The organism is Leptospiraceae bacterium (genome assembly GCA_016708435.1).
Lineage (GTDB): Bacteria > Spirochaetota > Leptospiria > Leptospirales > Leptospiraceae > UBA2033.
In genome coordinates this window covers 57,672-115,342 of record JADJFV010000009.1, presented here as the reverse complement: position 1 = coordinate 115,342, position 57,671 = coordinate 57,672, and the positions used below count along the sequence as shown (strand labels likewise).

Below are 57,671 nucleotides of genomic sequence, written 5' to 3'. Positions count from 1 at the left end.
TAATCTATTATCGTCGCGACACCGAAGTTCTTTATCTTCTTTATTGAATCTTCGTCAAGTATATATATTCGAAGGCTATCTGTTTTTTGATCAATGATAGAAACAATTTTATTTTCAAATGTTAAATATAAAGCCTTATCCATTTTACATTCGAAAACGGAATGTTGCACTCGCTGACCATAACTTTCACAATGCTTTGCAACTTTGCGAAGTCTTCGTTTACCTTCTTTTGTCAAAGTCTCAACATCATAACAAACGAGAATAAACATGATTTACCTCCATATATAAGGTGCGTATAACGGCATTTCACCGCGAATGTTTCTCGCCAAAATTCTTGCTTGCAATAAAAACAATTCTCCGATTCTGCATTTTTGTTCTAAAAGATAGTGAGTAACCTCTTCTTGCTTTCGATTATGATAAGCGGTTAATAATGCTTTTCTCCCATCATCGGTGAGAGTATACACAGAACCAGTCTTCTCTATAATATCACTTGCTTGAATTTGTTTTCGATTAATCAAAGTCAAAACAAACCTATCTGCAAAAGGACGAAACTCTTCCATCAAATCCAGCGCCAGCGAAGGACGACCAGGACGTTCTTCATGTAAGAAACAAATAAAAGGATCTAATCCGACTGCCTGACACGCGGAAATGCAATCATTGCTAAGCAGTGAATAAGTAAAGGATAACAACGCATTAATCCTACTTTTAGGAGGACGCTTCATGCGTTTGGTAAATTCAAAATCTTTTTTTTGCTGAACAATACAATGATCGAAAACAGAAAAATAGGATTTAGCAGAATTTCCTTCGTAGCCTCTCGCACTCTCTACAGAGCTAGCTTGTTCGAGAGAAGTTAAATTTCTTTCTAAATCTAAAACTACATTTCTGATTTCCTTTTCTTTTGTTTCGTCTTTCAAATCTCTTGCAGAGCGCAGTAAATTCAATCTGGAGTTCTGAATCTTTCCCGCAATGATAGACTTAGCAATCTTCAATTTCTCAGCGTCCATTTCCGATTTTTTGAATTGTGCTTTTCTAAGTAGCACATTACCAGAATTAGCTCCTTCTAGTCTTCCCATGAACTTGCCCCTCGCCGTTAGGTAAGAAACAAAGATTCCACGTTCAAGGCATTTCCGCAATAAGGATGGGCTAATGCTGCATATACCGAAGATTATAATTCCCTGTAAATGATGAATTGGCAATTCCATAATTGTCTCATACTTTCGCTCTACTTTGATTTTCTCTAATTCATGGTGTAAATAGAGACCTTCTTGAGTGATATACAAAATATTTAATTTAACTTCAGCCATTGAAATCCACCGGTTTAAAAATTGAATCTTGTGTTTTTGGTTCTTTGATCTTAGGAAGACAAAATTGATAAAGGCTACAATTATCACATAACCGCTTGGAATACAGTGCTCTTGGTAAAATATTATTCACCAGATTATGACGAATTTCCTCTACAGCGCGTAATGTTTTTTCTCTAAGCGGATTATCGATAGTAAACTCATGGCGTTTCTTAGATTGAATATGATAAATGGCACCAATCTTAATTTCAACATCCAACATCTCTTCTAAACAGATTGCAATGGCACAGACTTGTGACTCTTGGTTTTCCCAAGAAGAAATTTTACCATTCTTATAATCAATCGGTAATGGCGGTGCATTCAGGGGAAACTCTATAATATCCGCTATTCCACTGAGTCCATACTTCTCGCTAAAGACTCGGTAAGAAGTTTCTTTCTTGATACCGTGATCGGTGTAACTTTTTTCGTCGTCTACAAATTGATGTCCAATATTTCCAGAAGTCGTGAGCACATTATCACTAAACACACCTTCTGTGTGGATAAGAGCATTCTGCCTCGGACAATACAAATGATGACTAATTGCCGAGATGGGAATTATTTCTGATTCAGACCAATTATAATCGTTATTCACCTTTTAACTTTTCCCAAATATATAGAACAAAACTTGCGATTCCTGTCACTATGATAATTATATCAGCATAAACTTTGGTTTCATTATTCAAACTTATATAAGCGACAACCAATCCCAAAAGAATAGCAATCAGTAATCTCAGTAAAATTTCACTTCTATCGGTTTTCATGCGAATGTTTATCTAGTTCATTCTTTACGATTTTTGTTATCCATCGCTTTAAAAGAGTTAAGAAAATAAAAAATAAAAATGAGCTAATTCCCCAAGTCAATAAGAATCTTTCTATATCCATAGTTTGTCGTCTCCTCGTTTAATTTTATAATATTATATTTTATCTGTCAATTGCTAAATGCTTATTTTGGTGTGATTAATAAATTGAATTCACTAAGACGTTTGTAGATTTATATTTAAATTCTCTTGCACTTTTCCACTGTGAAGCCCAGCTTTTTTTCCAGCTTGTTTTAATACTAAGCAAAGCTCTCTTAGTTGCGAAAGCTTTTCTATTCGCATTGTGACTGCGCTTGGAATCATACCTATTTTATCCATTTGACTGTAGCCTCTCAATGTCTTCTTGATCTACTTTGCTATTTGCCATTCCACCACACACCGCACAATCAATCCTTTCCTCTTCCAATACTTTTATAATTATTTTAAATTCCTGTAATAAATTTAGCATACCTAACTCCTTTACTTTTGCAAGGTTCAAACATTTTTGTTATCAATCAAACCTAATTCTAGTGCTTTTTCTTTCGATAACTTTGTCATTATATACTTTAGAACTATTGGAAAATCCTTTTTATAATAATCCGTTATATCTACACCGAAGACTCTTTTACATTTTCGAATGATCCATTTACGCTGGTGAATTGCTTTTTGCTCCTGAATCTCTTCTTTAAACTCTGTTTTTCTTCCATCAGGGTAGCACATTCGCCAACGCCTCTTAAATAAATAATGCCCTGCCTTTTTTCCTTTGCCAATAGAATCATCTATATCGTTTTCAGTAAAATCATAAATTCTGGATTCATCTGTAACTAACGCTTCTGGATGTCCTAATATCCTATCTAAAAAAATAGTAAGAAGTTTTTCAACAAACAATAACTGTTCTTGTGGGGCTAATTCGATGTTAGGTTTCATACTATGTTAATTAATGTTTGATAATTCATAAAAGTAATTCCAACCAAAATTCCTTCTTCATTGTATCGCCAAAGACTTCCATCCTCTTGCGGCAATGTTTTTACTGCATTCTGTGGTTTTTCAAAGCTTACATACATTACATCCGCTTCTTTGTCATAATCAAACGATTCTATAGGAATAAATCTCTTTGCTGCATGAAGATAGTCTTCTTCGGAGTCGTCAATGATTCGGAGCATTCCTGTTTTTTCGGTTTTGGAAGAAGGAATTACTTCATAGATTTTATATTTTGTAAGTGAAACAGGATAATCAGAATTATCCATACAAATTACATATTTATTATTTAATTCCATAACTCTTTTTTAGTTTATCAATATTTTCTTTCGGCATTTTACTTCCCATTCTATAAATAGCTTCTATCATTGAATTGCTCTTAGCTTGTTCAGTTTTTTTCTTGCGAGTTCTTAATTTAGTTAAACCTCTATCCTTTGCGGCTAAAGACAATTCTTCTAACTTTGAATTAAACCATTCCCGAATACACTCAATAGAACAAAAGTTATATTCAAATTGTCCGAGGATATGATTTTTCTTATCCGTTACTTCTAAAAATACAGATGATTCTATCGCACCGTGTTCATTTTTCTGCGGTAAATATTCATGCCAAATTAAATTTAGAAATGGTAATAAACTGTTATCACTGGAATATTTACTATCACCAATTTTTACCATAGAGCCACCATTTAGAACAATAAAATTTCCATTCGAAAGTTTACATTTACACTGAGGACAATAGCTAAAAGCTTTTTGTTTATTTGAAAGTTTTTGTTTACTCATGGCTTTTCCTTCCTTACATATCTTTTAAATAAATTTTAATAGTCAATTTGAGCCAGCTATTCACTTGCTCTTTGTGAATAAGTCTACCGAAAATGAATTTGCCTGCATCCATAAGCCTTGCAATGACTTCATTCTTGTCTCGAGGAACATAGCCTAGTTTATTTCCTTTTGAATCAAAGATTAGAATGGCGAGAGAATCATGTTGATTATCCGCTTGCCGCATTAGTTTTAGAAATTCATCTTTCTCTAAGGATTTTTCAATTTCATCTAAGTTAAGATAACTAGTTCCGGCGATATGAGATTCAATTAGAAAAATTTCTTTGATACTAGGAAGAGGCAAACCGTCCTTAAATGACTTCGCTAGTATATGTAGTGTTTGCGGATCAAAGTTAGATAGTTCATTCATAGGTTTTCGGGATGCTCCTGCATTAAGCCATAGAGTTGAAAAAGAATGTCTTTGTATATTTTCTCATACTGCGGCAGCAGAGATTCAATTTCTTTTGTTTTATTTTGATAAAGTCCACTTTCTCTTTTTATCCATTCCGGATCGTCTAATTCTCTTTCGAGGTCGAGTGGAAAACTTTTCTTAACCTCATCCACTGACTTTGTGAGAATTTGAAATTGATTCCATAGTTTATCTTTCTTTTTTGTTAAAACTTCTAAACTAGAAATTTCTGATATGAGTTCTTCACTACCAGCTAGAATTTCTAAATTCAATAACCCTTCTAAATCCAAATTTTTATACGCATCTTGCACTCGATTCCAGAGGATTTTTTGATTTTCCGTTATGTTTTTATTTAGATCGGGATGCAATATACGAACTAACTTGCGGTATATCTCCTGTAGCCTAATAGAATCGTCGGGCTTAAGGAAATCAAACGTTGTCTGTCTCGCAACACGAATATCTTTTTCGAGTTTTGAAATCTGACTAATCCACTCCTGAAATTCCGCATATAAACTAGATTCGATTTCATTCATATTCACTTGTCGATTCTGATTAATATGCATCTGTAAAAGTTCAATCTTTCTTTTCAATTTCAAAAAATACAAATGCATATTCATATAAGCCAAAATTGTGTGCCCTAATTCTAAATTGAATTTAATCAAGAGTAGCGGTTTCAATTGATTCTCCAATCGATCCTTCTCTTCCCAAAGAATTGAATACTCTTTTCGAATCGCCTCTATCTCTAACACTAATTTAGTATACAACGGTGAAATTTCTATCTCGTTATTCATGATTTCCTTATAAATAAACTATAAAAGCTTACATAGCTTCGCCCCATCACTCCCAAATTACACACTGGATTCTCATGTTTTACAATGATTATCCGCAAATAAACCTCATCGAAATACTGCATTATCGTATACGGGCAGAAATTATTCTGCCCCTACGTGTTCTAAAAATTACATTTATAAACGTAGGGGTTGAATAATTTCAACCCGCTAATACGACGAAACCCACTATTTCGCATTTATTTTTCCATCTATATGATTATCTATTTTTTTCATTACATAAATGAACCATATAACGAAAAAATAAATGAAAGCCATATAAGTAAAGGACTCTTAAATTCCTCGCCCCAAACAAAAAGAAGGCTACATACAATTAGCCCCGGTGTCATTAATGCAAAAAAATAAAGTATATTAAGAAGATATACTAAAAATAATACAACCAGAAGTGGACAAGCAATCAGCAGTAATATGTATATCATTTTAATATTCTCTTTTCCTTCTGCTCCTTTTTTCGATATTCTCACTCATTCGATTATCTATCTTTTTCATCACATATAAAATCCATAGCACAAGACTTATGAATGCAATCCATTTCAGTAGATTACTTTTTAGCTCCTCGCCCAAAACAAAAAGTAAGGTACTTACAATTACTCCTGGAATCGCTAATATAATCATTCCGCCTGCATAAATAATAATTGTAAAAACGAAGCCAACCAAAAGTGGACCAAACAAAACAATTAGTAGAAATATCATTTTTATTTATCTAGCATTTGAAAACTGATGAGTATTATCATAATTAGCCTTTAAAGCCCAATCCGGCATTCACCGGAATGGGGGAAATTGTTTTTAGTATTCAATCAATTCTATTTTGGCGAATTGGTTACCTGCGCCTAATTTTGATTTGTCGATGAGGACTTCATAGTCCTTCTATTTGTTCGCATTCCAATCCATCTAGACTACCAACCTTTATATCATAAGTTTGCGGATCAACGCTTAATAATCTATGAACTTTTGCAGTTGAATACTGACCATTATTGTTATTGTGTTTCCACCAAAGTAATTTTACAACTTCCATACTTCCAGCAGGACGAGCAGATGATTCATCATTCAAAAAAAGAGTTCTTAGTGCTTCTTTGATCGCATTCGCATCAGTATCCGAAAAGCCAGTAAGAGATGCGAGTTGAGGATTCATACTTCCATAAAAAGCATACACACCGAAGTCAACTCTATGTTTTGTTCCCATTGTATCGGAGCCTCTTTTACTCCCGTCACCTTCACCACTAACGCTTTTAGTAATTTGTTCGCTTGTTATACTAACAGGATTTATACTAAATGCAGGATGTATGGACACCGGACCGCGAATACCAACCGATACACCTTTTGAGTCTTTACCTTCTGCTTTTGTATCATTACCAGACTCTTGTCCTTTCGGTTTCTTTTCTTTCTTTTCTCCTTCAAATGCAAAAACTTGACCAAACGCTCTTACATCAATCCACTGTTTACAGGCATCTTCTCTTAATTTCTTTTCATCTTTTAAGGTTTCTTTCTTTAAGACACCTTCTGCTCGTTGCCTTAAACTTCGATAATCATCTTTTCTCTTATCATCTGATTGAACAAAGATATCAAAGCCGTTATCTATTAGCCGATTGCGAATCTTCCTTTTAACGCAAACATCTGATAATTCTCCAAGACCATCGTAGTTTGTTCTTGGTCTATTTCCATTTAATGGATCACCATTTGGATTTGCATTTTTTACTTTAACGACAACCGCAAAATCAATTTTATTTTTTAAACTTTCCATGTTTAACTCTCCTATTTTTTTTATGAATTACTATTCTCACTGACTTGTGCATCATCAGTATTTGAATCATCTACCTTATAAGTATTTAACTCTTTCCGTTGGCAATGATACCCTAATAAAAACTCACCAGATAATCTGTTATTATTTAGATAATCATTTGAATTGAACAACCCCATGATTTCATCGATTTGATTCTGAAAAAAGTTAGCTCCGCCTAATCTAGCTTTATATGGGGACAATGATAATTCGATATTTTTCCAAGTTTCAAATGGTTGTTCTGAAAAACGCTGCATTAATCTTGCTGCACTTGTTTCTCTTTTTTCTCCAGCTTTGTATAAAGCCAATCCTTCTATTCGATCAGCTATCGCTAGTAAACGACCATATAAATAATCCCGCGTGTTTCGATCTTTTTCAAGACTCATTTTGTATCCTCTCTCTCTATAAAAATTTTTAAAAATAGAACATGTAATTCCAAGTGCTTTATCCCATTGCCAAATCTCTTCAAACGAAATGCGATTGCTAACTCTTCGCACGCAGGATTGAACAATATCGAATGGAATTTTGTTTCCATCAATGATACAGGGTATAATTCTTTCAATAGTCGCTTTAATTACTTTCGATTTGCCTTCACCCTCTTTAAGCATCCCATAAACTATTAAAGCAATATCTTTGGGAGATGGTGCCCCTATAAATCTAATCTGCTTTTTTGTTTTAAAATCTTGTCCATAATTTTGTATCCAGGCAGATGAAGAGTGCCATGTTTGAATTCTTTCCAGAAATTCTGAACCGGTTAATTCTCGATAAAATATTATTGCTAATCGTCCTGGTGATGCAGAATCCAAACCAATAACATTTATACTTTCTGTTACTCCTAGTTTAACAGTATACCCTGCCATTAACTTATTAAAATTTGTGGCAAATACTTGAGCTGTGTTTGCCGCAGAAATACTTTCAGTATTCATCTCTTCATCAGGAAACAAACCGAGAGTATCTGAATACGGATCTGGAATTTGTTTGCCTGAAACTGCCCACGCAACAAAGACTTGATTTCCATCTCCATTAATGTAACCTTGCTTATTAATTAGCCATTGTAGCGCATTATGTGCTTTTTGCGTAACTTCAAAACTTAGGTTGAAAGCTTGGCTTGAATTTGAAAATCTACCAAGAAAAGTAAATCCACTGTCATCATTGGATGAAATTAACCGAGCAGAATCTCCATCATTTCGAATTTTTGATGGATGTCTATCTGCACTAAAATCAATTTTTCCGGAAACATAACATAATGACTGATTTGATTTTGTTGATTTATAATAGTTAATCCAACTTTCCCATATTTTTTTATTTAACCATACTTTTGTTTCTGGATTGCCTTTCAATAATCGAACTTCCCATCTTACAAAGGCTTCCGCTTGCCATGCTTCATTTTGAAATAGGGTAAATAATTCAGGTTTTTCTTTTTGTTCACCAGACCATTTTTTTATGAGCTTATCTTTATTATCCGTGTACAATATTTTTGCATTAACTAAATCCCCAATAACGGTTCCTTTAGATATATACTGATAAACCGCTTGAATATATTCATTCGCATACTTAGAGTTAACCCACTTCGAAAGTAATTCTTTGTAACTAGAATGGTAATGTTTTTTATCACCTCCATATTCTAAGTAATCTTTTGCGACATATTGTAATTTATCGCAGAGTGGATACGGGGCTTCTCCGTTTGCTCTTCCCATGGAGAGTTCAGTGCAAGGAATGATAGTACGAGATTCTTTTTTAGGAACTACTAACGCATTTACGAATTTTCCTTCTGAATCTAAAATAATTTGTAATTGGGCTTTTTGTGTTGTATGACAAATAGGTAGCAAAGGCTTGCTATCATTTGGATCGCCTACACTAGTTTGGCATTGTTCATACGTATCGTATAATTTTTGAATCCAACTCATTCTATTAAACCCTCCTCATCTAAGCCAATCGATTTCGGAGGATTAGCCGCCATACTCTTAACTTTTTTTCTAATCTCACATTTTTCAGGTCTAGGGAATTCAACATAACCGTTGTTCATTTTTGACCACCAAAATCTTGCATGAAGTTCATTGACTCCAAGTTCATCTGGATAATCAAACCCATGAAACATGAGTCCATAAGCAATTTCTTCGCTTTCATCAAAATGACTCTTTCCATCTCCAAATTTACAAGGTTCAACATAAGCCTGACATTCTCTTGTTCCTAAAAAAATATCTCTTCTTCCACCTCTTTCAATCATTCGTTTCGCGACTTCAAAATGTTTTCCATCAATTCTATCATTTTTCATATCTTCTCGTTTTAGATTCCATTCAAAATGAGCCTCGACCTGATATTCAACATCCGCTAAATAGCTATAAATGGATAGATCGTGAAATGATTTTTCTTTCATAGTATCAGGGCTTTTTTTGCTAGGATAAATTCCTGCAAAATTAACAGGCTTAATAGATTTCGATTGAGTTTTGATTCTATTCATAACTCTCACTTTATCAATATACCAAATGAAAGTTGGTTTCCAATAAACAGAACTTAGCACGCCTTTTAATGCTTCGTATGTTGGGAGATGATAACTACATTTTTCACCTCCAACTCTAGTAAGCGGGTCAGTGAAAAGCGCAAACTTACCATATACCTTAAAATTAATTTTATTTTCCATCATTGTCTAATTTTTCCTTTTTATGCTATATTTACTGTAGGTAGCGTTACCCGCTCTGTGCTTAATCCGAATTTATCGCTATAATATTCTTCTAATAAATAATAAATCCCTGTTCCTTCTTGAACTTCATAAATTGCCTTTTTGTCTTTTAGTTTTTTAAAATCAGTTGAAAAAACATTCACTGAATATCTTTGTGCTTCTCGAAGTAATTTATATTGTTTTTCAATTTCTTCTGCAGAACAGAATTCAAGTATAAGTTTTTTTCCGATTTCTCCATAAGGAACTATAATTCCTTGTGTCGGAGAATCTATCGCCTTAAATGCCTTAGCCGCTGTCATGAACGATTGTCTAAAATATATTTCAGGAGATTCCTTATTGATACGTTTATATTCGTCAGCAGAAAAGAAATTTTCAGATAATAACTCTAATAGGCTATCATCTCGACCAACTATACTTTTTGAATTGACAGGATATTTCATTTCGGATGCCCTATCAAAAAAATAATATTGAAAATATCTTTCAATCGTTTTGGGACTTAATATATCATTATCAAAGATTATTGGATCATTTTTATATTCATCTAAAACGCGATCTGCAATTTCTTTTCCAACTTTAATATCTTTTAATTTATCAATATTTTCTTCACTTGGATTTACGATGTAAACTAATCCGATTTCTCTAAGACCATTTCTGTTGCATCTTCCTGCGGCTTGTGCAATGGAATCAAGTCCGGCAGTAAATCGAATCACGGAACCAAAATCAACATCGACACCAGCTTCTATTAATTGAGTACTAATACAAATAATTGGTTTTGGATTATTTACATCTAAACTCTTTCGAATTTCATTCAAGACTTTCAATCTATGCGTAGGACACATACTTGTGCTAAGGTGATATATCTCACATTGTTTTGAGATTGAAATTAAATCGTAAAGAATCCGTGCACTTTTTTTTGTATTTACGATTAAAAGAACACTTCCTAAATTTTTATTTTCAGAAAGCTGTCTATTTAATTCTTTTTTTGCTAGATCAGAAATTTCTTCATAAGACCAACCACCTGTTTTACGTTGGTCAATGACTTCGACTCTTTTTAATTCTTTAAATAGATTTTGTTTATCAGGCATCATCTCGTTATCCGCAAATACTTTCAATGCACCAAGTTGCTTTGATACTTTATGTAAAATAGGCTGAGTTGCAGAACTTAACACAACGGTTGCTCCACAATTCTTTACTAAAAAATTAATAGCGTTATTGAACATATGAATACATCTAATAGGTAATGCCTGTACTTCATCGAAAATTATTATAGAATTTGCAAATTGGTGCATTCTTCGCGCTCCACGCGTTCCTGAGTCAAAGAGAGTTTCTAGAAATTGCACATTCGTCGTAAATATTATTGGAGAATCCCAATTTTCTGAAAGAATCTTTTGTTTCCATGTCGCTTCATCTTCGCTTAAATTCGAATGATGTTCTAGAATTATATCTGTTGTATAAGAATCGTCGCTCTTTTTGTTTTCCATGAATTTTCTTAGTTCTTCTGCATTTTGATCGATGATTGACGTAAATGGAATTATATAAAAAATTCTATCCATTTGATGCTTTTCCGCATGATGAAGCGCGAAACGTAAACTTGCCAATGTTTTTCCGCCACCAGTAGGAACGGTTAATGTAAATATACCTCTCTCTTTTTCAGAAAATGATTTACAATGATTTGATATTTCATTTCTAACCTTATCTACTTGATTTCTAACTTTGAATTCTAGAAGTCTGCCTTCTAATTTTCTAATCAATTCATTCCAAGGTTTATAATTACTGTTATTTCGTAACTTTGCGGAAATTGGATTTTCAAAGTCTGCTGTGTCCAGACGGTCTGCATCAATTAGACAACTAAATAGCATTCTAATTAATAATCCTTGTTTAAAAAAAGTTGTAGTTCTAGAATTCTCTTCTTTGTCATGCACATTTATTAAAATGGTTTTTAAATCGTATAAAATTGTCGGAGAGGATAATATTGTATTTACTTCATTAAAAATACCATTATCTTTTTTTCCTAATACTTCATTCAAATGAGTTTTTGAATCTGCTTTACTCATTCTTCGTAAAAATAAATTCTCCCCCTCCGGTGAAAGACAATCAATTAATCCAGAATGATGCGACGCAATACACAAAGCCAAAATTTGTCCAATTAACTTTCCCTCTGGTCCTTTATCAGCGAAAGCTTGGAAAACAAATTGTGCCCCTGCTGTAGAATGATCTATTTTTCCCTTCATTCCTTTTGAATTAACATAATCATCCTCATCCTGATTAATTATACCTACTGCGGATTTTAAATAATTTTGGAATTCATCCGAAAACTTGCCAATGTCATGTAATACTCCAATTAACTTACCATAATCACCTAGACCAATTTTATTGGCAAAGCCGTATGTTTTATCTCCAACTCCATGGAGATGTTCATATAGGTATTGTTTGCTATTATTTTTCCGCACATGCGCTATAGCAAAATAATCATCTAGATTATATTTCTTATTCATTCTTTCTCCTCACATGCGCTAAAAACTCACTCATCCTCTAACTCCCCCAACACAAAACCCTGCCGTAAAACGGGTTGAAAGTATTCAACCCCTACATTCAAAATTAAAAAGTCAAAATTAAACATTAAAACCCATTCCTCGTTAACCATTCACAATTCACCATTATCCTCTCCGTTCTTCCTCTATTTCTCGAAGAAATTCTTTAATCTCGCGATCTTCTTCATCAGAGGGAATAAAATAGATTACTCCAAACTTGCGAGGTTTAGGTTTCCAGTTAGGGTCAATGGATAAAAACATCTCATTTAGTTCTTCTTCTGTTTTATGCGGGGCGGTGAAAGAAGTAGAGGGCGATGGTAATTGTTTTCCGCTTTGAAGTAGAGAATCTAATTTTAATTGCACTTTCTCTCGAATAAGTGTTATAACATCTTTCTCGGTTTTGGCAATGGCGATACAGCCTTCAATATCTGGCGTATATGCACCAAAGGAGTCGATTCCTTCCTTCATTAAAATTAAATATAGGTTCATATTTATTTCTCTCACTTCCTTTCAGAAGCAGGTTGAAAGTTTTCAACCCCTACATTCATAATTAAAAATTCAAAATTCATAATTAAAACCCATTCCTAATTCCGCATTAACCATTAACCATTAACCATTAACCATTAACCATTAACCATTAACCATTAACCATTAACCATTAACCATTAACCATTAACCATTAACCATTAACCAAGGAAACAATAGCCTAAATTCCGAGTCAAATTAAAAACACAACCAGAGACAAAACAATTAAAAACTCTATAGCCGATAGCAATAGTGCTGCTTAATGCAATCATCCTGTTAATCTTGTGAATCCTGTCTAAAAACTCCCTAATTTCTGCTTATATTTACCATAATAAGAGGAGGAACGGACAAAATAGATAGGAAATGGAAAAAAAGCTAAATCGAACCCAAAAAAAGAAGAACATAGAGAAAGGCATACAAAGAAACAGTCAAGCCTTCGTGCCCTTTGTGAAAACCCTTGTGTCCTTTGTGTTAAAAAACTTCCCTCGCTATGTTGTGAATGGAAAGTAGAATTACCAAGCTTATCGTAATGCATACAAAGCCTGTCGTTGATCTAATTGAACTCATCGTAATGCATACAAAGCCCATCGTTGAATCTAACTGAACTCATCGTAATACTTACAAAGCCCATCGTTGAATCTAACTGAACTCATCGTAATACTTACAAAGCCCATCGTTGAATCTAACTGAACTCATCGTAATACTTACAAAGCCCATCGTTATTCTAATCAAGCTTATCGTAATGCTTACAATGACCATCGTTGTATCTAACTGAACTCATCGTAATACTTACAATGCCCGTCGTTATTCTAATCAAGCTTATCGTAATGCTTACAATGACCATCTTTATATCTAACTGAACTCATCGTAATGTGTTCTAAGACCATCGTTGAATCCAATTGAACTCATCGTAATGCTTACAATGACCATCTTTATATCTAACTGAACTCATCGTAATGTGTTCTAAGACCATCGTTGTATCTAACTGAACTCATTGTAATACTTTCTAAAACCATCGTTATGTTATTCATTAGCCTCATTATTTAAGCGCATAACTTCGTCTTACCTTATTTTTCTAAATATTTACGTGTAATTAATCTGTTAATATCCCTATTTATATAGTAAAATATTGCATAGATGTAAAAAAATTTCATTTTTTTAAATAATATGTCACTTCTACTACTCGCATACCGTCTAAAGTTATAAGTAGCTAATGAAATCCGCGGATAGAGTTAGTTATATTTTATTACGGAGAATTGTCAGTATGGCAAATCACAGAAAAATCCTTTCCAAAGAATTGGAGGATAAAGCAGCAAACTTAGGAACAATCCTGAAAGAGCGAAAGATTGCGCTCGACGGGGTTACGGGCGAGTCTATTTTAGCGGACATCGAAAACATCCGAATTCAGGCTGAGGAGATACGAAAAAAGGAACAAGAGATTCTTGATTCCAAAGAGCAACTCAAAACCAGACGGGAGAATCTATCCGTCACATTTCGAAACGTGAAAGGCTACCTTTTCGCTCGTTCCAAAGACGAGCCTGAACTCAAAGGCTTGATCTCTTCGATCAAAATCACCAAAAAGCGCAAGAAGAAAGACGAACCGCAACCTGCCACAGCTTAGCGATTCAATAGATTTTTACCACGAAGCGATTGAAGGGCACGAAGCCATTGTTAAAAGCGGCAAAGCAATTCAAACTTCGTGACCTTCGCGCTCTTCGTGGTAATATCTATTTCTTCTCTTTTGATTTGGCGCTTATTTTTAAGAATGGATTTAAAAAATGAATACTTAGAATCTGATTCTCATAAAGATCAAGGTTTTCAACCAAATCATCAATTAGCGTGAAATTTCCAGATTGAAATTTTTGATGAATGAATTGCTCAAACGATTTCTGTTTTCCATACTCTTGTATAAAGCTTTGAATATCTGGAGATTTTTTATTTAAAACTGTTTCTGCTATTTCACTAACAGTAAAAACAAAACTAGATTCTATTTTTATATGAAGAGAACTTTCAATTTCCTGTTTGATGGAATTTGTGAAAACCGTTCTGTCTTTATCATCGTAAATTGCAAAGGAGTAAATTCCAATTGTATCAGGGTTTAGCAAATCCAATTTATTTCTTATGATATTTTCGTTTATGAGGACGGGATCTTCCCATGAATGAATTAGTGTTTTTTCCAGATCTAAAAATACTGTAGTCATCGTATATCCTGATAAATTAAATCTTCGACGGTATGGTAGTTACTAAATGGCAGAAATACCTGCTCAACAGGAACTACTGGCAATCCTAAGAAATATGGCATTTTTTTTTTTGTTTTCCCCCCCCCTTTTGGGCAATTTCTTTTCGTGCCACATATTTAATCGGTTCCAGAATGCCATTAGACCGAATCGATGTCAACAACTCTTGATAATGTTCAGTTTCCTTTATGCCATGTGTGATTTCAAGATTTTCAGGGTTCAAGAATTGCACTTATTATCCATCCACTTCCTTTATTCATTTAGACTCGTTTATCGGTTTCCGTTAGGTAATTTGCAGCGAACCCCTCTTCATTCAAAATTAACCATTAATAATTAACCATTAACCATTAATAATTAACCATTTTCCTTTTCCCCTGTCTAATAAAAAGACTGCAATTGTAACTATAAATGTTTCACATTAAATAATTTCCCTGTTTATGAAATTATTTCTTGCTAATTTTCTCATGAAACATATGTTAAATTGTACAAGTCTGAAGAGCAATCTTACTAAAAGGATCAAATATGGTAGAATTTACAAAGAGGGCAAAAAGAGTAATCAATGAGATGGCCGGCGAAGAAGCCAAGCGAATGGGTCATGATTTCGTAGGTCCTGAGCATATATTTCTCGGACTTCTGCGAGAAGAAGACTCTGTAGCAGTCAAGATTCTCATTAACCTAAATATCAATCTAAACGAACTCAAGCGCGAAGTCGAAAAAAAATCTAGAGAAGACAACCTACTTTTAGATTTACCTACTAGCCAGGATCGTTACCAACGAATCGTAGAATCTTCCAAAGAAGAAGCCAAACGCATGAAGCACAACTATGTTGGAACCGAGCATATTCTACTCGCTCTCCTTCGAGACAACAACAACATCGCCTCTGCCGTTCTCTCTACTTTCGGTGTCAATTATAACGTAATCAAAAGCGAAATCCTTAGACTTCTCGGAGTTCCTCCTGTCGGAACAGTCGGAGTAAGCTCAGGTCAACAACAACCAGGTCAACAATCCGGACAGCAACAACAACGAGGAGGAGAAAAAAGCAAAACTCCAATCCTCGATGAATTTGCCAGAGACTTAACCCAATTAGCCCGCGACAAAAAGCTAGACCCAGTCATCGGTCGTGCAAAAGAAATCGAGCGCGTAATCCAAATTCTCTCCCGCAAAACAAAAAACAACCCCGTTCTCATCGGAGAATCAGGAGTTGGTAAAACTGCCATCGTAGAAGGATTAGCCATTGCCATCATCGACAAAACAGTTCCCGAATTATTATACGACAAGCGTGTTCTTTCTCTAGACCTCGCAGGATTAATCGCAGGCACTAAGTATCGCGGTGAATTCGAAGAGCGTTTAAAGAAAATCATGAAAGAAATCACCTCCTCTACTAGCATCATTATTTTCATCGATGAATTACATACTCTCATCGGTGCAGGGGCTGCAGAAGGTGCAGTGGATGCGGCTAATATTCTTAAGCCTGCACTCGCCCGTGGAGAATTACAATGCATTGGCGCAACTACAAACACTGAGTATCGCAAATACATTGAAAAAGACTCTGCTTTAGAAAGACGTTTCCAAACTGTCAAAGTAGCAGAGCCTTCTGTAGACGATGCCATCAAGATTCTTGACGGTCTCAAAAAAGCTTACGAATCTCACCACAAAGTTCGCTACACTGCAAAAGCTCTCGAGCAAGCAGTTAAGCTTTCTCACCGTTATATCAATGACCGATATCTCCCAGACAAAGCAATTGACATCATTGACGAAGCTGGCTCAAAGGCTCGCCTCGCGAATTGTGGAAGACCTGATAGTATCAAAGAAGCAGAAGAAGAAATACGCGTATTATCCGCTAAAAAAGAAGAGCTAGTTCGCTCACAAGAATACGAAAAAGCAGCCGGAATCCGTGACGAAGTTAATCGCAAAAAGCAAATCGTAGAAGACATGATTCGCGCTTGGCAAGAAAGACTTGAGACTCAAGCTGTCACCATTGATGAAGATCAGATACTCTCTGTTGTTTCCATCTGGACTGGAATTCCACTTGAAAAAATGGAAGAGTCCGAGAACGAAAAATTAGTCAACATGGACAAGACTCTACGCGAAAGAGTGGTTGGTCAAGACGGTGCAATCGAAACTATCTCCAGAGCCGTTAGACGCTCTAGGACAGGATTTAAAAACGAGAAGCGTCCTACTGGCTCTTTCATTTTCCTGGGACCTACTGGTGTAGGTAAAACAGAATTAGCCAAAGCACTTGCAATCTTCTTATTTGGAAAAGAAGACCATATCCTCCGAATCGATATGTCGGAATACATGGAGCCACATGCAGTATCTAGACTCATCGGAGCACCTCCCGGATACGTAGGATATGATGATGGTGGGCAGCTAACAGAGTTTGTCCGTCGCAAACCCTACTCTGTTATTCTTCTAGATGAAATCGAAAAAGCGCATCATGATTTGTTTAATATTTTACTTCAAATTATGGAAGAAGGAAATCTAACTGATACCAAAGGAAGAAAAGTAAACTTCCGAGATACCATCTTGATTATGACTTCTAATATTGGAGCGAAAGAAATTCAAAAAGGGGGACGCGTTGGTTTTGAGGACTACGATGGAGACAAAGACAAAGCCAAATCGGAATTAGCCCGTGACGAGCTAAAAAAATACTTCAACCCTGAATTCCTAAACCGCGTAGACGAGGTCATTTACTTCCAACCTCTCAAGCAAGAAGAAATCGTTAAGATAGTTAGCATCATGCTAAAGGATTTTAACGAAAGACTCTTTGAGAAAAAAATCATGATCTCCATGACACAAGAGGCAAAAGAATACATGGCAGAGATTGGCTATGACTCAGCGTTTGGAGCTAGACCACTTAGAAGAATTTTCCAAAAAGAATTGGAAGACTATATGGCAACACAGCTTTTATCCGGTGCTTACAAAATGCCAACGATTATCAAGGTAGACGCAAAGGAAAAGAAATTTACCTTTGATGAACAATCCTGGGAAGACTATGGCTTAGAAGTGAAAGCCCTCGAAGCAAGTAAGGCAGCGGAAGCTAAAGAAGTGGTCAAGACGAATTGATCAATTTCTTAATTCCAGTCTTAGTAGTCATGACCTACTTTCTGGTTCGAAAGCTATGGTTCGAGTGGAGAAAAACTCGAATCGTAGCTTCCATAGAAAAGATTAGCCTTGGAGTCATTGAACCTAACATCGTATTGCCCGAAGTTTCCATTCGATACAAGTATTATTATGGCGAAGGTGTTTACTATGGAACTGGTTTTTTACTCCTCCAAGATTTTCTATTTCCGTATGACTATAGAGCCGGGTTTACCGAAGAAGGAATGCCCTATATCACTGTAGGCGAAAAAAGCTTTTTATCAGAAGAGCATATTGAAACATTTCTAATGAATCAGCATGAGCTTGTATCAATCTTCATTGATCCAGTGGAACCATTTCAATCTGAATTAGAAACAATCTTCACCGAATCCATCGGTGTCGAAGAATTGAAATAAAAAATTCATTCCCTATTTAACCAAATCTCAAAACATGTCACAAAAGGCATACAATCCATGAAATCTTTTCTACTACTATTATTTTTAACTCTATCTGCTTTACAATCACAGGAAATGAATTACGAAAGAGCGCTGGCTGAATACAAGGCAGCGGCTTATCAAGATTCTCTCCAAACTATTCGAGAAATATTCAAAGTCGAAAAACCCCGTTACGAATTACACTACTTAGCCGCATTCAATTACTGGAATCTCAAAGAATGGAAATCTGCTGTGAATCATTTTCAAGCGGCTATTAAATTTAAACCGGAAGATACTAACGCCTATATTGACATCATCAAACTCTACTCCTCCGCGCAACTCAACAAGCAAGGACTTGAACTATGCGAAGACGCAATTAAAAAGTTCCCCCATGAGCCTAAGTTCAAATTCCAACAAGTTGCCCTCTTATTAAAATTCGGAAGAATTGATGTATCCTTAGAAATCATTGAAAAATTAAAACAAACTCTTCCCGACGACTACAGACCATTAGCCCTTGAATCCAATATCTACTACATGAAGCGCGATTTTGAAAAAGCGGAAATTAGTTTGAAATGGGCATCTGCCCTTGCTCCGAACAATGCAAATCTAAAAAACAACCTCGCTCTTATCTACGAACAAATGGCTTTCCAAAGTCTAAAAGTAAATGATAAAGCAAAGGCAAAGATTAACTTAGAGCTTGCAAAATCCCAAATTGATTCTGCTGTCTCTACTTCCCCAAGCAATGTATTCTTAGAAAATCAAAAACGAATCACCAATTCCTTTTCGGCTCTTTAATGGAAAATACAGTTAGCTTTCACACCTTAGGTTGTAGACTAAATATTTTTGAAACAGATGGTCTTGCCAATTCCTTTTCTAAACTCGGAATTAAGATTGTCAAAGAAACTGAAAAACCTGAAATCGTAGTCATTAACACCTGCACTGTTACCAACAGAGCCGACTCAAAGAATAGAAACGTCATACGAAATGCTATCAAAAATAATCCTGGCTCTCAAATCTGGGTTACTGGCTGTTATGCCGAAACAGACAAAGAAGTCATCGAAAAAATTCCAGGCGTCACTGGAGTTGTGGGTAATACCGAGAAATCAAAGCTTCCCTATTTAATCTTAGAGCATAAAGGATCAATCCTTGAATCCAATGTTCATACTGATCGATTCTCTTATTCGGATGTATTACCACAAAACCATACTCGCGCTTATTTAAAAATTCAAGATGGATGCAACCGTGCCTGCTCTTATTGTAAAATTCCACAGGCAAGAGGAAAAGGCGTTAGTCGTAAAATAGAAGATGTATTAGACCAGGTAAAATTTCTACAGGACAACGGCGTAGGCGAAATCATATTAACCGGCGTAAATCTCGGATGGTTTAGAGATGAATCCAATACTAAAAATTTCAATGCACTGCTTCGACGAATACTAGATACTCTTGAGTATTCGCGGCTGAGACTTTCTTCGATAGAGCCATCCGACGTAGGACATGAACTCGCAGAAATTACTCTTCATCCTAGATTTTGTAATTACCTCCATGTTCCTATGCAAAGTGGAAGCAGTAGGATTTTGAAACTAATGAAGCGTAGCTACACAGCCGAAACCTTTCACAAAAGAATTGCAACCGTAAAAGAAAAAAATCCAAATCTATTTATTGGAACGGATATTATAACTGGATTTCCGGGCGAGACCGAAGCGGATTTTAAAGATTCAATGAAACTCGCAAGTGATTTAGAAATCGCCAAGATTCACGCTTTTCCTTATTCCTCAAGAAAAGGAACGTTAGCCGAAACTCTAAAAGACGATGTTCCCAAAGAAGAAAAAAAAGAAAGAGTCAAACAACTAAACGAACTCTCTCGCGAACGATATAAGAATTTTGGAATGGCTAGATTCGGTAAAATCAGAGAAGGCATCCTCGAAAATGATGGAACCTGTTTGACAGACGACTATTTAAAAGTTCGCTTCGATACTGATATAAAACATTTTGCTACAGGACAATTCTTAAACATAAGACTGGACTCTTACCACGAACCAACAACCGAACTAAAAGAAGGTCACTTCTTAGGCTCGGTTGCTTAGATTTGCCACTGAGGCACAAAGACACGGAGAGAGGAATTTTTTACTGTCATTTCGAACTCTATACTCGATAGTTTGCGTAGCATACAATCAGAATTTTCGTGAGAAATCTATTTTACTTAAAACCTTTCGTATTAAGCTTGATAGACCTCTCACGATGAGGCAGTTCGAGGTGACAGTGGAACACTTATTTCACTAAGTTCAAATCTTTTCGGGTGAAATTCATTACGTCATTTGGATTGCCTGTCATTTGACGTTTGGTCAAAATGATAGTATCCGCTCTGAAGCTGACGGTTGAATTAGGGTCAATTGGCTCAGAGCTTCTGAGTTCAAATTCCAAATGAGGAGTCAATTGAGTCAGATAGGTCTTGCCTTGAAAATCTTCAAAGACATATAGTTTGCCTTCATAGAGAGTAAGAGAACTATCTGAGTTTATTTTAATACCTTCCGAAGTTCTAACTAAATGAAGTGGACCTGAGCCAAATAGGTATACACGTAGTTCCGATCTCGGGTTAAAAGGAAGCTCATAACCAATCGTAAGAATTCCAACATCTTTAATTTGGTAAGACTCTTTACCGGCAATGGTTGCTTCTGCGACATGAAAGGATTGCCAGAAATTCAAATCTTTTGGCGGAGTATTCGCAATCACCACTGGTTGTTCTATTACAACTGGTTTAGGTTTTTCTACTTCAATCGGTTTTGTTTTTTCTGCCTGTGCATCTTTAGGTGGAGCAGGAGGAATTTCTTTTTTCTTTTGGCTGGCTAGATACGCTAAGTATTCTTTCTCGGAGGTAATACCGAGTTTGCGCATTTCTTCTCTGCGAGCTATTTGCTCTAACTTGTTTTCTAATTCTTTTTTTTCTATAGCAACGGCTTCTAGTTCCTTATCTACTTTTTTTAGCTCAGCTTGTATCTTTGCTATTTCTGCTTTGTTTTTTTCAGGGTCTTTCATGAGCTCGGCTAACTTATCTTCGAGAGCTTTCTTACGACCGAGAAGAGCTTTTTCCTTTTTCAGAACCTCTTCGTATTTTTGCTGCACCTCTTCTTTCTCGGATTTAATTTTCTTAGTTTGTAATTTCGCAAATTTCTTTTGGTTGGTAACATCAATGTCAGGATTGACTTGATCTTCTAATTCAAAAGTTGCAATGTCAAAGCCACCGCCTTTTACCAAATTCTTTTCAATCGGAATTAAGATTTGCGTCTGCCCACTCCAGCCTTCAAACTTTTCTGGAATACCAAGTCTATCTTTCATGATCACATCATTCTCATAAAAGTTAGTATCTACATAACTAGAATCTCCTCTGTGCTTGCGATTGTAGTAAACCACGTAGAGAGCCAACAACTCGGAATCTTCCTGATTGTATTGATACATTCCGTTGATATAACCAGAGACAACGCGAACGATTGCATTGATATGACCAAAGGTTGCTTTCTTGGTAAATTCCATTACATCTCCACCAAAGCGCCCCTCTTCTTTGCTCTCGAAGCGAGTTATAGTAATTCCTTTGTGCATTGCTTTTGTTGGATCCGTGCTGTAAGAGACAGCCAATTTTTTTCCAACTTCAATATCAGCCTTTCTAGAGGCTTCCGATGCTTTTTCATTGGTTCGATTAATAAACGATTTTATATTCAGTTTAATTAATTTGTCTTTGCGTCTCGCCTTTTCTGCACTGTCAATCTCAAGCTTTTTTTGAGAGACTATTTCGGTTTGCATGAAGATGAGGCAAACAGTAACAGCCGCTAGAGCAAAATTTATCTTTCTTTTTGGTTTCATAATTCTTATTAACTCCTTATCAATAAATCCTTTGGTCTTATAGAGCAGGATAAAACTGTTTTTCTAAAAAAGCAATAGAAAATACTACTGTGGTAAGCCTTCTAACGTTTTCTTGGCTTTATTTTTAATATCTGTTGGATACTTTGAATCCAATACTTTAAGCAGAGTTAAATAGGACTGCTTTTTCTTGAATTTGCCTAAAACTTCAATAATGGCATTCGCAATTTCAATATCGTCGTCACTGACAAATTTCTTTTTTAAGGAAGAATCAAGCATTCGAATCAATGCCTTCTGGGTATCCTCTTTTTTGTTTTCATAGAGACTCAGTACTTCAATGCAAGTAGCGGCTACTTCTCCATTATCCTCAGTAGAAATAGTAGACTGTAGCCTTTCATAGGATTCTATTTCCTTCTCTGTGCCTTTGAAATAACTTAAGAATAAGCAAGCCTTCTTTCTCAGTAAAAAATTATACGAAGAGCCGTCGTCTTTATTATTTTTTTTAACATTGGAAAACAAATCTAATAACTCATCGCTATGCTTTGTGACTTCTTCCGGGTGATCGAGTAATAGTATATTCAGCTTTTCTAATATCATTACTTTAAACCTGGGCTTTGTTTTTTTGTCATTCATCCAAAGCGAAATCTTTTTAAGATCAGAAATTTGAATCCTTTGAATTTCTTCCAGACTGGGCTCTGCTACCAAACCAGCGGTTAATAGAATTATACCGATAAATACTTTTTTCATACATCTTTATCCGTTTTTCTAAGAAAGGCTTTGTTGATTAACTCTGCTAAATCTTGAAAGAAATCTCCCTTTCTTAGCTTAATCGGATGAACAGGAGCATGCTTCGCATAGGCTTCCAATGTATTCTTGATTCTCTTCACAGGTCCTGCCATCTTATGAGAAAAGAAAACACTAAAAAGGCTAATAACGATTAGGTTTAAAATACTAGTAGCAAGTATAGGAATTAGATAGAGATCAAATGCGTTGTATAATTTTGGTGGCTTATTCTCATTTACCTTCAAAGGAAAAAATAAAATGCCCATGTCTTCATCTATGACCGGTGTTCCTTCTTGAAAAGAAATTGGAACACCCTTCTCTGTATCCACTTGCACAAGCACGGATGCATTCTCGGGCAATAGATTGTAAGATTTCTCTTTGATTAACCATAAGAGTCCCGATGTCAAAACTGCATTTAAGATAATGATGAGTGAAAACTTAAAAACAAACTCGTTTTGAAATTCTTTATCAATATAATACCGCCATCGTTTTTTCATCTTTACAATGTTCAAGGAAGTAGATTGTTTCACAACATCTTTTCAGCTGTGTTTTGCCACCGAGGCGCAGAGACACAGATGGAGATGGGAATGGTAAGAGTCTGAAACAGTAAATCTGCGATTCTTAACAGGGAAATTCTATAAGCAGCCTTTCCTATTTTTATACATCAGTGATCTTTAATAAAAGTAAAGACTACTCAGTCGCGAGTGGCTAGTAAATTTTTAGATTGTCTGTTAGTTATTAATGCCTAGTTTATATAAGCAACCTTAACCTAATTATTTGGCTTTTTCTTTCTAGCGTCTGTCGGCTAATTTTGCATCTCACATAAATGTCTCCTATTATATTCCACAAAGTGAAAACTCAAATACCACTTTGAATCATGGCTAAGGTCCCGAAACACAACGAATTAGATTGTTGCCAGTTTTAAGGCTTGTGGTCGAGATTGCATTATTAAACGAGACAAGATAACCGTCTGTGGCAGTGCCTTGAACTGTGGTCGAAGTCCAATAATTAGCTCCGGCTGGAGTATTCGGAAAAAAGGTGAGATTAATAGGTGGCTGAACAGTTACGCTCGTATCCAAGACGCTGAACAGTTCACTCATATTAGGGAGTCTCCAAGTTCTCCCTGCAAGTGCAAGACCGGTGCAATCTGTTAAACCCTGAGAATTATTCCTTGCTGTGCCTGCTCCGGTACAAGTTGCATCATTAGTCTGCCCAATAGAGCATTTTTGCCAAGTAAGTCCGGTGAGCTTATCCAAAATGGTTCCATTTCCGTTGTCTACAAAATTTGCAATACTGTTTCGGTTCGATCCACTGACACAGCGGGTACGTAAAGTATTATCATTCTTAGGTGTGCTAGTAGATACCATATTCGTGAAATTCATTGAGTAGGCATTCGCTGCATTCGTGGTAACAGGAGTTATTGTCCAGTTAGTAAACGCCCCATTGGGAAAAGCACTATTCATTGACGGATTGTTAGCACCGTAATTACCTAGAGTTTGCAATTCTAAATAAGTAGGCAGTCTCCATGATTTGCCTGCAGTGGATAGTCCAGAACAAGTTGTCTGAGCTATTGCCCAATCCATAGTCGTACCACTGCCGATACAGCTTGCAGTAGTTTGCCCAATTAAACATTTTTGCCAGACGAGACTTGTCGCGTTATCGGAAATCGTGCCGTCATTATTATCTGTATAGCTTCTAGCAACTCCCTGCTGAAAAATTCCATCATCATTTGCCGCATAACTAGCAGTTTGCCCAGTCTTTAATGTAGAATAAGAATATTCGGCTGTTGCAATCGGACTATTAGGCAAACCCGATTTAACGGCAATTGCTTTAATCGTAACCCCCACTTGTTGCCAAATAAACGCAGTATCTGAATAGAGCATTGAAGCGGTTGTAGGATCTGAACCGTTCGTTGTAAGATAAATCGAAGCACCCAGTGTTGTCGTGCTGAGAGACAAGTTTTGCGGCGTGGAATAATGGCCAGGAACTGGGCTAAAAATAGGTGCTGCGATTGTTGACTCTGTGCAATTAATCGCAATATTGGTTACGCTAGCCGAAATGGTTCCGCTACCGCTCGCAACAGTGCAGTTGAGTCCTGCTGGTTGTGTGGAGACAGTAACCGCATAAGCCGAGCCTGAGGCTACAACGTTTGTAAACTGGAAACTGGTTGCACCCAATGCGGGTGAAACTGTCTGGGGTGGAGTTGTTCCAGAAGATAGAACTAGCCCAGTTGCGGTGAGTCCGGTGATGGTGCCTCCTACCGTGAATGTTCCAGTTGGAACACAACTGACCGCTACAGAATTGACCGCTGCCGTGATCGTGCCACTACCGCTGGCAACAGTGCAGGTCAGTCCTGCTGGTTGTGTAGTTACGACAACGGCGTAGTTTGATCCTGACGCTACAAGGTTTGTAAACTGGAAACTGGTTGCACCCGATGCAGGCGAAACTGTCTGGGGCGGAGTCGTTCCAGAAGATAGAATTAGCCCAGTTGCAGTAAGACCAATGATGGTTCCGCCTAACGTGAAACTGCCATTGGGTGGGCATGAGCTGGGATTAATTCTACAACGTAGTCCATTGTAAAGAGTAAGTGGTTCTAAAATGGATCGTTCTAGATTGGGACGACAGGAGGAAAAGAATAAAAGCAAGAAAACCAAACAAATGCTTTTAGAAATACGTTTTCCTTTTCTTATTCTGTATCCGACTTCTTCCATGATTCTCTCCTGTTCTAATCCATCCTATTGAGAGCTTAGAGCAAATATAGATTGAGTCTCCGATATACAACAACTCAACTTGACAACTAAATTTTACTTACCCATGTTTTCTATGCGAAACTGAGTAAAATGTAAAGCTTTTTTTGTTAGCACCTTTTCTTACTAGTAATCTGCATTCAACTTCTCCCATAATTCCTTCTCCTTCTAGCCCACAAATTAAAAGCTTAAAACAAAATCGGTTTGCGTTTCTTTCATCAGGAGATTTTTTGAAGGAAACGGGGGAAATTTTTCAGACAAGTCCAAAGGGTGGTCTGCGGTCTCTTTCGCGTAGCAATTTAATTAATTCTACAAATCGTAATCGTCGTAATTGTCTGGCACGGTAGTTCCTTTGTTTAAATCATTTCTAATAGATTCATACAAAAGCAAGCAAATAATGTCATTGATATTGCATCAATAAAAAAGTATCTTTTAATTGGAGAAATTAAATGGATATTTATGATATGTATATTTATGTTATTGGCTACATTGGATTAGCCTGTTGGATTTTATTAGCAATTAAATTCGCAGTAAAAATTATCGCAATAAATATGAAAAAAGAATTAAAAGAAAACGAAATAATAAATAAAGCCAGCGGTGTTCATCGTTTTCGCTTCTATCGGTGGTAATTCTTCTAAAGTCTAATTAAATCGTAAAAAGTTCACAAGTGTGTTCATAAGAAAGTTATCAATCTTAGCTTGGAACAAAGTGTAGATATAAAAAGAAAACCAATAGACTAGATTTGTAATGACTTGAAGGCGAATGGTGATTTCGCTCAAGTAGCCCGCGGCGCTATAGTAAATGCGGATTAGACTGAGAGGCCAGGTGAGTAGCAGCAAATAGTAAGTAGCCTTACCAATACCGTAAATCCAGTTTACAATTTCTTTTGCATAATTGTATTTGAAGCGATAGTATCCAGCGAACAATTCTTCGTGGAATTGGATGACATAGAACATAAAGATGAGTAGAAAAAAAGCCTTCCATAAAAAATCTAAGTCTCTTCTAAAAAAAGAGAGGATAAGACCTATTATCCAAAGTATAAATATAGGGAGTGTAATTTGATCAATGAATGCCATGTCGAGTCAATACCTTAATGCACTGAATTAAACTTCCAGGATTTGCTATTTTTTTTCCTGCAATATCGAATGCAGTTCCATGATCGGGAGATACTCTTAGAAAATCAAGTCCAAGTGTAACATTGATGCCATTTTTGCCTTCCATTGACTTAAACGGAATGAGTCCCTGATCGTGGTAGCAAGCCAATATCAAATCAAAGTTCTTGGATATTTCAGGGATAAATAAAGAATCTGCTGGAATAGGTCCGACAACGTTAAGCCCCAACCGTTTCATTTCCGCTATATAAGGTTTGATGGTTTCTATTTCTTCTTGCCCAATTTTTCCATCCTCGCCTGCGTGAGGGTTTAGACCACAGAATGCAATCTTAGGAGAGTGCATCAATTTAGAATTTTGGATTGCCGAAACGATAGCTGGCAAGTTGATTTTTTTTAGCTCGGAACTAACTTTGTAGAGTGGAATATGCGTTGTCAGAGGAATGACTTTTAGATGATTTCCATACATTAGCATCACTGTTTTTTTCTTATATTCAGTGGCAAATACTTCTGTATGTCCTTTGAAATCTTTGATACCTGATTTAATTACCCACTCTTTACTGAGAGGCAAAGTGATAATATCCCCTCCAAATTTTTTTTGCAATTCTATTGCTGTCTGAAGAGAGGCAAAGGATACTTTACCGCTTAAAACAGAGGGCTTACCAAGTTTTAACTCTTTCGCTTCTTTCTTATTTAGAATCGTGTTTTTGAATGATATGATTTTTGCATTTGCTTTATCTGTGAGAGCCAATTCTATACTAACCCGTGAATTGATAGAGAAAAATTCTTTTTCTGCCTTGGAGCTAATTTCATTTTGACTCGAAATAAGTATAAAACGAAATTGTTTGGACTTCCTTTTTAATATGTCAAGAGTTTCGTCAAAGATTTCATAAGAAATCCCAGTGGGATCTCCCTCTGTAATAAATATATTTTTCAAATTTATTTCTTAAATGTAGGAATATTTACGCTATCCATGGCAGCCCGTGTAAATTCCATAAACTGGCGTAAGCAATATCCAACATCTTTTCCTTCCAATAAAGTAGCCCGTTCAAATCTAGAATTGAAATGAATTTTCTCTCCAAGATTCATCACGACTACGCCACCCGTTTCCATATCTGCTTCTACTTTTTCCAAAAAATCGCGAAAGGCTTTAAACAATTCTCCCGCCTCGGAAATAAAAATTCTAGACTGTTTATTTTTCATTCTTCCTAATTGCTCTTTAAAGTCTTGCTTTTCTGAGAGCGCATACTCTTCAATAGTCTCTGTCAGAACTTTCATCGTGCGACGAATGTTTTCTAGGTGCTTTATTACTGTGTCTCGCTCTGTGGCATGAGAAAAGTCGAACTTAGTATGAGAGTCTCCTAAGACGGGAACATATTCGGTTTCCATTACATTGATTAGTGTAGCAATGAGATTTATTTCCGCATCATGAGAGTGTGGAGATATTTTCATGATAGCAATGTTTGACAATATGTTTGAATTTGGGTTTACAATATCTGCTGTCGAACTAGTAGAGGATGAAGATTGCCTTGGTGCTGTCACCGCATTATGGATATTATCCGGAATACCGTCAGGCGAAATAGCGAGAATCTTCGCTTTGTATTTTTGAATATCTTTTGCGACTCTTTTCTTCTGCTCATCATTTTTAGCTGCAGTGAGTGTCCTATCCAGAAGACTCAAGAGCCTCTGGAGTTTTTGCAATTCTACAATTTGATCAGCAGATAGAGCCATTTGTTTACCTTTTCTCGGAATCTATAATTTTTGTAACAGCACTTGTAATTGACTCAATGTTTGTTAAATCCATTGGCAATATAATTTCTGTATTTGGTTTTGCGAGATGACTAAACTCCTTGATAAAGCTTTGCACGATTTGGAGTTTCACAGCGTCTTTGCCTTTTGAGGCACTGATGGCTTCGGCTACCGATTCGATCCCTTTTGAGGTTGCAATTGCAATCGATTCAATTTCTTTCGCACGACCTTCTGCTTCATTGATTCGTTTTTGTTTTTCTCCTTCTGACTTGTTCACAGCTTCTTGCTTTAAACCTTCCGAACGATTGATCTTTGCATCTCTATCGCCTTCCGAAAGAGAAATCTCAGCTTTCTTATTTAGCTCAGCAGTCTTTTGTTTTTCCATTGCTTCGAGAACTGTCTTAGGAGGACTTAAGTTTTGAATCTCGTAGCGGTTAACTTGGATTCCCCACGACTCGGCTGCATTATCCACTACTTCTACGATTCTATGATTGATTGAATCACGAGCTTCAAATGTTTTGTCAAGTTCGAGAGTTCCAATCACAGCACGCATAGTAGTCTGAGCCAATTGAATAGCGGCAAATCGATAGTCTTCGATACCATAGCTTGCTTTTTGTGCATCTAGAATTTGTAGATACAACACTCCGTCCACTTTTACTTGCACGTTGTCTTTTGTGATACAAATCTGTGGTTGCACTTCAATGGCTTGCTCTTTGAGAGTGTGCGCATAAGTAACCTTATCCACAAATGGAATTAAGAAATGAAGTCCGGCATTGAGTGTTTCGTAGTATCGACCAAGTCTTTCTACGATCAACACTTCCTGTGCTGCGACAATTCGAACAGAACGAACGAATTTAAAACCGATATAAAGAAAGAAAACTATCCAAAATACAATTAATACAATATCCATTATTTTTTATCTCCCTTTACTTCGATAGTCTTTCCGCCTGGAAAAGAACCGGTTACTTTTGATAAGCCTTCAAAGGCTCCTACAATATTGGCCATATTAGAAGGAAGAACAGTGGTTTTTGAACTGACTAAAATTTTACCGAAGGATTCGAGGTAACCCTGTGTTATCTGCAAATCAACTGCATCGTCCCCGCCCTTTTTCGCAATCGCCTCAGCTACTGCTTTAATTCCTGTTGCGGTAGCCGTTGCAATCATTTCGATCTCAATTGCTCGTCCTTCTGCTTCGTTAATACGCTTTTGTTTTTCCCCTTCCGAGATATTGATTGCTTCTTTTCTTTCTCCGAGAGATCTGTTAATACGAGCTGCCTTTTCTCCTTCTGAGATAGTGATCTCTGCGCGCTTTTCTCTTTCTGCACGCATTTGTTGCTCCATAGAATGAAGAACTTGCTTTGGTGGAGTGATGTTTTTAATTTCGTAGCGGGTAACTTTGATTCCCCACGCATCTGTAGCATGGTCTACTTGTCTGACTACGTTTTGATTGATGGATTCTCTTTCTGAAAAAGTATCATCGAGGTTAAGCTTTCCTATTTCAGAACGAAGAGTGGTCTTTGCAAGCTGAGTTGTGGCTAATAAGTAGTTGTCGATTCCGTAAGAAGTTTTAGCGGGATCTAGAATCTTGATGTATAAGATTCCATCTACTTCTACAGAGACGTTGTCTTTGGTGATACATTCCTGTGGGGGAACGTCATACGCCACCTCTTTCAAACTATGCTCGTAATGAATTCGATCCATGATAGGAATTAAAAAATGAAATCCCGGTTTAAGTGGTGGATCCTGGTATTTGCCCCAACGCTCTTTGATATAAGCATATTGCTCTGGAACGATTATGAAAGTCTTATAGACAAAGATAATCGCAATGATAAAAATTACTGTAAAAGTCGCGCCCATTGTATCTCCTAATTAAATATAAAATTTCAACATTTTCAAATATGATTTCATTTAAGCTCTTTTCTTTTATAGCGTCAAGTGATTTTACCATCTCGACGCATTTGTTGGATTTCGAAGCGGATTATTTTTAGCCCCAGTTTCCTTGCAGGCTCACTCGTATGCTTGACAACACTTTGATTCATTCCGAAACGTCTTGCCAGTATTTCGTCAGATTGATGGTTTTGAATTTCGGCTAAAATATGACTGTGCAATTCGTATAGAATAACATCCACATAGTCAACTGCTTCATAGGCTGCTTTCACAGGATCTTGGATTTGAAAAATAAAAATGGAATCAATCAAAACAAAAACGCCATCCATAGTCTGACAGCGTAAATCTTTGATGATTAAAGTTTGCTCTTGACGAGTCATCTTAAAGGCAACTCGATCTAGAAATGGAATTTGAAAATAAAATCCTGGCATGAGTGTGCGGCTATACCTGCCTAGCCGCTCTTGGATATAAAAAGAAGTTTCAGGAACAATAACAATGGTAAGAAAATACACTAGAAGAAAAAGAATTCCTACAACTAAAAAAAGACGAATCAGTAAAAACGACAAATCAATCTTCCTCTTCTACTTTCTTAATAGAATTCAAATAGGCTTGAATTTCATCTTCGGTCGCGCTCTGAACTTGATAGGTGATATTATCTCGCATCACTATTTTTGCATAGCTCCCTTTGGGAATTTCAACGTCAGTCGAAAGAGCATCCCAATCAGTTCCTTGAAAGGAAATTCTACCACCTTTCTTTCCTACATGGACATTTTTAATAACCAATACAAATCTACCATTTACATTCTCAACCATTGTAGGCTCATAGGATTGATCGGATGGAAATAAATCCTTTAGAAACTTCGCACCAAAGAGTATAACGGCAAACGAGGAGGCAATCCAAATCGCAATCTGCATTCCGATTCCAAAATTGAACAGATAATGAAACCCTCCAGCAACTAACGCACCGATTCCAAAGAAGACAATGAACACACCTGGAATTAAAAATTCCAAAGTAATCAAAAGAACTCCCACGATAAGCCAAATCACATAGGCATAGTTCATAATATTATCACAGGGGACGCCGGGATTTAAGATACATTCCATGATCACCTCCATAAGCGGAAGGGTATTTTGAGTTAGACTAATGTCAATCGAATATTATCAATGAGCCGCACTTCTCCACAAAAGATTGCAACGGCAATTAAGACTTCACCAGTCAATTCTTCGAGTGGACTCAAATCCTTAGCGTTTAAGATTTCGATATAATCAATTCTCATTTTCGCTGAAGTTAAAACCACTTCTGAAAAAATAGAGCGGACTTTCTTCGGATCTCTGCCCCGAGCAAAGATATAATCCCGACAAAGCTTAAATGCTCTCGGAATCAAAGTAGCCGCTTCTCTATCTTCTTTTGAAAGCCTCGCATTTCTAGAACTCATTGCAAGGCCGTCCGATTCCCGAATGGTTTCCACCCCAACGACTTTCATGTTAAATCCAGTCGCACGGGCAAATTCTTTTATAATTAAAAATTGCTGGTAATCTTTTAACCCAAAAAAGGCAATGTCAGGCTCAACCGAGTGAAATAAATTAGCAATCACAAGAAGCACTCCTTCGAAATGTCCGGGTCTTGTAGTAGCACAAAGACTTTTCATGAGATGAGGAATTTTCATGGTTAGATCCGGAATTTTTCCTTCTGGATAAATATCTTCCACCTCCGGCAAATAGACAATATCCACACCAGCCTCTTTACACTTCTTCAAATCAGATTCAGTATTTCGTGGATACTTCTCGTAATCCTTAATGTCATTAAACTGAGCTGGATTTACAAATATAGAAGTCACCGTTATATCAGTATTAGCTTTGCATTCTGTAAAAAGCGTAGTGTGCCCTTCATGTAAAAATCCCATCGTTGGAGCAAAGCCAACTATCTTACCATTGGATTTTAGCTTTTTAATTTCTTTGTTTAGTTCTTGTTTGTTTTTTATGATTTGCATAAAAGTTTCCTTTTAGTTAAAGTATTGTTTAAGATGATTCTTTACAAATACATCGGCAAGGGCTTGCTGAGATATTGCGCCCCATTCGGGGCTAAGCTCCAACGGAGCGAAATACCTTCCTGCATAGCCTGCAAGGACTATGCAGTGTAATTGGACAATGCAATGTATTCGTATAAAGCTTTCCCCTCATACCAAATCCATCGGGTCAATATCTATTTCCAAATAAACACCTGCGGGTAAGGGCAACATTTTGATTTGGCGGATAATATCCCTTAGCTTTTGGAGAGAATTGCATTTGATGACTATATGATTTCGATAGTTTGAATCTATTTTATAAAAGGGAGCAGGCGCGGGACCTAGAACGATTACGTCTTTTAAATCAGATTTTGCTATTCTAATATCTAATTCTTTTTTGATAAATTCGATGGATTCTGCTGATTTGGTTTCTAGTTTTGAGCGAGTGAGTAGACGAATGAGCCTGCAAAAAGGAGGATAGAGTAAATCTCTTCGCACTAGAATTTCATGTTCGAAGAATTCGTCGTAGTTTTGTCTTGTTGCAAATTGAATCACTGGGTGAGTGCTGTTCGAAGTTTCGATAATGACTTCCCCTTTTAATTCAGAGCGCCCTGCTCTGCCGGATACCTGGGTTAATAGGGAATAGACTCTCTCACTCGATCTAAAGTCAGGAAGTCCGAGTCCTGTGTTTGCATTGATTACACCGACTAAAGTTACGTGAGAAGCATCAAGACCTTTTGCAATCATTTGTGTTCCTGTGAGTATATCAATCTTATGCGCTATTAGGCGACCAATTACATCGGTTAATATTTCTTTGTTCTTAGTTGCATCCTGATCGAGTCTTTCAATGATTGCAGTTGGAAATTTTTCTAATAAATATTCTTCTAGCTTTTGTGTCCCTGCTCCCATGAGTTCAATTTCACCGTTCATTCGATCACTTAGTTTCCCATAACTCTCATTATACCCACAAAGATGACAAATGGCTTTGCCCTTGTTGTGATAGCAAAGATTAGTAGAACAATTCGGACATTCTAACATTTTCTTTTCTGCTTTAGAAAAAATAAGCGGGCTATGTCCACGACGATTGAGAAGCAGAACTACTTGCTCTTTTTTATCTAGTCGCTGTTTGATTTTAAAAAGTAGTGTATCGCTAATTATATCCTTGTCGTCTTTTTTTTCTTGGAGGAAAACTTTCGATAGCTCCGCTGATTTCGCCCTTTCTTTCATTGTGTGAAACGATATATTGCCGCGCTTTGCATGATAAAAAGATTCAATGGACGGAGTTGCTGAGCCAAGCACAACAGTTGCTAAACTCATTTTAGATCTTTGCATCGCAATTTGTCTTGCATGATACCTTGGATTCGAATGCTCTTTGTAAGAACCGTCATGCTCTTCATCTAGGATGATGAGTCCTAGATTTTTTACAGGAGCAAAGATAGCACTGCGGGTTCCCACGATTATCCGCTTCTCGCCTTTTAGAATCTGTTGGTAATTACGAAATTTCTCTGACACTTTCATTGCCGAATGAAGCATTGCCAGTTGGTCTCCAAAAATCAATTCAAGTCGCTTTAAGATTTGCACGGTAAGACTAATTTCGGGAACTAGAAAAATTGCCGACTTATCTGTATTATTCAGCAAATCATACATCAAATGAATGTATACTTCTGTTTTGCCGCTACCTGTAATTCCATAAAGTAAATGTGTAGATTCTGTCCCAAATGTGGCGCGAATGTTTTTGTAAGCCTTTTGTTGGTCTGGATTTAATTTTAACAATTTGGATTCGGCGGCTATGTCTAATTTTTCTCCCGAAATATTTCTTCGACCTGTAGGAATCATTTTATAGAGTGACTCCCCAAGTGTAGAAACATAAAAATCTTTCATCCACTTTCCGAGTTCAATTTGTGGAGTTGTGATAATTGGCTCTTTGTCTACAACGCGCTGAATGAATTTGGTTTTGTAATTTGGAATCAGCGAATGGATTTCGATTACAACGCCTTCCATTTTTTTATTACGAACTTCTATTTCGACGCGCTTCCCTACTTCTAGATTTTTCATCTCGTAAGGAATTTCGTAAGTTAAAGTGTCCTCGTCTTTAATCGGAAGGTTAATGGCAACTTCTGCGTATCGAATCAATTTAGACCTAACGTATTTTTTAATCCAGTTAATTGCTCTACAAGAGAAAGTTTCACTTCGTCTTCCTCTTTCTTGGCTTGCTTATAAGCGTCGCTTATTTTGTTTGACTCAAGTTTTTTTCTTTTTTCTTCGAGAGAGAAAACTCCTTCGGGGGAACGAATCACAAGCACTGGTAATTCAATTCCTCCAAAGCTAAAATTTTCTATTTTTCCCGTGCGAGCTTTTGCGCCTTCTACGCCAAATCGCAATACTGCGGCAGAGCCCATAAGGATAACAGCATTTATCCCGTGTGACTCAATTGTTTCTTTCACATGCGTATCACAGGCATTCATCCTATCTTTCCAATCTTCAGGGCTCGATCCATTGTGATTAAAAGAACAAGCAGGATATTCTTGAAAGTAAAATTCTTTAGAGCTAAAGCCAAAGACTTTTTTGATGAGTCTATCAAATAAATCTTCTGATTCACTTGTCCTCAGCGTTAAATTTGGATTTGACTTTGTAAGCGCAGGCTGCCCTTTTCTAAATTCACTTGTGTAGTGAAGGACTAATACAGGTTTTGTGCCGCGGTGCGTAAAATTACGAATAGCCCCTATTTTTTTAGGACAGAGTTTACAGGAAAAATTTTTATCTAGAACTGTTGGTCTAGCTGTAATTGTTGTGGCTGATTGCCTGGTTGGGCTAGTAAGAATTGGATTCCATTTGAATTGAAAATCTTTAGGATTTTTTTCAAAATCAAATCGAAAGATTTCAAATTCATTTCTTTCGACTAGATATTCAACATCGGAAAGGACTTGCGCAAATTCTTTGTATAGATTTGTTTCCATCGGCTAATCCTATTTTACCTTTGAGAGACCACTCATAAATTCACTTTCATAATTTTCTTTGAACCCTGCCGCAGAATTCAAATTCGCAATTAGCTTATTATTGAAAATAAAAAAGCAAGATTCGTCCGCATTCGTTCTTAGGCAAATTTCTCCCAAAGAATTAATCGTCCAGCTTCCTTTCACCGGACTTCCACCACAGCCGGAATCATCTCCTCCACCAAACAACCAACCAGAAAAGCTACCATTCTTTTTTATCTTGAGATTCGAAAATTCTTTTCCACATTTCCAATCCCCTTTCCATGTCGCAAAATACTCTTTTTGCTTTACAACTTTCTTCTCAGGGCTTTCTGAGGCTTCACTTAAATAGCCGCTGACTACATAGCCTTTGTTCCATTTGTATCTTACTTCAAACCAATTGGATATATTTCCCTGCACATTTACAGTCTCGGGCAACTCGGTAATAACCTCTACTACCTTACCAAAGGGAATTGTTTCCACTGCTTCCCCTTCAGTATCGGGGCTTGTCCTAAGAGTAAGTCCCGTCTTTGCAATTACAAATCTATATTGCTTTATTTCTTCAGAGGGCGTGGTTTGAGCAGAGAGAAATTCTCCCAAAAAGAACAAGTAAGAAATAGCAAAGAAAAAATTTCGAATGAGGAATAAACAAAGTTTCATAATTAACCTTTACAAAATATCAATGCTAGCTTCAATGTATAGCTTTTTTCCATTACAAAATTTCTATCAGTTTCTGCTTGGATTTACTACCGCGTATAAGAGCCACCCTGGATTTGGGAAGATTTAATTTTTCGGCGACAGCTTCAATAATTGCCTGATTCGCTTTTCCTTCCGTCGCAGGTTCACGCACTCGAATGAGCCACTCGGTATCCGTTATGATTTCGATTCCTGGCTTTTTGCTTCCGGGTTTTACTGTAATAGAAAGTTTCATTTTTATTTTTCAAAAATGGCAACTGACTCAATATGAAATGTTTGCGGAAACATATCAACGGGCTGCACAGATTTTAGTGTATACTGTCTGGATAAATTTCTAGCGTCTTCCTCTAGCGTTTCAGGGTTACAGGAAACATAAATTATTTTTTTAAAATTCATCGCAAGAATTGCATTCACACAGTTTCTTTCCAGTCCACTTCTTGGTGGATCCACAACTAAAATTTCATGCGAGCCTTCTAGCTGTGAAAGAATTCTTGCTGAGTCACCCACTAAGAATTTTACATTTCGAATTTTATTTTCTTTGACTGCTATGTTTGCGAATTCTATCGAGTGAGGATTACTTTCAATTCCTAAAACTGATTTTGCTTTTTTGGAAAGCCAAAGAGAAATGGTTCCAATTCCACAATACGCATCAATTACATTAGCCCCTTCTGGAACATTGTTTATAATTTCTTCGTAGAGTCTTGGAGTCTGAAAAGGATTCACCTGGATAAACGTGGATAGCCCCACTCTATATTTGAATCCACCCAATTCTTCTTTAATATATTTTTTTCCCCAGAGAAGTCTTTCGTGATCCCCGATTGCCATTGTAGTTTTTTCTTTATTGATATTTTGTATTATACCGGCTAATATTGATTTTCCTTTTAGCTCTGGTTTAGAAAGAGTAGTTTGAATTTTTAGAATCAAAGATTCCAATTTCTTTTTTACAATTTCTTTCGGTGTTGAAGTCACCAGACAAACTAGAATTTCTCCCGAAAAATGGCTCTTTCTAAGAATTAGATATTTCAAGAATCCTCTATCATATCTTTCATTGTAAGCAGTGTATTTTTCTTCTCTTGCCCAATCGCGCACATCCCATGCGATAGCCGATAGAGCTTCGTCTTGTATTTTACATTCCTTTAAATCAATAATCTTAGAATAATCTTTTGCATGAAGACCTAGAGTTAAAATTTCTTCGTATTTGCCTTTTTTATGCCCAAAGGGAAGTTGCACTTTATGTCTGTAAAAATACTCTTCTGGACTTGGCATTGTCTTCTTAATTGGAAGATTTTTCCAATCCCTGAAAATATCTTTTACTTCTAATTCTTTTTCTTTTAATTGCTCTGCATAAGGCAAATCTAAAAGATCACAGCCCGCGCAGATTCCGAAATGCATACATTCGTTATTCATTAGTCGCTCAAGTTATCAATCTGAATATTCAGTGATTTTATTTTTCTGTATAGATGTGTTCTTTCCACACCCAATATTTTGGACGTCTTACTTACATTAGCCTCATTTAGTTGCAGAGTCTTTATGATGTATTGACGCTCGAATTCTTCTTTGGCTTTTTTTAAATCGCCCTGCTCGAAAATTTCTTCTGCTTTTTTAAAACCAATCAGTGCTTCTTTTACATCTTTTCCTTTGATAGTGTCGGCTATCGTCATAATACAAAGTCTTTCGACTACGTTCTTTAACTCTCTTATATTTCCAGGCCAGAAATGATTAGTCAGAAGTGCAATCGCTTCGTTGTCTAATTTTTTAGAAGGTAAATCATTTTCTTTAATCGTATGCTGAATGTAAAAATCTAACAGTAGAGGTATATCAGGCTTACGCTCCCTGAGTGGGGGAATGATAATTGGAATTACATTGAGCCTGTAGTATAAGTCTTCTCTAAACTTTCCTTCTTTGATTGCATCTTCTACAGGAATATTCGTTGCCGCTATCACACGAACGTCAACCGTAATAGACTCACTACTTCCCAGCTTTTCAAATCTTTGCTCTTGTAAAATTCGAAGCACCTTTGCCTGTGTAGACAAAGACATATCACAAATCTCATCTAGAAAAATAGTTCCGTTGTTAGCCGCTTCAAATTTCCCAATTCGCTTTTCTACGGCTCCTGTAAAGGCTCCTTTCTCATATCCAAATAGTTCCGATTCAATTAACTCTTCTGGAATTGCAGCACAGTTGATTTCAATATATGGATTTTCTTTTCGTTTTGAATTTAAATAAATGGATTTGGCAACAAGTTCTTTTCCTGTTCCATTCTCTCCATAGATAAAAACGCGTGCGTTAGTTGACGCAGCCTGCGAGATTGCAAACTTGACTTTCTTAATTGCTTGCGACTCACCAATAATCTGATCAAATTCTAATTTTACTTCTGGAATTTCTGAATTGATTTGCTTTGCGAGCACTGTATTAATTGTATCTAAAATCTTAGAGATAGAAAGTGGCTTCTCTAAAAAATCAACTGCTCCTTTTTTGGTAGCACTGACTGCAAGCTCAATAGTTCCATGCCCTGAAATCATGACAATCGGAAGTAGCGGATAAATCTTCTTACACTCATCTAGAATTTGAAGTCCATCTTCTTTTCCCAGCCATACGTCTAAAAGTAAAAGGGATGGTCTTTCTTTTGCTAAAGCCTTGAGTAAAGATTTTCCATTTGCGAAATCTTCTACTAAGTAGTCTTCATCTTCTAAAATATTTCGAAGAGATTTTCGTATCTCAATCTCATCATCTAAAATAAAAATTTTCATTATTTATCCTCAAGAGGAATTTCAATTTTAAAATTACATCCGCCAAGAGTCGATTCATCTAGGCTCAAGTGCGCATGATGGTCGTAAACCGTCTTCTCTACAATCGCAAGTCCAATTCCAGTTCCATGTCCACCTTTCGTCGAATAATAGGGCTGAAATATTTTTTCTTTTAACTCGGGAGAAATTCCAGGTCCACTGTCTTCTACTGTGAGCACGACAGACTTTCGTAAGAGTTTTTTTTCTAGCTTTGTGCTAATTCGAATCGTTCCCAGAATTTCATCCTGTGATTCATTTGTGTCTGAACTTTCTTTTCTATGATTTTGAATTGCTTCGACAGCATTTTTTATAAGGTTATTTACTACACCTAAAAATAATCTTTTGTCTATAAATACTTCTGGCAAATTCTTAGAAAGTTTCAAAACAAAATTTATATTGATACTGTCGATAAATAATTTTACAGACTCTTCTACAATTGGATTTAACTGCTGATTGATTAAAATCGGAGTTGGCATTCTTGCAAATTCTGAAAATTCTTTTACTAAATGTTCGAGCACACGAACTTGACCAATGATAGTCTCTGTTCCATTGCGAACTACTTCATCAAATTTTTCTCGATTGGGATTGTCTAATCTCTTTCTAATTCTTTCTGCTGAAAGTTGAATCGGAGTCAGTGGGTTTTTTATTTCATGTGCCATTTTCTGAGCAACTTCTTTCCATGCTGCAATTCTTTGTGTGTGCAGCAACTCTTCGTTCTTCGCTTTTAAATCTCTTGTGAGTTGATTGAATGATTCAATCAAGATTCCCATTTCCCCTTCTTCATTCAAATCCAATTGAACGTCTATCTCTCCACGGGATACTCGTTGTGTTGCGCTAGCAAGTTGAACGATTGGTCTGGAAATTTGTCTTGCGAGAAGAAAAGAAACGATAATCGAAATACCAAACATCATAATAAAGAATACACCGAGAGAAAATCGAAGTGCAAAAGGGACTTTTTCTTTCCATAAATCGGCAGAGTTATAAGAATTTTCTGTGTAGATAACATTGAAAGTATTCTTTTCATTTCCGATATGCATTCTTCTTCCAAGTATAACGAAATTATCCGTTTCCTTCGATGCAATTTTTACTAAGATATAGGATTTATCTTTTTGATAGAGCGTATAATTCTCGTAAGGCTCATCTGTCTTTTTTGTGAAATTCTGCAAAAGTATAATGGAATAGAGAGGAATTGTCTCTGCAATTACTTTACCACCTTTAATAATCCCGACATAGTATTTGTCGCTTTGAAGTAGACCGAGTTCGGATGTTCTGGTGTAAATATTTTCAGGTTGCGCAAAACCCTTCGTAACCGCTCTTTGTAAAAGCTTTGCCTTTGCGATTATGTTTTTTTTATCTTCTTCCTCTGCCTGTTTTACGTCAGAAATGGCTGATTTCAGTGCTTCTGAAATGTCAATTCGATAAAAACTTTCCACAAGACGACCAACTACATTCGAAGAAAAGAGCACAATTGGAATGGATGGTAGAATAGATACAAAAACAAAGGCTAGCGTTAAGCGGTAACGGATAACGCTTCTTAGCTTTCCAGTTTGTCTGATTCGAATATTTCTATAGATATACGAAATAATCAAGGCAAGAGAAAACAGTGGAAAAATAATGTAGATATAAACGAATATTTTATCAACTAAATCAATTGCATTCGAGTCAGAAAATATAATGGTTTCGGCAAGCAAAATGGAAATAAAAATACTCAGAAGAAAAATATATAAGTCTCTAAGATAATACTTACCTTCGCCGGAGAGTTTTATTTCTTTAAAGAATTTCATTTCTGGAAATCGTTTTGGATAAGTTGTTCTAAAACTTCCAAAGCTTCGTCTTCTCTCTTTCCATCAGCAGTAATTGTAAATTCTACATCAGATGAGAGGGCAAGCATCATTAGCCCCATTATGCTTTTTCCGTTAACTTCAACATCATCCCGAATCACAGTGATGTCGCAAGGAAATTGACTTGCCAGCTTCACGAATAAAGAAGCAGGGCGTGCATGCATTCCGTGTCCGTCTTTTTTAATCTTTAATGTGACTTTTTTCAATTTTAATCTGCTCTATATAGTTTGTTAGTTTGCTATTAAATTCGCGTGCGCCATATGTTCCCATTTTCTTGAGACGTTGATTCATGGCTGCCGTTTCTACAATGATTGGAATATTACGCCCCGGTTTAATTGGAATTTTTAAAAATGGAACTTTCACCCCAAGTATCTCATCCGTCTCTTCATCTAGACCTGTTCTATCATAATCAACTTCCTCTGACCATTCTTCAATATTAATAATGAGTTCTATGAGTTTGCTATCTCTCACAGAGCCAACTCCAAATATATCTTTGATATTGATAATACCTAATCCGCGAATTTCCATATGATGACTTAGAATATCAGAACAAGTTCCGATCAGATAACTTTCCGAATAACGGCGAATTTCCACCATATCATCAGCAACTAGTCGATGTCCTCTCTCAATTAATTCGAGCGCCGTCTCGCTCTTACCCACACCGCTTCTTCCGGAGAGTAAAATTCCAATACCAAATACTTCAATCAAAACTCCATGCCGCATCGTTCTAGGGGCAAGACTTTTATTTAATACATCTGAAATCAGTGTGATGAATTTATGCGTTGACATTGGAGACACAAAGAGCGGTATATGGAGAGTTTCCGTCTTGCTGATTAATTCTTTTTGAGGAGGGTTCCCATGTGTAAAAATAATGCAACTCAGTGAATAAGAGAAGAATTTTTCAGCAATAGAAAGTAATTTTTCCTCTGAAAGGGAATTCAAATAAGCCCACTCCCCTTTTCCAAATACTTGAATTCTATCATGTGCAAAAAAATCAAAGAAACCAGTCAAAGAAAGACCAGGTCTATTGATTTCTGAATTGGAAATTTTTTTCGAAATTCCTTTTTCTCCTGAAATAAGCTTTAATTCTAATTCAGGATGTTCCCTTACAATTGTTTCAACACTTATACTCGCAATAGACATCTAACTCGCCTTTAAATCCCGTATTCTTTTTCTTCGATTTGATGGAAGTATCTTTAAGATCTTTCTGTATTTCGCTACTGTTCTTCTTGCAATTTCAATTCCGCGTTTGCCCATGATATCAACTATATCTTGATCGGAGAGCGGATTATCCTCACTTTCCTCTTTGACTAGAGTGCGAATCATATCATGAATTTTTTTAGAGGATTCCTTACCTCCCTCTGCTGACTTTAAACCGGAAGAAAAAAACCATTTTAGTTCTAAAATTCCCCAAGATGTTTGCACATATTTATTCGTTGTGATTCTAGATACAGTAGACTCGTGCATACTGAGTTTATCAGCAATGTCTTTTAGTGTGAGTGGTTTCAAGTCATTAATACCATTTTTAAAAAAGTCAATTTGAAAATCAATAATTGAATTCATAACTCGATATAGCGTCTGACGTCTTTGGTTAATAGAGCGAATCAACCATTGAGCAGAATTGACTCGCGTTGTAATAAATTCTTTATCTGCCGGACTGCATGATTTTACTAAAACATTTTTGTATTCTTTGTTGATAGAAATTTTAGGGATCCATTCATCATTGATATGAATTGTAAATTCACCGTCAGTTTCTTTTACGACTACGTCAGGCACAATATAGTCTGTTTTTTTTGAAATATATAATGTGGCAGGATAAGGTTCTAATTTTTTAATACTCTTTGCAATCTGCTCTACTTTTTCTTCTGATATTTTCATCGCCTTGGAAATTTTTTTATAATCTAGCTTTTCCAAATCTTTAAAATGATCTTTTAGTAGAATATATAGATTTTCGTCTTCTGGTTTTAAAATCCTAGCTTGTATCATGAGCGTTTGCTGGATATTAGCCGCTCCAATTCCTATCGGATCTAATTGGTGGATACTCTGAATTACCTTCTTTAGAAGTTTCAGACTTAAATTCATTTCTTTCGATATTTCTTCGAATGGAGTTGTGATAAATCCATGGTCATCAATCATAGAAATTAAAATTTCCCCAATTTCTAATTCTTCTTCCGTAATATCTAAGAGTCGTAGTTGAGACATCAAATGATCGCTTAATTTTTCTCTCAGGGGAGAAGCTTCAATCATACTTTGATTTTTGTCCCTTGCTTCATTGTCGTGCCTGTAAGGACCTTCGATATTATACATATCTTGCAGGTTACCTTCTGTGCTCTTACTCAGTTCTCTCTTTTCTTTATCACGAACTTCTGTCACAGAATAAAGCTCAGGCGATTTTGGTTTTTCGGGATTGAATACTTCTTCTAGAAGAGGATTATCAATTAATTCTGCCTGTATTTTATCTGCTAGTTCTAGAGTGGATAACGGTAATAATTCGATAGACTGACGTAAATCAGCTGTCATCACTAATTTCTGAGTTTGTTTGTGAACTAATTGTTGGCTTAGCATTAGAGTGTAAAGTCCTCGCCTAAATAAATTCTTCTAGTCTCCGGATCATTCACTAGTTCTTGTGTTACGCCGGATATTAGTATTTTGCCGCTATACATGATATAGGCTCTGTCTGTAATTTTCAGAGTCTCTCTTACATTATGGTCAGTGATTAGAATTCCAAGTCCTCTTTCGCGCAAACTCTTGATTACGTTCTGAATGTCTTTGACTGCAATTGGATCGACTCCCGCGAAAGGTTCATCTAGCAAAATAAAATCAGGCTTTGTCGCAAGAGCGCGTGCAATCTCACACCTTCTTCTTTCTCCACCGGAAAGAGTAAAGCCTTTTGATTGGCAACTCGCATGATCTGTAACTCCATGAGTAACTCATCTCGTCTTTCTTGAATTTCTTTTCTTGATAGATTTAAAGTTTGTAGCACTGCTTCTACATTTTCTGCGACTGTTAATTTTCTGAATATAGAAGCTTCTTGTGCAAGATATCCAATTCCAAGTCTTGCTCTTTGATACATGGGTGCTGCAGTTACATCCTGGTCATCAATAAATACATGTCCTGAATCAGGTCTCACAAAACCTACCGACATATAAAAGGATGTTGTTTTTCCAGCCCCATTCGGTCCCAAGAGTCCAACAATTTCACCCTTTGTAATTTTAAAACTAACTCCATCTACAACTTTTCTTTTGTTGTAAATTTTAACTAGATTTTCCATTTTAAATGTTTTCTGGCTCATTTTTTATTTACGTTTAGTCCATCTGTTAAAATAATTTTATCCGAGTTAGGGTAAATGATGATTCGCCCACAATATACAGTTTTGTTTTCTTGTTTCAAACTTGGATTTCCTTCTACATACATTTTTTCTGATTCTTCGAAATACGTCGCATATTCTCCATGCACAGTAGATTCATTGGATACTAAGTTGACATCTCCGCGAGAGACCACTTCTTTTTTCTCTCCAAACCTTTCTATTTCTATTGATGTCATAGTTGAATTTACTTCTGCATTTTCCTTGTCTAAAAATTCAATTAGCGCATTATCAGTAATATGCGTATAATCTTTTTCTTTGCTATGCTCTAAAACATTTCCGGATAATCTAATATGATTTTCTTTGTCCAGTAAAACTACTTCTTCTTTTGCTTCTATGTTTCCATTTTCTTTTCCGAATGCTTTTATATAAGAACCACTAAACTCAAAATCATCCCGCAACATCTTAGCTGTTCCAAACATACCAACATAGCGGGTTTCGTCATCACCTGTTTGGTAAATCATTTTCTCACCGGTGAATATAGAAATTCTTTTTACTTTTTCAGGTGTATCCGATTCTTGCGACTCAGGCTTATCGCCATTATCCGCGTCCGACTTTGCATCTTTTTTTAACGAAGCTTTTTTTCTTGGATTTTCGTATCCTAATTTTAAAAGAATTGTATCATTCTCTAAGACTGTATTCTTCGTTGCATTGGAATAGGTAACTTTCTCTCCTGTCAAAAATGTATCTTTTCCAAAAATAAAAGGATAATTTTCCATAAGAAGCGAATCTTCTTTTTCTAAGAACACTGCTGTCTCCGAATAAATAGTATACTCCCCATTTTCCACAATAACTCCACCTTCAAATACAGTTTTGTTGTCAGACAAATATCGCTTTAAGTAAGGAGCTGTGATTTTTGTAATCTTTTTTTCTTTGTCTTTGAAATACAAAGTGGGACGACCTTCTAGGATAACAGTCTCAGCGGATTTATCATATATTCCTTTTCCTGCGGTCAGCGTAATTCCATTTTCAGGATCTTCCACTTTCGTTTGTCCTTTGAGAAAACCCTTGTAAGCCTCTTCACCTAGAATTTCTATTGTGCTTGCGGATAATTTCACTTTTTTATGGAGAATCCAAGCTCCACCAGAAAGAGAATAGACCGTCATGTCAAACCCATCCACTTTCTTTGTTTCCTGTGCAAGTGAACTTCCTCCCCAGGAAGCTGGAACTTTGGAAGATTTCTTTTTTTCGGAGTCCTTTTGATTAGAAAAATCCAAGCCTTTTTCGGATAAATCAATAGGTGACACTAGTAGCGGCGGTCGAGAAATACTAAAAATCGATGAATGCGCAAAGGAATAAAGGAAAATCAGCGAAATCAGCTTGTTCATCGGCTTGGGTTTCAACATTGCATTTATCACAGTTAAAACAAGATTGATAGGTATGAAAAAACTTTCAAGTATTCAATCAAGTTCTATGCCAGAATGTAAAATTTTTCGATGATAAAAAAACGAATCTTAAAAAAACGAAATTTATTTTTAACTTTACGCAAAATTAAGTATTTTTGCCTCGGCAAAGAAAAATGCTTGTCAGTAAAAATAAAATCAATGTCTAATAGTAAAAAAGTCTTTAAACTAGACTTATTCTTTTTAATCCTTAGCCCAAAAAAAGCAAAATAGAGTATATGAACAATATTCCTAAATATAAGTTACACCTTAATACGGAAGCGTTCGCTGACACACTACCCCAAGGCTTCGTATTTCAAGATTCAGAAGGCAAAATACAGTTTGCGAATGCCTCCGCTCTGCGCATACTCGGTATTACCCTGGAAGAAATTCAAGGAAGAGATTCTAATGATACCAATTGGATGGCGATACAAGAAAATGGTTACCCATTTCCAGGTGAAGAGCATCCATCATCGGTAGCTCTAAAAACAGGAAAAGAAATAAAAAATAAGATAATGGGAGTTTTTAATTCTGCTGCGCAAAAATACATATGGATAAACATTCAAGCTATTCCAGTGTTTACAGAGGAGAAATCGGATCCTTCTGGAGTTTATATAACCTTTGATGATATTACCGAATTAAAAAAAAACAAAGACTTTGATACAGAATTGTATACTCGATTAAGACAATCGAGTTTAGAAATTGCGCAAAGACAAAACGCTATCGACAAACATGCAATAGTCGCTATTACTGATAAGAATGGAACGATTGTTTATGTTAATCAGCGATTTTGTAAAATCAGCAAATATTCAAAAGAAGAATTAATCGGCAAAAACCATCGAATCATAAACTCAGGCTATCATTCTAAATTTTTTTTTCAGAATATGTATTCCACAATTCAAAGTGGTGACACTTGGCACGGAGAAATTAGAAACCGTGCAAAGGATAAGAGTTACTATTGGGTAGCCACAACTATAGCTCCACTTAGAAATGTAAATGGAGAAATTGAACAATACCTCGCTATTCGAACAGACATCACCGAGAGGGTGAATGCAGAAGAAGCATTGCGTGTATCGGAAGCTAGAACAAGGGCAATTTTAGATAATAGTTTAGAATCTATTCTTTTTTTGAATCCGAATAAGACTATTGAATTTTATAATAATGTTGCGGCTAATAACGCCAAAGTGATATTCAATACTGAACTTAGAGTCGGCGAATCTATTCTATCTTTTATCTCTTCAGAAGAAAAAGAATTATTCGAAAAAAACTTTCAATGTGCGCTTCAAGGAGAAAGAATTGTGATGGAAAAATTTTTTCTCATTCACAATACTAAGCTCTGGTTTGAAATACAATATGCCCCAATTAAAAATAGAGCCAATCAAATTATCGGGGTTTTGTTAAATGCACGAGATATCAATGAAAAGAAAAGAGCCGATGAAGAAAGAAATAAATACATGATTGAATTGGAAAACCTTATTCAGACTAAAGATAAATTTTTTAATATCATAGCGCATGATCTCCGTAACCCGTTTGCTGGGATCATTGGAATATCTGAGATGCTAGAAGAAAAATTAAAATTAGAGAACACTGAGAATTCAAATGATATCTTAAAAATTTCTCAACTCATTCAATCCTCATCAAAGTCCGCTTTTTCGCTTTTAGAGAATCTGATGCAATGGGCAAGATCACAGACAGGAGATATGCGTTTTGAACCAATGATTACGTCCATCAATGCAATCATTGAGGCTACTCTCATATTAGTCGAAGGCAATGCATTCAAAAAAAATATAACCATAGAAAGAAAACTAGATACAGAAAAATTTATCTACGCTGATCCCGAAATTACTAAGACAATTCTTAGAAATATTTTAACCAACGCGATCAAGTTTACTTTTCCGAACGGAAAAATAATCATCTCCAATAAATTTACAAGTAACTTTGTTGAAGTTTCAATCTCTGACACAGGCATGGGAATGCAGCCAAAGAATCTAGATAAGCTTTTTAGAATCGATTCAAAATTCTCCAATCTTGGAACTGAAAGCGAAAAAGGAACCGGACTCGGTCTAATTCTTTGCAAAGAATTCGCAGAAAAACAAGGCGGAAAAATTTGGGTAGAAAGTGAATTAGGTAAAGGAAGCACGTTTACTTTCACTTTGCCGCTAGCTGGGTATCTTAATGAATATAAATAACTCTCTTCTCAATTCGGCTGCCTTTGCACAAGCAGCATTAGACTCAGTATCTGCCAATGTTTGTATTATAGATAAAGCAGGAATCATACTTGCTGTAAATCAAAGATGGCGTGATTTCTTTCAAACAAATTCATCGGGGACAGAAAGCAGTATAGGACTTAATTACTTGGATATTTGCACAACTGCAACAGGTTCTAGATCAGAAGAAGCCCTTCCCATGTATGAAGGGATTATGAGCGTTATCCACGGACAGGCAGAAGAGTTTACGCTTGAGTATCCGTGCCATAGCCCGACTGAATTACGTTGGTTTCGGGCTCGTGTTACCCGCTTTCGTGACGGAAGTGGAAATATTGTCATTGCACATGAACTAATTACAGGACAAAAATTGGCAGAAAACAAATTGAAAATGAGTGAATTAAAATTTCGCGCCATTTTTGATAATGCTCCTTTAGGCATTGCAATTGTCGAAATGAATACTGGCAACATTGTTTTAGTCAATCCTACTTTTTGCAATTTGCTCGGCTATACGGAAGAAGAATTTTTAAAGAAGAATTTAGTTGACATCTCTTATCCGACAGACCTAGAAGTAAATATTGCGTTAACCGCGAAGCTACGACGAGGAGAAATCAACTCCTTTTCTATGGAAAAAAGATACTTCAAAAAAGACAACAGCACTATATGGACAAATCTTACTGTTGCAGGTTTGAAAATAGACCGAGAAAATTTAGAACATTTTGTTGGCATTGTATCTGATATAACTGAAATTCGAAACAATTCGGAAAAACTAAAAGAGAATGCACAAAATCTAGAAGCACTCAATGCAACTAAAGACAAATTTTTTAATATCATAGCGCATGATCTTCGTAATCCGTTTGCAGGTATATTAGGAGTAAACGATATACTCCGAGAAAAAGTTAAAGGATTGGAAGATATAAAGTCAAAGGAATTACTTAAACTTTCTGACATGATTCAGACTTCCGCCAAATCCGCATTTGCCCTTCTAGAAAATCTAATGCAATGGGCTAGGTCCCAAACTGGTGAAATATCTTTTAATCCAATGATCACCTCTATCGATGCTATCATTGAAGCGACAATTCCATTAGTGAGTGGAAATGCATTCGAAAAGAATATTTCAATCCATCTTGATCTACCTGCTGGAAAATTTATTTTTGCTGACCCAATTTTAACAAACACAATTCTTAGAAATTTATTAACAAATGCTATAAAGTTTACATTTCCCGGGGGCAAAGTGACTGTATCCACCAAAGTCTCGGACGATTTTGTAGAAATATCCGTGATCGACACTGGGATAGGAATGAAAGCGGATAATATTGATAAGCTATTTCGAATAGACTCCAAGTTTACTAAACTAGGAACTGCTAATGAAAGAGGCACGGGGCTAGGACTAATCCTTTGCAAAGAACTCACTGAGATACAAGGTGGAACTATTCAGGTAGAAAGCAAATTTGGCGAAGGAAGTAATTTTACATTTACTCTGCCCCTAGTTAAATGAGAAGGAACTCTGTTAAGAAATGACCTATTGACCGTAGGAAACACAGAGTTCGCAGAGAGTATTCTTCTATTAAGGTCAATCCTTTTGAGTAATCTTTCCTCCGATTACTTGTGATGCGGTAATTGTGGATTTGCCGCTAGCGAATACTTCTCCTTTGCCGCTTTTAAATGAAATCTTACCTTTTAGAATGGTATTGTCATTTAGATAAATCTTTTGCACTGTAGGATTCGTAGCATTATTTATTACATTAATGTCTTGCAGAGTCGATTTGGAAAAATGAATTTCTGTTGAATCAATTACGATAGAATTTAAAAATTCACATTCACTAGCGGTTAATAGTCCGTAAACAGTAATGATTCCTGAAACTTTGCTCTTGCGTAAACTAACTGTTCCGTTAATCTTCCCTTCTTTCAAATGAATATCCAAACCTTCAAAATTCCCGTTAAGAGTAAGCTTATTGATATTAGCCTTATTTGCATTCAAGGTTCCATTCACTTCTACGAGTTCTAGAATTTTAGTTCCATTCATTGTTGCGGGTCCATGAATGGTAATCGAAGAAATAGTTTCTTCTCCTAAATTCGTAATTCCATATCTAACGCTTGCATTTTGATTCTGCGGAATGTATTGTTGCCAATCCATCGAGGCCTCCCCCCCTAAAAAAGAAATTGGTAAAAACCCAAATATTAGTATAAATCGTTTCATATCCTTAAAGCCTTTGCTCATTTCAGGAGAAAGTCAAATACTATTACTATTTATCCTTCTCTGGTTTTGCATTTATCGTAGAGAAATTTTTTTCCAAGAAGCACCAAAAGATCACGGAGGATTAGGAAAATAGCAACCAATAAGCCTCTGAAGGGTTATCTAACTTTCGATCTCTGATACTATTAAGGATACTATCAAAGATACTTCTAAAAAGTAGAGAGTATTGAGAACAGTAACATTGACAGTATATTTGATAGTATCTTTCATCTATCCCGGGCAAAAATAGTGCTTGCCATTTACACTAATGCAATAAAAATAACGCATCTTTTGTGTCAGAAAAATGAGTAGGTATATTTTTTAAGTAAATAGTTTTTTTTAGAAACAAAATTGATGGATTGTTTAAATAATAAGCGTATAGAACAATATTGAATCGGCACATTACTTGCATATTATTAAGGAAGGACAATTGCTATGATAGAGCTAAAATATGGAACTAGAAAGGTAATTTCATTTAGAGGGGCTAAAAAGGTGGTCGGTGGTTTGTCTGATCAGAACAAGATTGCCGTATTGCTCTATATTAGTAAGGAATTCTCTAATGTAGGGCGGGAGGAAGACCTTTTTGATACCCTTATAACCCTCTGCAAGGAAATCTTTGAATGCGATAATACTACTTTGAGACTTTGGGATGGCGAGCTTTTAGTTCCAATCAAATACATCAAAGAAACTACACCACCTAGACGAAATTTGCTTCCTAGTGAGGGATACTCCGGGCAAGCATTTGAAACTAAAAAATCTTTAATCATCCCTGATTTGAGACAGACACCGGATTTTTTAGACGACCAAGAGACTACGATGTGCGTACTCTGTGTACCGATTACTTACAAGGATGACGTCCTAGGGACAATATCTGTAGAATCTGACATTGCATTCTTTTATAAAGAAGATGATCTGGAAATTCTTGAGGCTTTAGGCGCTCAATTAGCTCTTGCTTTGACCGGCGTAAGACTAATTGAGGGTCTAATGACCGCAAGAGCTAGAGAAGCTGCTATTCTGTCTCAATTGGAATGGGATTTAAAGATGGGACGAAATGTCCAAAGTCAAATTCTACAACACCAGCTTCATCCTTGGAACGGAATTTATTTTGGCACACATTATGAGCCAATGGTAGAAGTAAGTGGCGATTATTTTGATGTGGTCAAGCAAGGCAACACCATGACAGCCATTATGGTGGACGTATCCGGGCATGGAATTCCTGCTGCACTCGTAACAATGGCAATTCACTTTCATTTCAATCGATTTGTGATTCAAGGTCTCGGTCTGGCAGAAATTATGGAGCAATTAGGAAAGGCTTTGAAGCCACAGCTTCCTGAATCCACCTACTTTACAGCATTTATTTTACGAATTTATCATGATTATTCGTATTCTTATATCAATGGTGGTCATCAAAAAATCATCCATTTTAAAAATGATAATACAACAGATGAGCTTGACTCAAGAGGTGTTCCACTCGGAATCTTAGATGTTAAAAAATCCGACTATGAAGAGATGTATGGCAAGGTTGAACCCGGTGAATACTTGCTGATGTTCACAGATGGTTTTACAGAACAAAAAGATGGTAATAGCGAGGAATATGGACATTCCAGATTCATAGATTCCTTTATAAAAGCCAAAGAGCGCCTAAAGAGTGAAAAAAGTAATGTATTTGCAAAGGACATCGTGCAATCGGTATTATCCGATTGGAAAGAATTTAAAGGTGGACAAAAAAATGGCGATGACTTAGCTATGCTTCTCTTACAATGTAATACCACGATTACGGATGCTTTGCCTCTGGTTCGAATGGCAAAAGTTTCTGCACGAGAAAAAAACAATGCAGACGCCTACTCTCTTGCCTTACAAGCATACAAGATTGATCCATCTATCAAAGATAATTTACTTTTCCTGGGGAAAATGTATTACAACGATGGAAAGTACGAAGAGAGTGTGAAATTCATAGACGAGTACATTCGAACGAGTGGAGAGGATACTGCGATTATCCACTACCTTTACGGCAAAGCATTGTTTAACTCAGATAGACTACCCGAAGCCAAAAGAGCGTTAAAGAAATCCCTTTCCTGTGACCATACATTCGCAAAAGCTAGTCTTTTATTGGCAAAGTGTTATTTAAAAGAAAATGCAATCCCAAAGGCAATCAAGACATTACAGCAGGGAATTAAAAGCACTCCGAGCAATGATGCATTAAAAGTATCCCTGAAAAAATTAGAAGGAATTACATTCATTAGAACCAATACGGAAGAGATTTCTGAATAATTCATTTAAAGAATAAGGAATAAAAAATGATAAAAGTTTACACATTGATTTTATTTTTAAGCTTGCCAATTTTTTCGCAAGATTCAGGTCAAAGCGATACGGCTCCTCCTCCGGAAGATCCGATCATTGAATCTTTTAGAGAAGAAATCAAAGTCTTAAAGGAAGCTAGTCTTGCTATTAAACAAGAATCAGAAGTATTTAGAAGCGAAGTAAATCTACTTTGGGTTTGTATTGCCTCCTTTTTAGTTTTTTTTATGCAAGCTGGATTTGCCCTTGTAGAAGCAGGATTTACAAGAGCAAAGAACGCTGTTAATATTCTAATGAAAAATCTTTCCGACTTTACATTAGGATCCATTTGTTTTTGGCTAATTGGTTTTTCCTTAATGTTCGGTCCACATATTATAGAAGGAGTCGGACTTGGAAAAATATCCTTTCTAGAAACAGGTTTACTTTTGGATGAATCGGGAAAGCCTTCTTCCTTTAAATTTGGATTCTTCTTATTTCAATTGGTATTTGCTGCAACTGCTACTACGATTGTATCCGGTGCAATGGCAGAAAGAACAAAGTTTACAGCATACTTAATGTATTCCTTTCTAATGACATCCTTCATTTATCCAATCTTTGGAAGCTTTGTATGGTCAAATCTATTCGATGTAAAGAATGTAGGATTTTTAGCAAAAATGGGATTCATCGACTTTGCAGGCTCTACAGTTGTTCATTCAATCGGAGGTTGGGCAGGACTTGCAGGAACAATGGTTTTAAAACCCAGAATCGGTCGTTATCAACCGGGTGGAGTAATCATCCCTATCTTAGGACACAATATGACAATAGCCGCCATGGGTGTTTTTATTTTGTGGTTAGGTTGGTTTGGATTTAATCCAGGAAGCACCGGTGTAATTAACGGTGGTTCCTTTGCCATCGTTGCAATTACAACAAATATGTCAGCAGCGGCAGGAGCACTTTCTGCTATGGCATTAAGTTGGCTTTTATTTAAAAAGCCTGACATTGGAATCACTTTAAATGGTGGCTTAGCGGGATTAGTCGCTATTACCGCAGGCTGCAATAATGTAGGAATAACCTCGGCTGTAATCATTGGGCTCATTGGCGGATTATTGGTAGTTGGCGGAGTTTTACTTTTAGATAAATTAGGAATAGATGATCCTGTCGGCGCTGTGAGTGTGCATGGTATCAATGGAGCATGGGGAACAGTGGCTGTAGGCTTATTTGCGGATGCTAACTTTGGATCAGGACCTAATGGTCTTTTCTTCGGAGGTGGTTTCTCTCTATTAGGCGTTCAATTGACTGGAGTTGCATTGGCATTCCTTTGGTCGTTTACTCTCAGCTATGCAGTCTTTTTTGCAATGGAGAAAACAATTGGACTTAGAGTAAGTGAGGACGAAGAAATCATTGGACTTGATTTATTAGAGCATGGAAACGAAGCTTACCCAGATTATAAGTCTTAATAGAATCTTTCACCATACTTCGGTAATGCTCAGCATAAACTCCGAGCAGTAGAGTAGAAAGGGGGTCTTACGACCTCCCTTCCCCTCAACAAACAGTGCATGAGGATTTACCGCACACGGCTTTCCATGAAAACTATTTAAAAAAAAATTCGAGACATTTCCCTCATTTTCTCTTTAAGCATCCGTATTAATTGAATAATCTTTTCTGTAGTCTTTTACTTCTTATTCGACTACCATTATCCGTAATTGGGTTATTTCCCAAGCGGTTTATCCTCTCTCTTACCTTGTATGTTTTCACTGAGACCCCTTCGCCTACGCTGCTCCTATGGGAATTACACCGCTTCGCCAAATGTCATTAAGATAAGATGTCACCCAAAGCCGCAAAGATTTTTTTTGCATGATACGAACTGTTTAAAAACATTATAAATCCAAAGAAAAATAGCTCTTTTAAAACCCTTAGCCTCTCTGCGACTTTGCGTGACATCCCATTTTCCTTAACTTAATGACATTGAGGTGTCTCGGGGGCAAAACCCATTAGTAGTTAGCTGTGAATTATCTTTCTCATTGAAATCTTTACCTTGATTTGATATCTGGTATATATACCGATTCGCAATCAAAAAAACTATGTCAAGTAAAGCCATTGTTCAATACACCAAAGGTGCCATGATTTCAATGGCGCATACTCCTAATCCCGGATTTGTTCATATACTCAAATCAGGGGAAATTAATATTGAATCCATTTTTAAATTTGCCTCTAAGAATTTGAATCGGTATTTACCAGGTGATACATTTGGATATGTATCCGCCATAACAGGAAATCCACATAGTAGCACACTCATAGCAGCGACAGATTGCATTGTAATTCGACTTTCTTTAGAAAGCTTCTTTGAGTATTTAAAAAATAACCAGGAAGTATTTTTAAAAATAATTTCTTACAACGCAGATAAACTTCGCGCCTTCATTGACCATATTCATCCTGACAAAAAAGATAAAACGGATAATCAGGATTACCCTGAAAAATTAATCCAGAATGCAAGAATTTATATTACACACGAACAAAACAAACTAGCTTGCTTTTCTCTTAAGAAATACTTAGAAGGAATTTTGAAAAAGAAAAAGATCCCGATAAGGTTGTAGAAGCACAGGATATGTTGAAGAAAGAAAATCCCAAATACTCCTTACCGAATTATCCATATTATACTGATGACTCTACTTTTGTATTACAAAAAGGCGATATTATTTTTGTAGAAGATGAGCCTGAGGACGATTACTTTTATATTGTTCTTCAGGGGTCTGTTAAAATTAGTAAATTAGTAGATGGGCATGAATTTATTCTTGGAATTCTTGGCAAAGGAGAAATCTTTGGAGAGATGGCAATTCTAAACCAAAGATCTAGAAATGCAACCGCAATAGCATTTGAAGATTGCGTTATACAAAGATTAACCGCCAATACAATTTTGGAAAAGGTAGACGAAACAATACTCGTTAAGATATTTCATGTTGTATCGCGAAGACTTTGGTATGCGTTTCATAGAGTTTATATGTTAAAAGTAAGCGATCCGAATGTAAAACTTTATATTCAATTGCAGATGCTTATCGCAGATGAAATGGCAAAAGCAGACGCTGACAAAACTAAAGATAAATTTATTTTCCGTTTTTCCTTACAGGAATTACTTCGAATGGTAGACATCATGGATATCAATTCGGATAGAATCAATGAGTTCCTATCCGATCAAAATTTTTCCTTTTCGAATGGACTGATAGTCGTAAAAGATAGATTCGTTTTAGATGATAAGGTAGATATTGTTAAAAAAAGACATTCAAGACTATTAAAAGAAATCATCATCTGAAAAAATAAAAAAATACTGCTATGAAATCTGAAATCCGAAAATTATTAACGAGTAGAAATTAAAATGGATCCAAAAAGTATTTTAACAGACCCCAAGATGTCTGCCTTTTCTGAAATGGGAAGCAAAACAAAAGAGGAATCGGCTGACTTTATTCATATTCCTGTCTATTCTAAAGTTACAAACCTACTCAAAAGAATTTTGGATTTGGCAAGAGACAGACACAATCAACTGAAGAGCCTTAATGGTTCTGACACAGAAACGAGTAGCCTTCTCAGCCTGGATTATTTACATACCCTGCTTCAAAAAGAAAGTTCCTTAAAGGAAACTGAAAAAACTCCAGCAGCTATCAACGGTGCATTAAAGCAAATGCTTGATCTTTATACCAATGGCAGAGAGAAATATGGTTATCTATATCCAATTTTAATCCTTGAGAGTAATAAAATTATTCCCAAGATTATGCTAATAGCCCCACAAAAAGACAAGCAAACACCGATTAAACCCTACCGCGATAATTGCTTTGATTCTTCCAAGAGAATTATTGACCAAATGCTTACCACACGATCTAAGAACACAAGACGAGCAGACGATACGACAGAAATGTCTCTTTTAAGACTTAGTAAAAGCGGAAGTGAATGGCTATTTCCGAAGCTACTTTCAGTGGAAAGCGAATTAATCAGTCTATTGAAGAAAGGATTTCAGCCTTACGCATACATCCCATTAACCGACTTCATCGAAGATTTTACAAATTATGGGTTAAAGTCAGACAAGCTTGTTCAAATCTTACCAGACTATCATATGATTCAAGAAAAAGTTGAATTCACTGAAACGGGAGAATATACAAAAGTTCCAGAAGTGATTTATCACTATAAGTCGCAAGTAGAAAGCCTAGAAAAATTTGTTCTAAAATATCTGGGCAGCTCCGCTGAAAAATTAAAATTTCATCTTTATCAATCGACCCTTTCGAAATACAAAGAGAAGTATAACACGAGTTATCCGGAAGATCCAGAATCGATTCGAGAAAGAATGGACGAATTATTTGAGTTAATCTCCCTTTTTCCTGGAAAAGCAGCCAATGACGAGAATGTAAAAAAAATTCTAGAGACTTGCGAAGAATCTATTCAAATTTGTAAAAAACTTTATGCCCGAATGGATGATCTTGTTAAATATAAAGAAAAATACTTATCTAGCGTATTCCTGGATAATGTGCAAAAAAAAATCGATGACCATACAAAGGATAAACTTACTTTATTTGTATTAGATTTACGGGCAACGCTTGCAAAATCTAATATCGCCGACAAACAACTATTATACGAACTTGAAAAAGATCTAAAACAAATTATCCAAACCAAATATGGTTTCTTTGAATCTATGAGCAATGAAGGCAAAGAGTTTTTTTACGTTACTCATCCGGGTTATATTACTTGCGTAATTCACAATCTAACTCGTTTGACAATGGAAAATAAGGCTTATCAAAAACAATTAGATATTTCGAAAATAATTTTGAGCAAATTCAAAGAAACCAATAGAACAGACATTGATTCAATGGTTACAGAAGCAGATAAAGAGAAGTTGCTTCGAAAGATTGAAGAACTCAGAAATGAAGAAACAAAACGAAGACATAGAATTGAATTTAAAAATAATTATAATCTCGTAGCAGGTGTAACTGGATTTACAATTTCACTCATCTATTTTTTAGTTTTATACAATACGTATAACGATCTACTCTTTGCTCTCTTAAGCATTCCTGTGAGTCTTGTAGCCGGACTCTTCCTTGCTATTCTATTCAGGCGCAAACCGTTTATTACCCGCGAACAAAAAGAAGAAGGAAATTCTGACTCTGACAATGAAGCAGTTGGCACTGAAACAGAGAAAACCAATCAAGTTTTAAAAGCATCTGAGTCCTATGTATTCAAGGCTAAATTCAATTCTATTGAAGAAAGAATTCATGATAGAGCAAGTCTAAAAGAAACAATACGGGAAAATCTAGACCTCATCAAAGCAAATTCACAAATCTTCGCAA

At 36.2% G+C, this 57,671-nt stretch carries 54 protein-coding genes and 1 pseudogene (2 of these 55 cut by a window edge); 13 read left to right on the top strand and 42 right to left on the bottom strand.

From position 1 onward, the window contains the following. The 16 genes from cas2 to IPH52_14815 form a co-directional block, all read right to left on the bottom strand. Nucleotides 1–269, bottom strand: partial view of a CRISPR-associated endonuclease Cas2 gene (gene cas2, locus IPH52_14890; protein ID MBK7056304.1) — the 5' portion only. The gene continues 22 nt to the left of window position 1, outside the view; the window shows 269 of its 291 coding nt (coding positions 1–269); the start codon lies at nucleotides 267–269; its stop codon lies beyond the left edge, outside the window. A gap of 3 nt (nucleotides 270–272) precedes the next feature. Continuing rightward, entirely contained in the window at nucleotides 273–1,304 is a 1,032-nt protein-coding gene (gene cas1c / locus IPH52_14885) for a type I-C CRISPR-associated endonuclease Cas1 (GenBank protein ID MBK7056303.1), read from the bottom strand. Beyond that, entirely contained in the window at nucleotides 1,297–1,932 is a 636-nt protein-coding gene (gene cas4 / locus IPH52_14880; GenBank protein ID MBK7056302.1) for a CRISPR-associated protein Cas4, read from the bottom strand. The genes cas1c and cas4 overlap by 8 nt, the downstream gene beginning before the upstream one ends. Nucleotides 1,933–2,314: 382 nt before the next feature. Then, nucleotides 2,315–2,476 (bottom strand): hypothetical protein, encoded by a 162-nt coding sequence (locus tag IPH52_14875; protein MBK7056301.1) that lies wholly within the window; start codon nucleotides 2,474–2,476, stop codon nucleotides 2,315–2,317. Next, nucleotides 2,469–2,606: a hypothetical protein gene (locus tag IPH52_14870; GenBank protein MBK7056300.1), complete on the bottom strand. Its 138-nt coding sequence runs from the start codon at nucleotides 2,604–2,606 to the stop codon at nucleotides 2,469–2,471. Before IPH52_14870 ends, IPH52_14875 begins: the two co-directional genes overlap by 8 nt. 26 nt (nucleotides 2,607–2,632) lie before the next feature. Further along, on the bottom strand, nucleotides 2,633–3,064 hold the full coding sequence (locus IPH52_14865; protein ID MBK7056299.1) for a hypothetical protein: 432 nt from the start codon (nucleotides 3,062–3,064) through the stop codon (nucleotides 2,633–2,635). Next, on the bottom strand, nucleotides 3,061–3,414 hold the full coding sequence (locus IPH52_14860; GenBank protein ID MBK7056298.1) for a DUF2283 domain-containing protein: 354 nt from the start codon (nucleotides 3,412–3,414) through the stop codon (nucleotides 3,061–3,063). The genes IPH52_14865 and IPH52_14860 overlap by 4 nt, the downstream gene beginning before the upstream one ends. Then, entirely contained in the window at nucleotides 3,401–3,895 is a 495-nt protein-coding gene (locus IPH52_14855; protein MBK7056297.1) for a hypothetical protein, read from the bottom strand. The genes IPH52_14860 and IPH52_14855 overlap by 14 nt, the downstream gene beginning before the upstream one ends. A gap of 13 nt (nucleotides 3,896–3,908) precedes the next feature. Beyond that, nucleotides 3,909–4,301 carry an HIRAN domain-containing protein gene (locus tag IPH52_14850; GenBank protein ID MBK7056296.1) on the bottom strand — a complete coding sequence of 131 codons (393 nt, stop codon included), beginning with the start codon at nucleotides 4,299–4,301 and terminating at the stop codon, nucleotides 3,909–3,911. After that, nucleotides 4,298–5,131, bottom strand: a complete 834-nt coding sequence (locus tag IPH52_14845) for a hypothetical protein (GenBank protein ID MBK7056295.1) — start codon at nucleotides 5,129–5,131, stop codon at nucleotides 4,298–4,300. Before IPH52_14845 ends, IPH52_14850 begins: the two co-directional genes overlap by 4 nt. Nucleotides 5,132–5,608: 477 nt before the next feature. Beyond that, nucleotides 5,609–5,881, bottom strand: a complete 273-nt coding sequence (locus IPH52_14840; GenBank protein ID MBK7056294.1) for a hypothetical protein — start codon at nucleotides 5,879–5,881, stop codon at nucleotides 5,609–5,611. Nucleotides 5,882–6,044: 163 nt separating this feature from the next. Then, nucleotides 6,045–6,929, bottom strand: a complete 885-nt coding sequence (cas7c, locus tag IPH52_14835; GenBank protein ID MBK7056293.1) for a type I-C CRISPR-associated protein Cas7/Csd2 — start codon at nucleotides 6,927–6,929, stop codon at nucleotides 6,045–6,047. A 20-nt stretch (nucleotides 6,930–6,949) separates the two neighbouring features. Further along, a complete protein-coding gene (gene cas8c / locus IPH52_14830; protein ID MBK7056292.1) occupies nucleotides 6,950–8,872 on the bottom strand; it encodes a type I-C CRISPR-associated protein Cas8c/Csd1 in 1,923 nt (640 codons plus the stop codon). Beyond that, nucleotides 8,869–9,606, bottom strand: a complete 738-nt coding sequence (gene cas5c / locus IPH52_14825; protein ID MBK7056291.1) for a type I-C CRISPR-associated protein Cas5 — start codon at nucleotides 9,604–9,606, stop codon at nucleotides 8,869–8,871. Before cas5c ends, cas8c begins: the two co-directional genes overlap by 4 nt. Nucleotides 9,607–9,626: 20 nt before the next feature. Further along, nucleotides 9,627–12,140: a CRISPR-associated helicase Cas3' gene (cas3, locus tag IPH52_14820; protein MBK7056290.1), complete on the bottom strand. Its 2,514-nt coding sequence runs from the start codon at nucleotides 12,138–12,140 to the stop codon at nucleotides 9,627–9,629. Between the two features lie 162 nt (nucleotides 12,141–12,302). Continuing rightward, nucleotides 12,303–12,665: a type II toxin-antitoxin system HicB family antitoxin gene (locus IPH52_14815; GenBank protein MBK7056289.1), complete on the bottom strand. Its 363-nt coding sequence runs from the start codon at nucleotides 12,663–12,665 to the stop codon at nucleotides 12,303–12,305. Between the two features lie 1,300 nt (nucleotides 12,666–13,965). On the opposite strand from IPH52_14815, the gene IPH52_14810 reads away from it, so the two are divergent. Continuing rightward, nucleotides 13,966–14,322, top strand: coding sequence for a hypothetical protein (locus tag IPH52_14810; protein ID MBK7056288.1), 357 nt, complete (start codon nucleotides 13,966–13,968; stop codon nucleotides 14,320–14,322). A 106-nt stretch (nucleotides 14,323–14,428) separates the two neighbouring features. Here IPH52_14810 and IPH52_14805 read toward each other — a convergent pair whose 3' ends face one another. Next, on the bottom strand, nucleotides 14,429–14,902 hold the full coding sequence (locus IPH52_14805; GenBank protein ID MBK7056287.1) for a hypothetical protein: 474 nt from the start codon (nucleotides 14,900–14,902) through the stop codon (nucleotides 14,429–14,431). A 558-nt stretch (nucleotides 14,903–15,460) separates the two neighbouring features. Here IPH52_14805 and IPH52_14800 point away from each other — a divergent pair. From IPH52_14800 to mtaB, 4 genes are read left to right on the top strand one after another with little or no spacing between them, the layout of a single operon-like run. Continuing rightward, a complete protein-coding gene (locus IPH52_14800) occupies nucleotides 15,461–18,004 on the top strand; it encodes an ATP-dependent Clp protease ATP-binding subunit (protein MBK7056286.1) in 2,544 nt (847 codons plus the stop codon). Then, nucleotides 18,001–18,435, top strand: coding sequence for a hypothetical protein (locus tag IPH52_14795; protein MBK7056285.1), 435 nt, complete (start codon nucleotides 18,001–18,003; stop codon nucleotides 18,433–18,435). The genes IPH52_14800 and IPH52_14795 overlap by 4 nt, the downstream gene beginning before the upstream one ends. Before the next feature lie 57 nt (nucleotides 18,436–18,492). Then, a complete protein-coding gene (locus IPH52_14790; GenBank protein MBK7056284.1) occupies nucleotides 18,493–19,248 on the top strand; it encodes a hypothetical protein in 756 nt (251 codons plus the stop codon). Beyond that, nucleotides 19,248–20,537: a tRNA (N(6)-L-threonylcarbamoyladenosine(37)-C(2))-methylthiotransferase MtaB gene (gene mtaB, locus IPH52_14785; protein ID MBK7056283.1), complete on the top strand. Its 1,290-nt coding sequence runs from the start codon at nucleotides 19,248–19,250 to the stop codon at nucleotides 20,535–20,537. Before IPH52_14790 ends, mtaB begins: the two co-directional genes overlap by 1 nt. A 184-nt stretch (nucleotides 20,538–20,721) precedes the next feature. Here mtaB and IPH52_14780 read toward each other — a convergent pair whose 3' ends face one another. The 4 genes from IPH52_14780 to IPH52_14765 form a co-directional block, all read right to left on the bottom strand. Beyond that, nucleotides 20,722–22,308: a hypothetical protein gene (locus IPH52_14780; GenBank protein ID MBK7056282.1), complete on the bottom strand. Its 1,587-nt coding sequence runs from the start codon at nucleotides 22,306–22,308 to the stop codon at nucleotides 20,722–20,724. A gap of 84 nt (nucleotides 22,309–22,392) precedes the next feature. After that, a complete protein-coding gene (locus tag IPH52_14775; protein ID MBK7056281.1) occupies nucleotides 22,393–23,052 on the bottom strand; it encodes a hypothetical protein in 660 nt (219 codons plus the stop codon). After that, entirely contained in the window at nucleotides 23,049–23,618 is a 570-nt protein-coding gene (locus IPH52_14770; protein MBK7056280.1) for a hypothetical protein, read from the bottom strand. The genes IPH52_14775 and IPH52_14770 overlap by 4 nt, the downstream gene beginning before the upstream one ends. Nucleotides 23,619–23,969: 351 nt before the next feature. After that, nucleotides 23,970–25,799 carry a DUF1566 domain-containing protein gene (locus IPH52_14765; protein MBK7056279.1) on the bottom strand — a complete coding sequence of 610 codons (1,830 nt, stop codon included), beginning with the start codon at nucleotides 25,797–25,799 and terminating at the stop codon, nucleotides 23,970–23,972. Between the two features lie 500 nt (nucleotides 25,800–26,299). Between IPH52_14765 and IPH52_14760 the strand changes: the two genes are divergently transcribed. Beyond that, nucleotides 26,300–26,464, top strand: a complete 165-nt coding sequence (locus IPH52_14760; GenBank protein MBK7056278.1) for a hypothetical protein — start codon at nucleotides 26,300–26,302, stop codon at nucleotides 26,462–26,464. Between the two features lie 12 nt (nucleotides 26,465–26,476). Here IPH52_14760 and IPH52_14755 read toward each other — a convergent pair whose 3' ends face one another. The 20 genes and pseudogenes from IPH52_14755 to IPH52_14660 form a co-directional block, all read right to left on the bottom strand. Then, the gene (locus IPH52_14755; GenBank protein MBK7056277.1) at nucleotides 26,477–26,911 is read right to left on the bottom strand and encodes a hypothetical protein; all 435 of its coding nucleotides are present in this window, start codon (nucleotides 26,909–26,911) and stop codon (nucleotides 26,477–26,479) included. Continuing rightward, nucleotides 26,898–27,881, bottom strand: a complete 984-nt coding sequence (gene pdxA / locus IPH52_14750; protein ID MBK7056276.1) for a 4-hydroxythreonine-4-phosphate dehydrogenase PdxA — start codon at nucleotides 27,879–27,881, stop codon at nucleotides 26,898–26,900. The genes IPH52_14755 and pdxA overlap by 14 nt, the downstream gene beginning before the upstream one ends. A 2-nt stretch (nucleotides 27,882–27,883) precedes the next feature. Beyond that, nucleotides 27,884–28,675: a hypothetical protein gene (locus IPH52_14745; protein ID MBK7056275.1), complete on the bottom strand. Its 792-nt coding sequence runs from the start codon at nucleotides 28,673–28,675 to the stop codon at nucleotides 27,884–27,886. Nucleotides 28,676–28,679: 4 nt separating this feature from the next. Further along, complete coding sequence (locus IPH52_14740; protein ID MBK7056274.1) at nucleotides 28,680–29,603, bottom strand: paraslipin; 924 nt, start codon at nucleotides 29,601–29,603, stop codon at nucleotides 28,680–28,682. Then, nucleotides 29,603–30,550 (bottom strand): paraslipin, encoded by a 948-nt coding sequence (locus IPH52_14735; protein MBK7056273.1) that lies wholly within the window; start codon nucleotides 30,548–30,550, stop codon nucleotides 29,603–29,605. The genes IPH52_14740 and IPH52_14735 overlap by 1 nt, the downstream gene beginning before the upstream one ends. A 74-nt stretch (nucleotides 30,551–30,624) precedes the next feature. Next, the gene (locus tag IPH52_14730) at nucleotides 30,625–31,146 is read right to left on the bottom strand and encodes an SPFH/Band 7/PHB domain protein (GenBank protein ID MBK7056272.1); all 522 of its coding nucleotides are present in this window, start codon (nucleotides 31,144–31,146) and stop codon (nucleotides 30,625–30,627) included. 1 nt (nucleotide 31,147) lies between these two features. Further along, entirely contained in the window at nucleotides 31,148–31,684 is a 537-nt protein-coding gene (locus tag IPH52_14725; protein MBK7056271.1) for an NfeD family protein, read from the bottom strand. Nucleotides 31,685–31,716: 32 nt separating this feature from the next. Further along, entirely contained in the window at nucleotides 31,717–32,571 is an 855-nt protein-coding gene (locus IPH52_14720; protein ID MBK7056270.1) for a pantoate--beta-alanine ligase, read from the bottom strand. A gap of 186 nt (nucleotides 32,572–32,757) precedes the next feature. Then, nucleotides 32,758–34,719 carry a primosomal protein N' gene (priA, locus tag IPH52_14715; protein MBK7056269.1) on the bottom strand — a complete coding sequence of 654 codons (1,962 nt, stop codon included), beginning with the start codon at nucleotides 34,717–34,719 and terminating at the stop codon, nucleotides 32,758–32,760. Beyond that, nucleotides 34,716–35,543, bottom strand: a complete 828-nt coding sequence (locus IPH52_14710) for a hypothetical protein (protein MBK7056268.1) — start codon at nucleotides 35,541–35,543, stop codon at nucleotides 34,716–34,718. The genes priA and IPH52_14710 overlap by 4 nt, the downstream gene beginning before the upstream one ends. Nucleotides 35,544–35,552: 9 nt before the next feature. Further along, on the bottom strand, nucleotides 35,553–36,218 hold the full coding sequence (locus tag IPH52_14705) for an SH3 domain-containing protein (protein ID MBK7056267.1): 666 nt from the start codon (nucleotides 36,216–36,218) through the stop codon (nucleotides 35,553–35,555). A gap of 52 nt (nucleotides 36,219–36,270) precedes the next feature. Next, nucleotides 36,271–36,489: a DUF167 domain-containing protein gene (locus IPH52_14700; GenBank protein MBK7056266.1), complete on the bottom strand. Its 219-nt coding sequence runs from the start codon at nucleotides 36,487–36,489 to the stop codon at nucleotides 36,271–36,273. A 2-nt stretch (nucleotides 36,490–36,491) separates the two neighbouring features. Continuing rightward, complete coding sequence (gene rlmD, locus IPH52_14695) at nucleotides 36,492–37,646, bottom strand: 23S rRNA (uracil(1939)-C(5))-methyltransferase RlmD (protein ID MBK7056265.1); 1,155 nt, start codon at nucleotides 37,644–37,646, stop codon at nucleotides 36,492–36,494. Nucleotides 37,647–37,660: 14 nt separating this feature from the next. Further along, the gene (locus tag IPH52_14690) at nucleotides 37,661–39,004 is read right to left on the bottom strand and encodes a sigma-54-dependent Fis family transcriptional regulator (protein MBK7056264.1); all 1,344 of its coding nucleotides are present in this window, start codon (nucleotides 39,002–39,004) and stop codon (nucleotides 37,661–37,663) included. Further along, nucleotides 39,004–40,824, bottom strand: a complete 1,821-nt coding sequence (locus IPH52_14685) for a HAMP domain-containing protein (GenBank protein ID MBK7056263.1) — start codon at nucleotides 40,822–40,824, stop codon at nucleotides 39,004–39,006. The genes IPH52_14690 and IPH52_14685 overlap by 1 nt, the downstream gene beginning before the upstream one ends. Next, the gene (locus IPH52_14680) at nucleotides 40,821–41,087 is read right to left on the bottom strand and encodes an HPr family phosphocarrier protein (GenBank protein MBK7056262.1); all 267 of its coding nucleotides are present in this window, start codon (nucleotides 41,085–41,087) and stop codon (nucleotides 40,821–40,823) included. The genes IPH52_14685 and IPH52_14680 overlap by 4 nt, the downstream gene beginning before the upstream one ends. Further along, complete coding sequence (locus IPH52_14675; GenBank protein MBK7056261.1) at nucleotides 41,062–42,024, bottom strand: HPr kinase/phosphorylase; 963 nt, start codon at nucleotides 42,022–42,024, stop codon at nucleotides 41,062–41,064. The genes IPH52_14680 and IPH52_14675 overlap by 26 nt, the downstream gene beginning before the upstream one ends. Next, nucleotides 42,025–43,446 carry an RNA polymerase factor sigma-54 gene (gene rpoN / locus IPH52_14670; GenBank protein MBK7056260.1) on the bottom strand — a complete coding sequence of 474 codons (1,422 nt, stop codon included), beginning with the start codon at nucleotides 43,444–43,446 and terminating at the stop codon, nucleotides 42,025–42,027. It lies immediately after the preceding gene. Then, nucleotides 43,446–44,152, bottom strand: a pseudogene (gene lptB / locus IPH52_14665) (LPS export ABC transporter ATP-binding protein). Before lptB ends, rpoN begins: the two are co-directional and overlap by 1 nt. A 17-nt stretch (nucleotides 44,153–44,169) precedes the next feature. Then, nucleotides 44,170–45,603, bottom strand: a complete 1,434-nt coding sequence (locus IPH52_14660) for a hypothetical protein (GenBank protein ID MBK7056259.1) — start codon at nucleotides 45,601–45,603, stop codon at nucleotides 44,170–44,172. 263 nt (nucleotides 45,604–45,866) lie between these two features. On the opposite strand from IPH52_14660, the gene IPH52_14655 reads away from it, so the two are divergent. Together IPH52_14655 and IPH52_14650 are read left to right on the top strand one after the other, a co-directional pair. Further along, nucleotides 45,867–47,816, top strand: a complete 1,950-nt coding sequence (locus IPH52_14655; GenBank protein MBK7056258.1) for a PAS domain-containing sensor histidine kinase — start codon at nucleotides 45,867–45,869, stop codon at nucleotides 47,814–47,816. After that, on the top strand, nucleotides 47,803–49,329 hold the full coding sequence (locus IPH52_14650) for a PAS domain S-box protein (protein ID MBK7056257.1): 1,527 nt from the start codon (nucleotides 47,803–47,805) through the stop codon (nucleotides 49,327–49,329). The genes IPH52_14655 and IPH52_14650 overlap by 14 nt, the downstream gene beginning before the upstream one ends. Before the next feature lie 75 nt (nucleotides 49,330–49,404). Here IPH52_14650 and IPH52_14645 read toward each other — a convergent pair whose 3' ends face one another. Then, entirely contained in the window at nucleotides 49,405–49,968 is a 564-nt protein-coding gene (locus IPH52_14645) for a hypothetical protein (GenBank protein MBK7056256.1), read from the bottom strand. 534 nt (nucleotides 49,969–50,502) lie between these two features. Between IPH52_14645 and IPH52_14640 the strand changes: the two genes are divergently transcribed. From IPH52_14640 to IPH52_14620, 5 genes are all read left to right on the top strand, one after another. After that, nucleotides 50,503–52,338 carry a SpoIIE family protein phosphatase gene (locus tag IPH52_14640; GenBank protein MBK7056255.1) on the top strand — a complete coding sequence of 612 codons (1,836 nt, stop codon included), beginning with the start codon at nucleotides 50,503–50,505 and terminating at the stop codon, nucleotides 52,336–52,338. A gap of 26 nt (nucleotides 52,339–52,364) precedes the next feature. After that, nucleotides 52,365–53,801, top strand: coding sequence for an ammonium transporter (locus IPH52_14635; GenBank protein ID MBK7056254.1), 1,437 nt, complete (start codon nucleotides 52,365–52,367; stop codon nucleotides 53,799–53,801). Nucleotides 53,802–54,425: 624 nt separating this feature from the next. Beyond that, a complete protein-coding gene (locus IPH52_14630; GenBank protein ID MBK7056253.1) occupies nucleotides 54,426–54,938 on the top strand; it encodes a cyclic nucleotide-binding domain-containing protein in 513 nt (170 codons plus the stop codon). An 11-nt stretch (nucleotides 54,939–54,949) separates the two neighbouring features. Beyond that, a complete protein-coding gene (locus tag IPH52_14625) occupies nucleotides 54,950–55,651 on the top strand; it encodes a cyclic nucleotide-binding domain-containing protein (GenBank protein MBK7056252.1) in 702 nt (233 codons plus the stop codon). A gap of 63 nt (nucleotides 55,652–55,714) precedes the next feature. Then, a protein-coding gene (locus IPH52_14620; GenBank protein ID MBK7056251.1) for a hypothetical protein crosses the window boundary here: on the top strand, nucleotides 55,715–57,671 show its 5' portion. The gene runs 305 nt beyond the window's last position; 1,957 of the gene's 2,262 nt are visible here — the first part of the coding sequence; it begins with the start codon at nucleotides 55,715–55,717; the stop codon falls past the right edge of the window.

Excerpts from the sequence above, each read along its gene's own strand:
- cas1c (MBK7056303.1), bottom strand. The coding sequence starts at position 1,304 with ATGGCTGAAGTTAAATTAAATATTTTGTATATCACTCAAGAAGGTCTC.
- IPH52_14875 (MBK7056301.1), bottom strand. The coding sequence starts at position 2,476 with ATGGATAAAATAGGTATGATTCCAAGCGCAGTCACAATGCGAATAGAA.
- IPH52_14870 (MBK7056300.1), bottom strand. The coding sequence starts at position 2,606 with ATGCTAAATTTATTACAGGAATTTAAAATAATTATAAAAGTATTGGAA.
- IPH52_14865 (MBK7056299.1), bottom strand. The coding sequence starts at position 3,064 with ATGAAACCTAACATCGAATTAGCCCCACAAGAACAGTTATTGTTTGTT.
- IPH52_14860 (MBK7056298.1), bottom strand. The coding sequence starts at position 3,414 with ATGGAATTAAATAATAAATATGTAATTTGTATGGATAATTCTGATTAT.
- IPH52_14855 (MBK7056297.1), bottom strand. The coding sequence starts at position 3,895 with ATGAGTAAACAAAAACTTTCAAATAAACAAAAAGCTTTTAGCTATTGT.
- IPH52_14850 (MBK7056296.1), bottom strand. The coding sequence starts at position 4,301 with ATGAATGAACTATCTAACTTTGATCCGCAAACACTACATATACTAGCG.
- IPH52_14845 (MBK7056295.1), bottom strand. The coding sequence starts at position 5,131 with ATGAATAACGAGATAGAAATTTCACCGTTGTATACTAAATTAGTGTTA.
- IPH52_14840 (MBK7056294.1), bottom strand. The coding sequence starts at position 5,881 with ATGATATTTCTACTAATTGTTTTGTTTGGTCCACTTTTGGTTGGCTTC.
- cas7c (MBK7056293.1), bottom strand. The coding sequence starts at position 6,929 with ATGGAAAGTTTAAAAAATAAAATTGATTTTGCGGTTGTCGTTAAAGTA.
- cas8c (MBK7056292.1), bottom strand. The coding sequence starts at position 8,872 with ATGAGTTGGATTCAAAAATTATACGATACGTATGAACAATGCCAAACT.
- cas5c (MBK7056291.1), bottom strand. The coding sequence starts at position 9,606 with ATGGAAAATAAAATTAATTTTAAGGTATATGGTAAGTTTGCGCTTTTC.
- cas3 (MBK7056290.1), bottom strand. The coding sequence starts at position 12,140 with ATGAATAAGAAATATAATCTAGATGATTATTTTGCTATAGCGCATGTG.
- IPH52_14815 (MBK7056289.1), bottom strand. The coding sequence starts at position 12,665 with ATGAACCTATATTTAATTTTAATGAAGGAAGGAATCGACTCCTTTGGT.
- IPH52_14810 (MBK7056288.1), top strand. The coding sequence starts at position 13,966 with ATGGCAAATCACAGAAAAATCCTTTCCAAAGAATTGGAGGATAAAGCA.
- IPH52_14805 (MBK7056287.1), bottom strand. The coding sequence starts at position 14,902 with ATGACTACAGTATTTTTAGATCTGGAAAAAACACTAATTCATTCATGG.
- IPH52_14800 (MBK7056286.1), top strand. The coding sequence starts at position 15,461 with ATGGTAGAATTTACAAAGAGGGCAAAAAGAGTAATCAATGAGATGGCC.
- IPH52_14790 (MBK7056284.1), top strand. The coding sequence starts at position 18,493 with ATGAAATCTTTTCTACTACTATTATTTTTAACTCTATCTGCTTTACAA.
- mtaB (MBK7056283.1), top strand. The coding sequence starts at position 19,248 with ATGGAAAATACAGTTAGCTTTCACACCTTAGGTTGTAGACTAAATATT.
- IPH52_14780 (MBK7056282.1), bottom strand. The coding sequence starts at position 22,308 with ATGAAACCAAAAAGAAAGATAAATTTTGCTCTAGCGGCTGTTACTGTT.
- IPH52_14775 (MBK7056281.1), bottom strand. The coding sequence starts at position 23,052 with ATGAAAAAAGTATTTATCGGTATAATTCTATTAACCGCTGGTTTGGTA.
- IPH52_14765 (MBK7056279.1), bottom strand. The coding sequence starts at position 25,799 with ATGGAAGAAGTCGGATACAGAATAAGAAAAGGAAAACGTATTTCTAAA.
- IPH52_14760 (MBK7056278.1), top strand. The coding sequence starts at position 26,300 with ATGTATATTTATGTTATTGGCTACATTGGATTAGCCTGTTGGATTTTA.
- IPH52_14755 (MBK7056277.1), bottom strand. The coding sequence starts at position 26,911 with ATGGCATTCATTGATCAAATTACACTCCCTATATTTATACTTTGGATA.
- IPH52_14745 (MBK7056275.1), bottom strand. The coding sequence starts at position 28,675 with ATGGCTCTATCTGCTGATCAAATTGTAGAATTGCAAAAACTCCAGAGG.
- IPH52_14740 (MBK7056274.1), bottom strand. The coding sequence starts at position 29,603 with ATGGATATTGTATTAATTGTATTTTGGATAGTTTTCTTTCTTTATATC.
- IPH52_14735 (MBK7056273.1), bottom strand. The coding sequence starts at position 30,550 with ATGGGCGCGACTTTTACAGTAATTTTTATCATTGCGATTATCTTTGTC.
- IPH52_14725 (MBK7056271.1), bottom strand. The coding sequence starts at position 31,684 with ATGGAATGTATCTTAAATCCCGGCGTCCCCTGTGATAATATTATGAAC.
- IPH52_14720 (MBK7056270.1), bottom strand. The coding sequence starts at position 32,571 with ATGCAAATCATAAAAAACAAACAAGAACTAAACAAAGAAATTAAAAAG.
- IPH52_14710 (MBK7056268.1), bottom strand. The coding sequence starts at position 35,543 with ATGGAAACAAATCTATACAAAGAATTTGCGCAAGTCCTTTCCGATGTT.
- IPH52_14705 (MBK7056267.1), bottom strand. The coding sequence starts at position 36,218 with ATGAAACTTTGTTTATTCCTCATTCGAAATTTTTTCTTTGCTATTTCT.
- IPH52_14700 (MBK7056266.1), bottom strand. The coding sequence starts at position 36,489 with ATGAAACTTTCTATTACAGTAAAACCCGGAAGCAAAAAGCCAGGAATC.
- rlmD (MBK7056265.1), bottom strand. The coding sequence starts at position 37,646 with ATGCATTTCGGAATCTGCGCGGGCTGTGATCTTTTAGATTTGCCTTAT.
- IPH52_14690 (MBK7056264.1), bottom strand. The coding sequence starts at position 39,004 with ATGAAAATTTTTATTTTAGATGATGAGATTGAGATACGAAAATCTCTT.
- IPH52_14685 (MBK7056263.1), bottom strand. The coding sequence starts at position 40,824 with ATGAAATTCTTTAAAGAAATAAAACTCTCCGGCGAAGGTAAGTATTAT.
- IPH52_14675 (MBK7056261.1), bottom strand. The coding sequence starts at position 42,024 with ATGTCTATTGCGAGTATAAGTGTTGAAACAATTGTAAGGGAACATCCT.
- rpoN (MBK7056260.1), bottom strand. The coding sequence starts at position 43,446 with ATGCTAAGCCAACAATTAGTTCACAAACAAACTCAGAAATTAGTGATG.
- IPH52_14655 (MBK7056258.1), top strand. The coding sequence starts at position 45,867 with ATGAACAATATTCCTAAATATAAGTTACACCTTAATACGGAAGCGTTC.
- IPH52_14650 (MBK7056257.1), top strand. The coding sequence starts at position 47,803 with ATGAATATAAATAACTCTCTTCTCAATTCGGCTGCCTTTGCACAAGCA.
- IPH52_14645 (MBK7056256.1), bottom strand. The coding sequence starts at position 49,968 with ATGGATTGGCAACAATACATTCCGCAGAATCAAAATGCAAGCGTTAGA.
- IPH52_14640 (MBK7056255.1), top strand. The coding sequence starts at position 50,503 with ATGATAGAGCTAAAATATGGAACTAGAAAGGTAATTTCATTTAGAGGG.
- IPH52_14635 (MBK7056254.1), top strand. The coding sequence starts at position 52,365 with ATGATAAAAGTTTACACATTGATTTTATTTTTAAGCTTGCCAATTTTT.
- IPH52_14630 (MBK7056253.1), top strand. The coding sequence starts at position 54,426 with ATGTCAAGTAAAGCCATTGTTCAATACACCAAAGGTGCCATGATTTCA.
- IPH52_14625 (MBK7056252.1), top strand. The coding sequence starts at position 54,950 with ATGTTGAAGAAAGAAAATCCCAAATACTCCTTACCGAATTATCCATAT.